The organism is Pseudomonas sp. SBB6 (genome assembly GCF_024213215.1).
Classification (GTDB): domain Bacteria; phylum Pseudomonadota; class Gammaproteobacteria; order Pseudomonadales; family Pseudomonadaceae; genus Aquipseudomonas; species Aquipseudomonas donghuensis.
Genome location: NZ_JANAVH010000015.1, coordinates 55,345 through 108,940 on the forward strand (window position 1 = coordinate 55,345; position 53,596 = coordinate 108,940).

The window sequence follows — 53,596 nt, forward strand, 5'->3', positions numbered from 1 at the left end:
CCGGTTACAAGAAGCAGTTCCTCAAGCTGTTCGGTTTCGAGCGTCAGGATGTTGACTATGACGCCGATGTAGCTACCGACGTACGGTTCGACTGCGTCGAGCTGTAAGTAGCGCTTGCTAAGTGTTTGTTGCTGCACCTGTTTTTAACCGGGTGCGGCAACAGTTTCAGTCTTGAAACAATTTGAAACAAGTCCATTTCTGGCCCTTTGTTACTCCCGCGCCGCCACTGTTCTATACCACTCTCTACATGCCCTTTTAAACCGTCAAGGTTTCGACAGGAGGCACCATGAGTGGGCTGCAAAAACTAAAAGAGCGGATCAGGCAAAAGGGTCTGCAAAAAGTCCTCAAAACCCTCTATGAGCGTTACATCTTCTTCCATTGGGAGTTGCTGTGGATGGAACGCGACCTGGTCAGCCCGGTACCTGCGCACAACCTGCGCGACCATCCTGCGGTACGCCTGGTGGATATCACCCCGGAAAACGCCGATGCCTTCGCCCGCTATTTTGGCGACCGCGTGCAGACCATGCGCGAGCTGGCCGCCGAAGGTCATACCGGGCACATGTACCTGGATGAACAAGGCGATGCCGTAGGGTTCATCTTTGCCAGCATGCGCGACTATCACGACCGTCATTATTACGGCTGCACCTTCCCGGTGAAGCCCGGTGAGTTCTTTGAATTCGGCGGCGAAATGACCCGCGCCTACTTTGGCACTCGGTTGTCGGCGGATGCCCAGGTCAGCCTGTGGGAGACCATGCGCGCCAAGGGCTGCGACAAGGTGGTGGATGTCTGTGAAACCCGCAATATCCCGGCGCTCAAGCTGCATCTGCGCATGGGTTATCGCGAGCAGGGCCGGGTGATGCACGTGTATGGGCTGTTCGGACGCTGGCGCCTGTTCCGCGAAACCCGCTACGATGGCTCGCGACTGAGCGACTTGCGCAAGGTCCCTGCACCGCAGGTAGCGGCTTCGGCGTGACAGAGGTCGATGAGCAGTCTCGAAGCATTCCCGGCTTTGCCCGTAGCCAGCAACAGCGGGCAAGCCTTCCGTGAGACAACCGCCGACGGTTATTCCCTTGGCGGTTTCTGTTGGCGCCACCAGGTGCCGGACCCCACGCGCCCGTTGGTGATCATCAACGCCGCCACCTCGGTGCGCTGCAGCTATTACGCCCGTTTTGCCCAGTACCTGTTTGCCCATGGCCTCGATGTCATCACCTATGACTATCGTGGCATCGGTGAGTCGCGCCCGGCCTCCATGCGCCACTTCAAGGCCTCCTGGACCGACTGGGGCACGCTGGATTTCGAAGCCATGTTGCAACGCGCCCGGCGCGAGTTTCCTGGCCAGCCTGTCGATGTGGTCGGTCACAGTTTTGGTGGCTGTGCAGCGGGGTTGGCACCGTCGGCCGATCAACTGCGCCGGCTGGTGACGGTCGGCGCTCAGTTTGCCTACTGGCGCGATTATGCCGCTGACAGCCGCTGGCAACTGTTCGGCAAATGGCATGTGCTGATGCCGCTGCTGACCCGGGTATTCGGTTACTTTCCCGGCAAGCGCCTGGGTTGGCTGGAAGACACCCCGGCCGGGGTTGTGCAGGACTGGAGCACGCGCACTGCAAGCTATGAGCAACGCCCTAGCGGGCGGGCGCTGAATGGGCTGAATGGATTGCCGTTCGCCCGGGTCAAGGCGAACACCCTGGCCATCAGCCTGACCGACGACCCATTCGGCACGGTTGCTGCCATCGAGCGTTTACTGGGGTACTTCCAGGCCAGTGAGCACAGTCACCTGCGCATCGCCCCAGGTGATATCGCCGAGAACCGCATCGGTCATTTCGCCTTTTTCCACAGCCGCTTCCAGCCCAGGCTGTGGCCAATTGCCCTGCACTGGCTGCGCCACGGGCAATTGGCCGAAGGCACGCCGGGGCGTTTGATCAGGCCAGGCGCTTGAGCGGCTGCACGGCGAACTTGACCGCGGCCAGGCCGTGTTCGATCAGCGCGCGGATGTTGCCGTGGTCGCTGCCTTGCGGGGTGGCCAGCACCGAGCGGTAGTGCTCGCCGAACGCCAGCAGGGCTTCTTCATCGCTCAGGCCTTCGAGCAGGGCCAAGCCCAGGGTCTTGCACGAACCTTCGTTCTGCCCGGCGGCATTCTCTACGCCGCCATTGTTGAAGGCTTGTGGCTGGTAGGCGTAGTGCTCGGCGATGAAGGCCAGGGTGTCGGCGAAGACGTGCTCGCCGGATTTCAGGCTGGCGCGCAGGGTGTTCAGATCAGTCATGGGGCTTTCCTTTGGCGAACGCCGCTTGTTGTTCGGCGCTGGCTTCTTGCTGGTAAAGGGATTTCCATTCGGCGTAAGGTATGCCGTAGACCACTTCACGGGCTTCATCCATGCTCAGCTCGATCTGTTTTTCGTCGGCGGCGGCCTTGTACCATTTGGACAGGCAGTTGCGGCAGAAGCCGGCAAGGTTCATCAGGTCGATGTTCTGCACGTCCTTGCGGCTGTCCAGGTGGGCAACCAGGCGGCGGAAGGCGGCGGCTTCGAGTTCTAGTTTCTGTTGATCGTTCATGGACGTTCTCGTGTCAGCGGTAGGTCAGTCTACCGCGAGGCGGTTTTTCAGGTGGCGGCCACCGTTGATGACCAGATTGCTGCCGGTGCTGTACTGGCTGTCGAGCAAGAAGCGCACGGCATCGATCAATGGCTGGGCGCCGGGTTCGAATTCCAGCAGGGCCTTTTTCAGGGTTTGCTGGCGGTAGGCCTCGTCGCTGTTTGCCTTGAGGATCAGCAAGCCCGGCAGAATCGCGTTGACGCGGATGTTCGGCGCGTACTTGGCGGCAAACGACAGCACCATGTTCTGCAATGCAGCCTTGGTGGCGGCATAGCCGATGTGGCTGCCGCTGCCGCGTGAGGAGGTCTCGTCGCAGATGTGGATGATGTCGGCCTTGTCCACCTTGGCCAGTTGGGCGCCCAGGGCCAGGTTCAGGTGATAGGGCGCCTCGACGTGCAGCTTGAACATGGTGTTGAGGTTGGCCAGGTCATCGTCGAGCCACAACGAGGCGTTGTGGACGATGGCGCGCAAGCCGTCGTAGTGGCCTTGCAGGTGCTCGATCAGGGCCAGGCGGTCGTCTTCCCGGCACAGGTCGGCCTGGAACTGAACGATGTTCAGGTGCTCGGCCTCGGGGCTTTTGCTGCGGCTGGCGCTGACCACGGTATGGCCGGCCTGCGCCAGGTTCAGGGCCAGCGCCAGCCCGACTCGCTGGCTGGCTCCGGTGACAAGAATTGGGCTGTTCATGGTGGGGGCGGTCAACTTTTACTGGTTCGCTTGGATAACCCCCAGCATACCCGAACTAGGCGGGATTGCGCGCGCCCTGCGGCCTCGGGCGGGCAGGGCTGGCGTTCAGCCAGTTGGCCAGCAGGCGGGTCGACAGTGGAATGAAGAAGTACACCATCAACGGCGTCAGGCCCAAGGTGCTGAGCAGGATGCGCGGCACCAGGTCCAGCGCGCCCAGCCAGTGGCCGAACAGCAGATTGAACAGCAGCGATACCGGAAAGAAGGCCAGCCAGATCGCCACCGCCTGCTTCCAGCGCGGCGGGCGCTGTACCGGGTTGTTGCCGAACCAGCCTTCCAGGCCGCTGACCCGCTGTTCCGACGGCTCGGCGAACAGGCCGTTGCCACGGGCCAGCCAGGCCTTGCGCGAGGCCGAATGTTCCCAGGCGTGCATGGTCTGCTCGTTGGCGAAGCGGAAGATGATCTGGAATTCATCGCCTTGCGGCGGCGGGGCGAGCACGCCCGAGCCCAGGTAGCCGGGAAAGTCGGTGGCCAGCTGTTCGCCTTCGTGCAACCAGGCCATCAGGTCCTGGTAGCGACCATCGGCGACGCGGCGGGTAACCATCAGGGTTACGGGTGGGGTAGACATGGTATATCTCCTGGCAACTGGGCGTGGCCGGTAGACCTGCCCCTTGAATGGCGCCCGGGGTGGTGGGCGGCACTCGTTTGTTTGCAAGAATCGATGCAAGAATCGGGCGCGGATTATTCCTTAAATAGGCTGACTCGTCAGTGCTGGCGGTCGCCGACCTGACAGAAATGCCAATGGTCGCGCTTGCAGAAGCCGGAGTAGAATGGCTGTTGGCCCATAAACCCGCGGTTTCCTGGCAATGATCGAACCTGACCAGCCTTCATTGAGTACTCATCAGCTCGACCACGAAGAACTGTTCCCGATCCGCGAAGTGTCCCGCCTGACCGGTATCAACCCGGTCACCCTACGTGCCTGGGAGCGCCGATATGGGCTGATTCAGCCCACGCGCACCGAAAGTGGGCACCGTTTGTACTCACAAGCCGATATCGACGAGGTGCGCAGCATCCTTGGCTGGATCGAGCGCGGTGTGGCCGTCAGCAAAGTCGGGCGCATCCTCGCCAAAAGCCAGAACCTCAAGGCCGAAAGCCAGCCGCAGCGCAGCGATGAATCCCTGGCCGACTTCAATCAATGGCAGGCGCACGTGCGCCAGGCCGTCAGGGCGTTCGACGAGCGTCGTCTGGAGCAACTGTACGGCCAGGTGTTCAGCAGTTATCCACAACTGGTGGTGTTCCAGGACATCCTCATGCCGGTCTGGCAGGCGCTGCGCAGCACCCACGAGGCCTTTGGCCAGGCCAGCGAATGGCTGTTTCTCGACAACTTTTTGCGCGGGCGGGTGTTGCAGCGTTTGCAGCTGGCCCGTGAGCAGCAGGAAGTACGCGTGGTGCTGGCGGCGATTCCCGGCCAATGCCGCGAGCTGGAGTTGCTGGTGGCAGCGCTATTGCTCGGCACCAGTGAAATTGCCATCAGCGTGCTCGGCCTTGGCCAGCCATTGGAAGAGTTGAGCCTGGTCTGCGAGCGCATGACGCCTCATGCCCTGGTGCTGTTTTCCAACCTGCCACCGGCCAGTGACTTGCCCAAGCGCCTGGCGCGCCTGGCGCTGGGGTTGGAGTGCCCGTTGTTGCTGGCGGGGGAGGCCGCAGACCTGGCTCAGGACAGCCTGATCGGATCGCAGGTGGCCTGCCTGGGCAGCGACGGGCGATTGATGCGCCGGCGGTTGCAGCAATACCTGGCCGGTCACCTGGACTCTTAAGGGTGCAGTTCGGGGTGGGCGCGACGGTGGGCCTGGAGGATGTACTCGCGTAAGCGCTCGATTTCAGCCGGCAGGCTCTGGCCCAGGTTGTAGGCGGCCAGACGATCGCCGGTGCGCCGTTGCAGGGTGCCATGCAGGGCAATGGGGGCATCGCCATCGGGGCTGAACCAGAGCTCGAAGTGCTTAGGTGGCTCGGGTTGCTCGCGCATTTCCAGCAGCACACCCTTGAAGGAGATTTCCCGCACCCACAAACCGGTGCTCAAGCCCAGTTCGTCTTCCAGGGCCACCGGCTGCTCAAGGGTCAGGCGCCAAGGGCGGACCACGGCGCCTTCTTCATAGATGTTCGGCACACCCAGTTGCAGGTGCAGGGCGTGGAACTCGTCTTCGACCAATTGCAGCGGGAAGGTCATCTGCTGGTTGTTGAACTGTGCCTGCAGGGTCACCTGCTCGTCGGCGATCAGACGGGTCAGCAGGTTCTTGATTTCGCTGCCGCCATTGACCATCAGGCGCGACGGCGGTTCAGCCGGGTGGGGCTGGGGCGCGTGCTGCATGGAGCGGATGAAGTCCAGTTCATCCTGGGTCAGAAGGGCATCTGCTTGCATGGTCGAACTCGAAGTTGCAGTCGTGAGTGCGTTCTTTCACCGTCATGGACAACCAAACGGCGGGTTTGTTAAGACCGTTGGTCGGCTTCCAGCGCAGCGATGCGCGCACGGGCTTCAGCCAGCTGGCGCTCAAGCGCGATCACCCGCTGTTCGGCTTCGACCTGGCGGCTGACGTCTTTCTGGATACCGATGAAGTACTTGCGCTTGTCGGCCTCGTTGAGCACCGGGGTGATCGACAGTTCGTTCCAGAATGCGCTGCCGTCCTTGCGGTAGTTACGCAGGATTTCCCGGCTTGGCAGGCCATCCTTGATCGCCTGGCGGATCAGTGCCCGGGCGCTTTGGTCACGATCGTCGTTCTGCAGGAAGCGGCAGTCGCGGTAGAGGATGTCGTTGGCGTCGTAACCGGTCAAGCGCTCGAAGGCCGGGTTCACGTAGATCAGGATGGTGTCGTCGTCGCCCTCCTGTTCGGCCACTACGATCCCGTCATTGGAGGCGTCAATCATGCGCTGCAGCAATGTGGCATTGATCATCTTGTTAGGTCCGCAAGGGCTGTAGATCGGGCATGTCGGCTGATTCTAGTAGATTGACCGTCGCTGTACAGCAGCCGAATAAGGCCTTTTGCCAGTGCCGGATGCTAGTATCCTACGTTTTTACTCAGTTTCGGAAACCTCTATGAAAGTCGCGATCCTTTCCGGTTCGGTCTACGGCACCGCCGAAGAAGTTGCTCGGCACGCCGAGAAGTTGCTCAAACAAGCAGGTTTCGAGGCCTGGCACGCGAACCGGGCGACCCTGCAGGACATCCAGGGCTTTGCCCCGCAGGCATTCCTGGCCGTGACCTCGACCACTGGCATGGGCGAGCTGCCGGACAACCTCATGCCGCTGTACAGTGCCATTCGCGACGTGCTGCCCGCCGAGTGGCGTGGACTCAAGGGCGCGGTCATCGGCCTGGGCGATTCCAGCTATGGCGATACCTTCTGTGGCGGCGGCGAGCAACTGCGTGAACTGTTCGCCGAGATAGGCCTGGAAGAAGTGCTGCCGATGCTGCGCCTGGATGCCAGCGAAACCGTCACCCCGGAAACCGATGCCGAGCCCTGGATTGCCCAGTTGGTGGAAAAACTGCGCGGCTGATCACTGCGGCTGTGGTTGCTCGCGCAGCAGCTGCAGCCAGGCCTGGGCTGCGCGTGAAAGGTAGGCGCCCTGGCGCCAGATGAAGGCAATGTCCCAGCGCAGGTCCGTCGGTTCGCTCAGTGACAGGCGCACCACCCCCGGCCGCTCCAGGCCACGGGCGACCACGCTGGGCAGCAGTACAACCCCTTGGCCCGCCGCCACCAGCGCGGCGAGAAAGTCGGCCTGACCACTGCGCCCGCCTTCGCGCGGGGTAAATCCCAACTGCAGGCAGGCACTGAGCAAACGATCATTGAGCACGAAACTGCGCTGATAGAGCAGGAACGGCGTGTCGGCCAGTTGCGCCAGGCTGACCTGCCCGGCGCTCGCCAACGGGTGATCGGTGGGCAGCAGGGCGTCGAGGGGCTCGTTGCAAAACGGCTGGTAGGCAAAGGCCGGGTCGTTTGGCGTCAGGCTGCCGCCCAGTTCCAGCTCGCCGCTGAGCACGGCGTGCTCGACACTGCGGCTGCCGCCTTCAAACAGCTGGATGCTGATGTTCGGGTAGCGCCGCCGGTACTCGGCGAACAACCGGGCGAACAGCGCATCGCTGCCCAGCAGCGGCAGGCCCAGGCGCAGCTCGCCGCGTGTCAGTTGGCTGAGGTCATCCAGTTCGCTGAGCAGCTCCTGGCGCAGGCGCAACATGGCTTCGCCGCGTTCCAGGACGATTTTGCCAGCGGCGGTCAGGTGCAATTGCGAGCCTTGGCGCTCAAGCAACGCAACGCCAAGATCCTGCTCCAGTTGCGCGACCTGCTTGCTCACCGCGGACTGGCTGATGTGCAAGGTCAGCGCGGCCTGGGTAAAACCGCCGCGGTGCACCACTTCAAGAAAACTGCGTAGCTGTTTGAATTCCATTCGCGCAATTCCAATCTGGAATAGCTGGCAGTCTAACAATTCGCTTTTGGCGTGGGGAGCGGGCTTTTAAAATGAAGGCCTGAGAGGACCCCCGCGATGAAACCCCCTGCGTTTAACCGATTTGTCCGCCTGCTCGCCGAGCTGGCGGTGTTGCTGGCTCTTTATAAGGTCGGTGGTGTGCTGGCCGCCTGGTTGGCCTGGCCGATTCCAGGCGGGGTCATTGGCCTGGCCCTGCTGTTGCTGCTGTTCGCTGCCGGCGTGCTCAAGCCGGCCATGTTGCAGCTGGGTGCCGGGGTACTGATGGCCGAGATGCTGTTGTTTTTCATTCCGGCGCTGATGAGCCTGCTCGATTATGGCAGCCTGTTGCGCGATGAAGGCTGGCGGATCTTGCTGGTGATCGGCGTGAGTACCTTGCTGGTAATGGTGGTTACGGCGGTAACGGTGGAGTGGGTCTGCCGCTGGAGGCTGCGCCATGACGCTTGAGCCGATGCCGCTGTTCTGGCTGCTCATCACCCTGTTGGCCTATCTGGGCAGCCGCTGGTTGTACCGGCGCACCGGGCGCTACCTGCTGTCGCCATTGATTCTGGTGCCGGCAGTGCTGTTGGCGATTGCCGTGCCGTTGCATACCGCCTACGCCGAGTATGCGCGTAATACCCATTGGCTGATGACGGTGCTGGGCCCGGTGACCGTGGCCTTTGCCGTGCCGATCTGGCAACAGCGCGCTTTGCTCGCCCGCCACTGGCCGGCCCTGACTCTGGGTATGCTGGTGGGCAGCGCAGCGTCGATCGGCAGCTCCTGGGGCCTGGCGCACCTGCTGGCACTGGACAGCTCGGTCAGTCTGTCGCTGGTGCCGCGCTCGATCACCACGCCCTTTGCCATGCCGCTGGCCAAGGACCTGGGCGGTGTGCCGGAGCTCACCGCCGTATTCGTGATGTTTACCGGAGTGTTGGGGGCGATGTTGGGTGGCGTGCTGCTCAAGTACCTGCCGCTGCGCACGCCATTGGCCCGTGGCGCGCTGTTTGGTGTCGGTGCTCACGGAGCGGGCGTCAGCCGCGCCCATGAAGTGGGTGGCGAGGAGGGCTCGGTGGCCGGCCTGGTCATGGTCCTGACCGGTCTGCTCAACCTGTTTGCCGCGCCGTTGCTGACCTTGCTGCTGTGATTCACCACGCTATTTTACGCGCTGACTCCCACGGTCAATAAGCTGGCTGCCAACGCAACTCTCGGGTAGGGCCTGCCTGACTAGACTGTTGAGTCAGTAGAGCACACGAATGTGCCGAGGTGATTGCAATGATCGCAGCCGATGCCTTGCCCAACACGACCCGCTACAACCTACCGGGACCACTGTGATGCCTTTGGCCGAGATTCCATTGTGCGTCTGGCGGACCCAGGGCCTGAGTTTCTCGTTCCGTGGCCTGGCCATCCGCTACTGGAGCGCAGGGCAGGGCGAACCGCTCCTGCTCATCCATGGCTTTCCCACCGCCAGCTGGGACTGGCATTACCTGTGGGCACCCCTGACCCAGCGTTTTCGGGTGATTGCCTGTGACATGCTCGGCTTTGGCGATTCGGCCAAGCCGCTGTCTCACGACTACAGCCTGCTGGAGCAGGCCGACTTGCAGCAGGCGCTGCTGGCGCACCTGCAGGTCGAGCAGCCGGTGCATTTGCTCGGGCATGACTATGGCGGCAGCGTCGCCCAGGAATTGCTCGCCCGCCATCATGAGGGCCGTGCGCAAATCGCCAGTTGCGTATTCCTCAATGGCGGCCTGTTTCCCGAGCGTCATCGGCCGCTACTGATCCAGAAACTGCTGCTCAGCCGCCTGGGTTGGTTGGTGGCGCGCTCGTTCGGGCGAGACGACCTGGTGCGCAACGTGACCCAGATCTACGGACCCTGCACCCATCCCAGTGAAAGCGCACTGGACGACTACTGGAGCCTTGTCGCTTCCAACCGTGGTACACGAATCCTGCACAAGCTGATCACTTACCTGCCTGAACGGGTTGTCCATCGTGAGCGCTGGGTCGGGGCGTTGCAGGCCGAAGGTGTGCCGCTGCGGCTGATCAACGGCGCGGTCGATCCGATTTCCGGCGCGCACATGGTTGAGCGCTACCAGGAGCTGGTGCCCAACGCCGACACCGTAATGCTCCAGGGCATCGGCCACTATCCGCATACCGAAGCACCGGTACAGGTGCTGCGCCATTACCTGGCGTTTCGCGAGCAACCCCTGGTGAATATGCCGCAGAAGGTCGCCTGGTCCTGAGCGGCCAGGTGTGCGCAATTATCGCCCGGCCTTATCGCCTGCCATTCAGCGTCTGCCCGCTTGATTGTGTGCCAGCCAGTGCTGGCCGACACTCGGGCATCCCTCCCTTGTTCTGCTGGAGAAATGAGCATGACGATTCGCTTGGACGATAAAGTGGTGATTGTCACCGGAGCCGGCGGCGGCCTGGGCCGCGCCCATGCCCTGCTGTTCGCCCGGCATGGCGCCAGGGTGGTGGTCAACGACCTGGGCGGCTCGACCCATGGCGAAGGCGCCAGCGTCTCGGCCGCCGACCGGGTGGTGGCGCAGATTCGCGAAGCCGGCGGCACTGCGCTGGCCAACCATGACTCGGTCACCGATGGCCAGCGCATTGTCGAACAGGCCCTGGACAGCTTCGGTCGGGTCGATGTGGTGATCAACAACGCCGGTATCCTGCGTGACAAGACCTTCCACAAGATGGAGGACAGTGACTGGGAGCAGGTTTACCAGGTGCACCTCGAAGGTGCCTACAAGGTCACCCGCGCCGCCTGGCCGCACTTGCGCGAGCAGAACTGGGGACGGGTGATCTTCACTGCCTCGACCTCGGGGATCTATGGCAACTTCGGCCAGGCCAACTATGGTGCGGCCAAGCTCGGCCTGTATGGACTGACCCGCACCCTGGCCATCGAAGGGCGCAAGCACGGCATCCTGGTCAACGCCATTGCCCCCACCGGCGGCACACGCATGACCGAAGGGCTGATTCCGCCGCAGGTGTTCGAACAGCTCAAGCCGGAACTGGTCAGCCCGCTGGTGGTGTACCTGGGCAGTGACGATTGCCAGGACAGTGGCGGCCTCTACGAAGTGGGCGGTGGCTGGGTCGGCAAGGTGCGCTGGGAGCGCAGCCTGGGCGTCGGTTTTGACCCGCGCAAGGGCTTTTCAGCGGAAGAGATCGCCGCCAACTGGCAGCAAATCGGCAGTTTCGATAACGCCGTGCACCCCAAGGACAGCCTCGAAGCCTTGCAGCAGATAATGGCCAACCTGCAGAAATACCCCCAAGGCTGAACCGGCCACAAGGTTGTGGTCGTCGGCTGAAGTTGCCTATGCTGGGCGGCCACCCTGGTTGCAGGAGCACAGTGGATGTACGAATCCAGAACGGACGCTGTCATCTCTACTCGACAGTTTGGCTACCGCCTGATGTGGCACGGCTTCGCGGCCTGCCTGTTGCTGATTGGCTCGATTCTGTTTGGTGTGGTCGGGCATCTGTATTTCGAGCCGCATGTGCCTTGGCATGATGCGCTGTTCAATGCCACCTTGCTGCTCGGCGGAGTGGGGCCGGTAATCCTCCCCGAGTCCATCGGTGGCAAGTTGTTCTTCGCCGGTTACGGGCTTTATGTGGGATTGGTGTTCGTCGCCAGCATCGGCTTGATCCTGGCGCCCATCGCTCACCGATTGTTGCACCGATTTCACTTTGACGACGCCGATGGCGACTGAATCGCGGGCATAAAAAAGGCCGCTGCAGTGCAGCGGCCAAGTAAGACGCAGATCAAGGAGCTTCAAAATCAACGTCGGTGAACCTGGGCTTACAGGTCGCGGGGGCGGGGTGTTCACGCCGCAAAGGCCCGGAATAGACAGCTGGCTTGGGACGTTGCCTGCTGCTGTGTAAGTGCGTTCAGGATAGGCCGCTGATCGGTGAGGAAAAATAGCCGATTGTGACATTCACTGTTACAACTCTAGTAACAGTGCCCGGTGGTCAGATTAAGCGCTGGCTTGATAAAAGACTGTGATCGTGTGTAAACAAGTTTATCCCGCAGGCGCTTCCTCATACCCCATACGCCAACTGATCAGCTTCGCCGCAGCCAACAGTCGTTGCGCTGCCGGCCCCTGCTCGTCGGCATGGAAGATGGAGGTCGGGCCGACCACGGTCAGCACCGCGGCAATCTTGCCGACCGCGTTGAACACCGGCGCCGACAGTGCATCGACGCCCGGCATCAGCAGGCCATGGACATGGTGCAGGCCGCGCTGGCGGATCGTGGCGAACAAGGCTTCGTAGTCGCTGAAGCGGTGTCCAGAAGTGGCCAGCTCCTGCTCGCGCAGTTCGATGGTTTCACGCTCTGGCAGGTAGGCGCCGAACACCAGGCCCGTCGAGGAGGTGAGCAAGGGCAATACCGAACCGATCTGGGTGACAACGGTGACCGCGCGTACCGCCGGCTCGATATTGACCACGGTTGCGCCCTGGTTGCCCCATACGGCAATGAAGCAGCTTTCGTTAAGCTCATCGCGCAGTTGCGACAGCGGCAGCGCCGCCTCTTTCAATACGTCCATCCCGCCCAGCGCGGCCAGGCCCACGCGCAAGGCTTCGCGGCCCAGGCCGTAGTGGTTGGTGGCCGGGTTCTGCTCGGCAAAACCGCTGGCAATCAGCGCCTGCAGGTAACGGTGGACCTTGCTCGCCGGCATGTCCACATGCTCGGCCAGGCGCGACAGCGAGGTGGACGGCGACAATTGCGCCAGGGCCTTGAGGATGTCGGTACCGACCTCGGCCGAGCGGACCTTCTGTTTGCCGGAGCTGTCGGCGGGGGAGCTGGCTTTGGCCATGGTGGAGTCGATCCGGGGAGTTCAGTGGGCGTCTTTATAGCTTGACGGTCTTCGTCAATCAAATTACGTTATGCGTAATGTGATTACGATAAAAATAACGCAGAAGCGCTGCCACCCCCTTCAAGGCCTGCAGCCAACTGCCATTGACCGGCCTGCACTGGGCCCGGAGGCTCGATGAACCTCGATAACACCCCTGTCCTCGGCTACCAGGGCGGCTTCGGCAACGAATTCGCCAGCGAAGCCTTGCCTGGCGCCCTGCCTGTCGGGCAGAACTCGCCGCAAAAAGCCCCGTACGGCCTGTATGCCGAACTGTTTTCCGGTACCGCCTTCACCATGGCCCGCAGCGAGTTGCGCCGCACCTGGATGTACCGCATTCGCCCTTCGGCCCTGCACCCGCGCTTCGAACGCCTGGAGCGTCAACTGGCCGGTGGTCCGCTGGGCCCGGTGACGCCTAATCGCCTGCGCTGGAGCCCACAGCCCATCCCGAGCGACGCGACCGACTTCATTGACGGCTGGGTGGCCATGGCGGCCAACTCGGCGGGTGAAAAACCGGCGGGCATCAGCATCTATACCTATTGCGCCAACCGCTCCATGGAACGGGTGTTCTTCAACGCCGACGGCGAACTGCTGCTGGTGCCGGAGCAGGGCCGCCTGCGCATCGTCACCGAGCTGGGCGTGCTGGACGTCGAGCCGCTGGAGATCGCGGTACTGCCCCGTGGCCTGAAGTTCCGCGTCGAACTGCTCGACGCCCAGGCCCGTGGCTATCTGGCCGAAAACCATGGTGCGCCGCTGCGCATCCCGGACCTGGGGCCGATCGGCAGCAACGGCCTGGCCAACCCGCGCGATTTTCTGGCGCCGGTGGCCCATTACGAAGAAATCGACGGCCCGGTGCAGTTGGTGCAGAAATTCCTCGGTGAGTTGTGGGGCTGCCAACTCAACCACTCGCCACTGGACGTGGTCGCCTGGCACGGCAACAACGTGCCGTACAAATATGACCTGCGCCGCTTCAACACCATCGGCACGGTCAGCTTCGACCACCCGGACCCTTCGATCTTTACCGTGCTGACCTCGCCGACCAGCGTGCCAGGCATGGCCAACCTCGACTTCGTGATTTTCCCGCCGCGCTGGATGGTGGCCGAGAACACCTTCCGTCCGCCGTGGTTCCACCGCAACCTGATGAACGAGTTCATGGGCCTGATCAAGGGCGAGTACGACGCCAAGGCCGAAGGCTTCCTGCCCGGCGGCGCCTCGTTGCACAGCTGCATGAGCGCCCATGGCCCGGATGCCGAGACCTGCAGCAAGGCCATTGCCGTCGAGCTGGCACCGAACAAGATCGACAACACCATGGCCTTCATGTTCGAGACCAGCCAGGTGCTGCGCCCGAGCCGTCATGCGCTCGAATGCCCGCAATTGCAGGCCGACTACGATAGTTGCTGGGCCTCGTTGCCGAGCACCTTTACCCCGAATCGGAGATAACCCATGAATCAGTCCGCCCTTGCCCGCAGTTGGGTCGAACACGCCAACGGCCACGGCGACTTCCCGCTGCAGAACCTGCCTCTGGGCATCTTCAGCCGCAAGGACCAGGCGCCGCGCTGTGGCGTGGCCATCGGTGAGGCCATTCTCGACCTGGAAGCCGTGCTGGCTGCCGGTCTGTTCGACGGCCCGGCACGCGCTGCGGTTGAAGCCACCCGCGGCGGTGCGCTGAACGCTTTCTTCGCCCTCGGCCGTAGTGCGCGCGTCGCCCTGCGTGAACGCCTGCTGGAGTTGCTCGGCGAGCACAGCGAGCACCAGGCCGCGCTCAAGCCGCTGCTGTATCCGGCCAGCGAGTGCCAACTGCACCTGCCGGCGCGTATCGGCGACTACACCGACTTCTATGTCGGCATCGAACACGCCAAGAATGTCGGCAAGTTGTTCCGCCCCGATAACCCGCTGCTGCCCAACTACAAGCACGTGCCGATCGGCTACCACGGCCGCGCGTCGACCATTCGCCCGTCCGGTACCGACGTGCGCCGGCCAAAAGGCCAGACCCTGCCCGCCGGCCAGAGCGAACCGAGCTTCGGCCCGTGCGCGCGCCTGGATTACGAGCTGGAGCTGGGCATCTGGATCGGTCAGGGCAACGACATGGGCGATTCGATCCCGGTCGCCGAAGCCGCTGAACACATCGCCGGCTTCTGCCTGCTCAACGACTGGTCGGCACGCGATATCCAGGCCTGGGAATACCAGCCGTTGGGCCCGTTCCTGTCCAAGAGCTTCATCTCGACCATTTCTCCGTGGGTGGTCACCGCCGAAGCCCTGGAACCGTTCCGCTGCGCCCAGCCGGCGCGCCCGGAAGGCGATCCGCAGCCACTGCCGTACCTGCTCGACACGCGCGACCAGGCCAACGGCGCCTTCGATATCGAGCTGGAAGTGCTGCTGCTGACCGAGCGCATGCGCGAGCAGAAGCTGCCGGCCCATCGCCTGACCCTGAGCAACACCCTGAGCATGTACTGGACCGTGGCGCAGATGGTTGCCCACCACAGCGTCAACGGTTGCCAGCTGCAACCGGGCGACCTGTTCGGTTCCGGCACCCTGTCCGGTGCCCAGCCGGGCCAGTTCGGCAGCCTGCTGGAAATCACCCAGGGCGGTAAGGAGCCGGTCGAACTGGCGTCGGGCGAGGTGCGCAAGTTCCTCGAAGACGGTGACGAGATCATCCTGCGCGCCCGTTGCAAGCGCGATGGCGTGGCCTCGATCGGCTTCGGCGAATGCCGCGGCAAGATCCTTGCGGCTCACTGAGAGGGCAGGGCCATGGAACTCTTTACCTACTACCGCTCGACCTCGTCCTACCGGGTGCGGATTGCCCTGGCGCTCAAGCAGCTGGAGGTCGGGCAACTGCCGGTCAACCTGCTCAAGGGCGAGCAGCGCGAGGCGCACTTCCTGGCCCTCAACCCGCAAGGGCGGGTGCCGGCGCTGAAGGTCGACTCCGGTGAGGTGCTGGTGCAGTCGCCAGCGATCATCGAATACCTGGAAGAGGTTTATCCACAGCCGGCGCTGCTGCCGCAAGATCCGCTTCGGCGGGCCCAGGCCCGTGGTGTTGCGGCGTTGATCGGCTGCGATATTCATCCGCTGCACAACGTCAGTGTGCTTAACCAGTTGCGTGGCCTGGGCCACGATGACGCCCAGGTCAACCAGTGGATCGGCCACTGGATCAGCCAGGGCCTTGCTGCTGTCGAGCAGTTGATCGGCGATGAAGGCTTCTGCTTTGGCGACGAGCCGGGGCTGGCTGATGTCTACCTGATTCCGCAACTGTATGCCGCCGAACGCTTCAACATCGACCTCAGTGGCTTCCCGCGCATTCGCCGGGTCGCCGCGCTGGCCGAGCAACATGCGGCGTTCGCCCAGGCTCATCCGTCGAGGCAGCCCGATACGCCATAAACCCCGCTGCCCGCACCTGATACCCATAACAATAAAAGGTACCTTGCGATGCACAATCAGATTGCCAGCTTTCGCACGGCGCTGGATGCCCGGCCCGTGTCGCGTTATCAGTGGTTATTGCTGTTGTTACTCGCCTTATTGCTGGTTACCGATGGTTATGATGCTCAGGTGCTGGGCTATGTGATTCCTTCTCTGGCCCAGGACTGGGGCCTGGAGAAGGCCGCATTCGGGCCGGTATTCAGCGCCAACCTGCTGGGCCTGACCCTCGGTTCGCTGGCGGTGACGCCGCTGGCGGATCGTTTTGGCGTGCGTCGGGTGCTGCTGTGCTGTGTATTGCTGTACTCCAGCCTGACCGTGCTGATGGTGTTCGCCAACTCCCTCAACAGCCTGATGCTGGCGCGTTTTGTGTGTGGCATCGGTATGGGCGGGGCGATGCCCAGTGCCATGGCGCTGATGTCCGAATATGCGCCGCCGCGCTTGCGTACCCTGATGGTCACGCTGGCCGCTTGTGGTTTCTCGCTGGGGGGCGCTGCGGGCGGTTTCGTCGCTGCCGGGTTTATCGACAGCTTCGGCTGGCAGGCAGTGTTCCTCGCCGGCGGTATTGCGCCGCTGCTGTTGTTTCCGTTCCTGGCCTTGTACCTGCCCGAATCCTTGCCACGCTTGCTGCGTGATGCGCCGCCCTATGCGCGCCTGCTCAAGGTCACGGCGAAGATGCTCCCGGGCTGGCAGCCGCCTGCAGCCAGTGCGCAGGCCATGGCAGACAACCAGAACAAGCTCACCGTCGTGGCGCTGTTTCGTGATGGCTACGCCAGGTCGACCCTGTTGATCTGGTCGACCTTCTTCGTCAGCCTGATCCTTTTGTACTTCATGATCAGTTGGCTGCCCTCGCTGCTGCTTGAAAGCGGTCTGGCCCTGAATCAGGCCAACCTGGTGACCTCGATGTTCCTGTTTGCCGGCACCCTGGGTGCGGTGTTCATGGCCTGGTTCGCCGACCGCCTCAAGCGCAAGGTGCGCCTGCTCAGCGCCGTGCTGCTGGCGGCGGCGGTGTTTACCGTGCTGGTCGGCCTGAACCACAGCAACCCGCGCTGGCTGGTGGTCTGCGTGTTCGCCGCCGGTTTCTGCATCATCGGCGGGCAACTGACGCTCAACGCCTTTACCAGCAACTTCTATCCAGCCCAGGTGCGCGCCACCGGCACGGGGTGGGCGCTGGGGGTGGGGCGCTTTGGCTCGATCCTCGGGCCGCTGTTCGGCAGCCTGCTGTTGGCCATGCACCTGCCGGTCGAGCAGATATTCTTCTTCTGCGCGATTCCGGCGGTGCTGGCAGCGTTGTTGATCATTCAGGTGCGCAGCCCGGCCGAGGCGGTCAATGCACCGATGGCGACGGCGGTGGCAAATGACTCAGGCGTTCCGTCAGGCGCAAGCGCTGGATTGGATCGTCACTGAGCAGCAGGGCGTGCTCCAGGTCGAAGCGTTCGGCCTGGGGGCATTCCAGGTGCTGATACAGGGTGGCGCGTGCCATGTAGTCGGCAGCCGTGCCCGGGCCCAGCTGCAACACCCGTTCGGCATCCTTCAGGGCTTCGAGGTAGTCATCGTGGCTGGCGTGCAACTGGCGCAGGTTGCGTGACAGGCGCTGGAGCATCTGCATAGGGCTGGCGGTCAGCAGGTGGTCGGCGCTCAGGGCCAGTTGCGGGCCGAACTGACGGCCCAGCAGTTCGCGGCAATCGGCCGGGTACAGGCGCCGCCCGCCACAAGGATCGAGCAGGTGATCGGCGCCCGGCACCCGCAAGAGGAAATGCCCGGGGAAGTTCACGCCCTCAAGGGGGATCGACAGGCCACGGGCCATTTCCAGAGTCAGCAGGGCCAGGGCCAATGGTTGACCGCGGCGACGCTGCATGACTTTGTCGAGCAGCGCCGACTGGGGCCGCAGGGGGTGGTACTCCTCCTGCTGGAAACCCAGGGCGTTGAGGCGGCGCAACAAGGGTTGGGCCAGTTCGCTGAGCGGCAGCATCGGCAGCCCGGCGCTGACCTCCTGCTGCAATGCCTGAACCTCGGCCAGGACCTGCGCCGGCACCACGCTCTCATCGTGCTCGGCAGCAATCCACAGTGCCGCTTCCAGCAAGGCGACCGGGTCACGTTCAAGGCAAGCCAGGCAGGCGCTACGTGGGTTCATGACAATCTCCGCTCAAGCTTCTGTTGTAGCGCTGGCGCGGCTTTTCGTCCAGTGGTCCGAGTGTTGTCATCAGGCGTGAAAGCGCGACCTATACTGGGATCAGCACCTCATCGAGGAGCCCGTTGATGTTCGCTCTCATGCAAAGCACCCGCACGCAGTCGCTGCACCTGTGCATCGATCCGCCGACCGGCCTCAAAGCAGTGGTCGCCATTCATAGCGAACACCTGGGCCCGGCCATGGGAGGTTGCCGCTACCTGGCTTACCCGGATGACGACAGCGCCATGATCGACGCCATCCGCCTGGCCCAGGGCATGAGTTACAAGGCCGCGCTGGCAGGGTTGCCGTTGGGCGGGGGCAAGGCGGTGATCATTCGCAACCCCCATGTGGAAAACCGTGCAGCCTTGTTCGAGGCGTTCGGGCGCTTTGTCGATACCCTGCAGGGGCGCTTCATTACTGCCGTGGACAGCGGCACCTCGACCCTGGACATGGACTGCATCGCCCAGACTACCCAGCACGTCACCAGCACCACCGCTGCCGGCGACCCCTCGCCGCATGCGGCCATGGGTGTGTTCGCCGGCATTCGCGCTACCTCGATGGCACGCCTGGGCAGCGATAACCTCGAAGGTTTGCGTATTGCCGTGCAGGGCCTGGGCAATGTCGGTTATGCGCTGGCTGAGCAGTTGCATGCAGCGGGTGCCGAGTTGCTGGTCAGTGATCATGACCCAGGGCGGGTGCAACTGGCCATTGAGCAGTTCAATGCCCGGCCGGTGGCCAACGAGATGTTGATCAGCACGCCCTGCGACATCTTTGCCCCGTGCGGGATAGGGCCGGTGCTCACGGGGCAGAGCGTGATGCAGTTGCGCTGTGCGGCGGTGGCGGGGGCGGCCAACAACCAGTTGACCACCTTGCAGGTGGCCGATCAGCTGGAAAGCCGCGGCATCCTTTATGCCCCGGATTACGTGATCAATGCCGGCGGGTTGATCTACGTGGCGCTCAGGCACCGTGGCGAGGACCTGAGCACCATTACCGCGCACCTGGCGCGTATCCCCTTGCGCCTGACCGAAGTCTTCGCCCACGCCCAGGCCGAGAAGCGCTCGCCGGCGCGGGTGGCGCAGATGCTGGCCGAGCAGTTGATCTACAACTGAAGACGGTTACTCGGCGGCGCTGTCGTTGAGCAACTCGGACAGGGCGTCGGGCTGGCTCTTGAAGGCCTTGGCGAACACATCACGGTTTTTCGCCATATAGATACCGGCATCCTCGACCTGCTGTTCGCTCAGCGAAGGCACGGCTTTCTTCAGGACCTCGGCCAACAGCTCGGCCAGCTCGAGCATCTTGTCGTGACGGTCTGCTTCGGCTTTATCCATGAACAAGCGCTCCAGGTCGCGGCTGCTGCGGTATACCACTTCGACGGCCATTCATCACCTCACATGCCTTTGGTAATCGATGTATTCGATACTGTTTATTTGTACAGTATTAATGATAGGGTAATCCACAGGACTAAGATAGTGGCAAATCAGTATTCTGCTCTTCGCTTCTCTCCACGAAGGCCTGGCGCGGCACTTTTGCCGCTCTCTATGGTCTGCTTCAGCGTGTAGAATTGCGCATCGGCAGTCGAGCCATCCAGTCTACGAAGGAACAGCAATGAACGAGCAAACATCGCGCCTGAATCGGGAACGGCGCTTTCTGGTACTGCTGGGGGTGATCTGTCTGGCCCTGATCGGCGGGGCGCTGTACATGCAGATCGTCCTCGGCGAGGCGCCATGCCCGCTGTGTATCCTGCAACGCTATGCCTTGCTGCTCATTGCGCTGTTCGCCTTCATCGGTGCGGCCATGCCCGGCAAACGCAGCCTGACCGTGCTCGAAGGCCTGGTGGTGCTCAGCGCCATCGGCGGTATCGCCGCTGCCGGTAATCATGTCTACATCCTGGCCAATCCAGCGGTCAGTTGCGGCATCGATACCCTGCAACCGATCGTCGACGGCCTGCCGCTGGCGTCGGTGCTGCCACTGGTGTTCCAGGTCGATGGTTTCTGCTCCACGCCGTACCCGCCGGTCATGGGCCTGTCCCTGGCGCAATGGGCCCTGGTGGCCTTTATCCTGACCGCCGTTCTGGTGCCCCTGGGCATCTACCGCAATCGCCGTCAGGCTTAGACAAAAGTCATGTATTGACGCAAGTCCATTGCGCAATGAGATTTGCAAAGTTTGTCGCACCAGACTTGATCCTGATCAAGTTCCAGCCCTTGTAAAACGGGCGTTCCAGGGGTAGTGGAAGGGGTGCGACAAACTGTCGCGAAACTGATTTTTTAGGCGTTATTGTTACGTAATCGGTAAAGGACTGTTGCTCAATAAGTCATAGTCAACGATTGGTTACCTATCTACAATCGCCCCCAATTTCCGTTCGGCACCGCTTGCGAGTCGCAGGATTAAAGGAGCCCAGGCTCTTTTCGCTGACTCTGACGAGCATCGCCTGCGGCGATGCCGGGCTGACCCCCCTCCGTGATTTCCCGCACCAAATGGAATTGGTCTGAAGACAGGCCTGTTGCCTACTGAAGTCAAAACAATAAACACCGTAATACCCGGTTTATGCCGAGCCGCCGCAGCTGGCCTCAAGGCATGACCGTATTCGATCCCATAAATGCTGACGCTTGGCAGGACGAAGTGTTGGCGACCAAAACACAAATTGCATTGAAGCAAGCTGCTCTAGAGGTCGTGAGATGAGTAAAAAGCGTTACCCCAGACTGTTTGGCATTCTGCCCTTTTTAGGCATGCTTTTACTCAGTGGGTGCAACTGGACCCTGCTCGACCCGAAGGGCCAGGTCGGCATTGAGCAAAAGAACCTTATCCTGATCGCTACCGGCTTGATGTTGCTGGTGGTGATTCCTGTCATTTTCATGACCCTGGCGTTTGCCTGGAAGTATCGCGCTTCCAACAAGGCAGCCACCTACACCCCGGACTGGTCGCACTCGACCAAGATCGAAGTGGCGGTCTGGACCATCCCGGTTCTGATCATCATTGCCCTGGGTTATGTGACCTACAAGACCACCCATGAGCTGGACCCGTATCGTCCGCTGGTTTCCGACGTGAAGCCGGTGCAGATCGACGTGGTCGCCCTGGACTGGAAATGGCTGTTCATCTACCCGGAACAAGGCATTGCCACGGTCAACAAGATCGTCTTCCCGGCCAATACCCCGGTCAACTTCCGCGTGACCTCGGATTCGGTGATGAACTCCTTCTTCATCCCGGGCCTGGGCGGGCAGATCTACGCGATGGCTGGCATGACCACCAAGCTGCACCTGATCGCCAACGAGAACGGTGAGTTCGACGGTATCTCCGCCAACTACAGCGGTGCTGGTTTCACCGGTATGAAGTTCAAGGCAACCGCCACCTCCCAGGCTGATTTCGAAGCATGGGTGAACGAAGTCAAGCAATCGCCTAAACAGCTGGATGCGGCTGAATACGCGGCATTGGCCAAAACGAGCGAAAACAATCCAGTCGCGCTGTACAGCGTGGCCTCGCCTGAGCAGTTCCAGTCCATCGTCGACAAGTACGAAGGCATGAACCGCGGTCGGCCGGTCCACGAAAAAGAGCAGAGCAAAGCAGCGGCCGGTACCGAAGGGTTGGACGTGACTATGCATTCGGCTGCTGGGGCAGAGGAGTAAGAGATGTTCGGTAAACTAAGTCTGGATGCGATTCCGTATCACGAGCCGATAGTCATGGTGACCATTGCCATGATTGCGCTCGGCGGTCTCGCGTTGTTCGGTGCAATCACCTATTTCAAAAAATGGACCTACCTGTGGTCCGAGTGGCTGACTTCGGTCGACCACAAGAAGATCGGGGTGATGTACATCATCGTCGCGATGATCATGCTGCTGCGCGGCTTTGCCGACGCCATCATGATGCGCACGCAGCTGGCCATGGCCACCGGCGGCTCCGAGGGCTACCTGCCTCCCGAACACTATGACCAGATCTTCACCGCTCACGGTGTGATCATGATCATCTTCATGGCAATGCCATTCTTCACCGGCCTGATGAACCTGGCCCTGCCTCTGCAGATCGGTGCGCGTGACGTTGCCTTCCCGTTCCTCAACTCCCTGAGCTTCTGGCTGCTGGTGTCCGGCGTCGTGCTGGTCAACGTCTCGCTGGGTGTTGGTGAGTTCGCCAAGACCGGCTGGGTCGCTTATCCACCGCTGGCGGGTATCCAGTACAGCCCAGGCGTGGGTGTCGACTACTACATCTGGGCGCTACAGCTATCGGGCCTCGGTACGACGCTAACGGGTGTCAACTTCCTCGCCACCGTGCTGAAAATGCGCGCCCCTGGCATGAAGCTGATGGACATGCCGATCTTCACCTGGACCTGCACCTGGGCCAACGTGCTGATCGTCGCTTCGTTCCCGATCCTGACCGCTGCACTGGCTCTGCTGACGCTTGACCGTTACATGGATTTCCACATTTTCACCAACGAACTTGGTGGCAATCCGATGATGTACGTCAACCTGTTCTGGGCCTGGGGTCACCCTGAGGTTTACATCCTGATCCTGCCGGCCTTCGGTGTGTTCTCGGAAGTCACCTCGACCTTCGCCGGCAAACGCCTGTTCGGCCACAAGTCGATGATCTACGCTTCGGGCGCGATCGCGGTACTGGGCTTTGCGGTATGGCTGCACCACTTCTTCACCATGGGTTCGGGCGCCAGCGTCAACACCTTCTTCGGTCTGGCGACCATGCTGATCTCGATTCCGACCGGGGTGAAGCTGTTCAACTGGCTGTTCACGATCTACCAGGGCCGTCTGCGCTTCACCGCGCCGGTGCTGTGGACCCTGGGCTTCATGGTGACCTTCTCGATCGGTGGTATGACCGGCGTACTGCTGGCTGTTCCAGGTGCTGACTTCGTTCTGCACAACAGCCTGTTCGTAATCGCTCACTTCCACAACGTGATCATCGGTGGTGCGGTATTCGGCTACATTGCCGGCTTCGCCTTCTGGTTCCCGAAAGCCTTCGGTTTCACCCTGAACGAGAAGTGGGGCAAAGCTGCCTTCTGGTTCTGGATCTCCGGTTTCTACGTGGCCTTCATGCCACTGTACGCACTGGGCTTCATGGGTATGACCCGTCGTCTGAACCACTCCGACAACCCACTGTGGGAACCCTACCTGTACGTAGCCGTGTTCGGCGCCGTGCTGATCCTGTTCGGTATCGCTTGCCAGCTGATCCAGCTGTACGTCTCGATCCGCGACCGCAAGGACAACATGGACGTGACCGGCGACCCATGGGGCGGCCGTACCCTGGAATGGTCGACTTCGTCGCCACCGCCGTTCTACAACTTCGCCAGCATGCCTGAGAACGTTGATCTGGATGCATGGCACGAAACCAAGCAAGCCGGTAAGGCTTACAAGGTTCCAGCCAAGTACGAAGCGATCCACATGCCGAACAACACCTCCACCGGTGTGTTCATGGGTGCGTTGCTCACCGTATTCGGTTTCGCCTTCATCTGGCACATCTGGTGGTTGGTTGCTGCCAGCCTGGTCGGCACCATCGCTGTCTTCGTTGCTCACGCTGCGCGTGACGACCAGGGCTACATGGTTCCTGCAGAGGAAGTGGCGCGTATCGAAGGCGAGCGCATGAAGGCCCTGGGCCTGGCTACCGGTTCGCCGGATGGCGCACGTGTCAAATCGTTTGAACGGGTTTAATCAATGTCCAGTCATGTAATCAATGCAGACACGCATGCTCATGGTCACGACCATGGGCATGACGACCACCACCACGACTCGGGCCAGATGACCGTATTCGGTTTCTGGCTGTACCTGATGACCGACTGCATCCTGTTTGCGTCGCTCTTCGCCACCTACGCGGTGCTGTCCGGCAGTTTTGCCGGCGGCCCGTCGGGTCACGACATTTTCCAGCTGGACTTTGTCGCGGTCGAAACCGCACTGCTGCTGTTCTCGAGTATCACCTTCGGCTTCGCCATGTTGCAGATGTTCAAAGGCAACAAGGGCGGCGTGCTGGGCTGGTTGGCTGTCACCTTCCTGTTCGGTGCCGGCTTCATCGCGATGGAAGTCTATGAGTTCCATCACCTGATCGCCGAGGGCTTCGGCCCGCAGCGCAGTGGCTTCCTGTCGGCGTTCTTCGCGCTGGTCGGCACCCACGGTCTGCACGTGACCGCAGGTCTGATCTGGATGGCGGTAATGATGTACCAGATCAACAAGCACGGTATCACCGGTACCGCCAAGACCCGCATGAGCTGCCTGAGTCTGTTCTGGCACTTCCTGGACGTGGTCTGGATCTGCGTGTTCACCGTTGTGTATCTGCTGGGGGTTCTGTAAATGGCTAACGCACATAACAGCCACGCCGAGGGCAACCACGGTAGCGTCAAGTCCTACGTGATCGGTTTCATCCTGTCGGTGATCCTGACCGCGATTCCGTTCGGCCTGGTGATGTTCCCAAGCATGCCGAAGGACATCACGATCATGGTCGTGGTGGCCCTGGCGGTCATTCAGGTGGTGGTACACCTGGTGTACTTCCTGCACATGGACCGTTCCGCCGAGCAGCGCTCCAACGTGTCGACCTTCCTGTTTACAGCGATGGTCATTGCATTGTTGGTCGGCCTGTCGCTGTGGATCATGTTCAGCATCCACACCAGCATGATGGCGAAGTGAGGTAAGACGACATGTCCGTTAAGCACTTTATCCAAATCACCAAACCGGGGATCATTTTCGGTAACGTGCTTTCTGTGGCAGGCGGTTTCTTCCTTGCCGCGCAAGGGCATGTCGACTTCATGCTGTTCCTGGCCACGGTGATTGGCACTTCGCTGGTGGTGGCGTCCGGTTGCGTGTTCAACAACTGCATCGACCGTGACATCGACATCAAGATGGAGCGCACCAAGAACCGTGCGATGGTCCAGGGCCAGATCTCGCTGAACGTCGCGCTGGCCTACGCCACCCTGCTCGGGGTGGCCGGCCTTGGCCTGCTGTATGTGCAGGCCAATGCCCTGGCAGCGTTGTTCGGCCTGATCGGTTTTGTCATCTACGTCGGCTTCTACAGCCTGTACCTCAAGCGCAAATCGGTGCACGGCACCCTGGTGGGCAGCCTGTCCGGTGCCATGCCTCCGGTGATCGGCTACTGCGCGGTGAGCAACAGCTTCGACCTGGCTGCACTGACCCTGCTGGTGATGTTCAGCCTGTGGCAAATGCCGCATTCCTACGCCATTGCGATCTTCCGCTTCAACGACTACCTGGCCGCATCGATTCCGGTGCTGCCGGTCAAGCGTGGGATCCTGGTGGCCAAGAAGCACATCCTCTGGTACATCGTGGCGTTCCTGGTAGCGACCCTGATGCTGACCCTGGGCGGCTACGCGGGCATGAGCTACATGGCCGTTGCCGCCGCCATGGGCATGTACTGGCTGTACATGGCCTGGACCGGCTACAAGGCAGTGGACGATCGCCTGTGGGCACGTAAGCTGTTCGTGTTCTCGATCTTCACCATCACTGCCCTGAGCGTGATGATGTCGCTGGACACCAAGGTGCCGGCCGAGCTGTTGCTGACTTACGCGCACTGATTCATCCGCGTGTAACAAAAACGCCCCAGGCTGCAGAGCCTGGGGCGTTTTTGTTTGTGCCCCAGGCCTCATCGCTGGCAAGCCAGCTCCCACAGGGGCAGTACCAGGTCTGAGAGCACCGCCAAACCTGTGGGAGCGGGACTTGCCCGCGATCGAGCGCGCAGCGCTGGTAGTCCAGTCACCTCATGAGGTGCTGGCTGCACCGTTGATAACGACCGAATCTGCTGTTGACAAGTACCCGGGGTTTGCCGGATTTTAGCGCGGCGCGGGTAAGGAGTATCTGCGTATGGCCAGAGGATGCTGGCTGTGATTGACCACACAAGGGATTGTCCATGACCGAGCCAAACGCCGTTGCTCAACGGGCGTGCATCGCGCTGCTGCGCGAACGCCATACCTCTGCGCACCTCGATACCGCCTTGCAGGTGCTCGACTGCCTGTTCCGCCGCCGCAGCCTGGCACCGGGCCAGGACGACGAGTTGTCGGCTGAAGTGCTCGAGCCGCATCTGGATAAAGTCCTGAGCGCGATCGAGGCCGGCCAGCGCATCGAAATGGTCCTGCCAGCCTTCCCGGGCAAGTCGCCGAACCGGCAGAAAACCCTCAGCCACCTGCCGGACCTTGCCGAGCGTCACGCCATCGACGAACTGCAGCACCTGTGCGCTGAAATCCAGGCGCTGTATGCACCGGGCGCGTTGATTCACATCTGTTCCGACGGCTACGTGTTTTCCGACCTGGTGCGTGTGCCCGATGCCCACGTCAAGGCTTACACCGACGAAATCCAGCGTTACGCCGAGCAGCATTATCCGCACAGCTTCGCCTTGTTCGATCTCAAGGATGCCTACCCGCAACTGGGCTGCCTGGACTCCATGCGCGAGGAGCTGATGATCGAGTACGGCCAGTCGCTGATCGCACTGGGCCAGCGCTTTCAGGACGAGCCGCACATGATGCTGATGTACTGCGGCATTCACCGTTTTCTGTCCGAGGATTACTCGGGGCTTGCCGAGTTCGCCGGCATGAGCCTCAACGCCGTGAAGAAGATCGCCAAGCCGGCGTCGCAACGGGTGATCCAGCGCAGCGAAGCCTGGAGCGCGCTGTTGCAGGCGCGCTACCCACAGTGCCTGCGGTTGTCGATTCACCCGCAGTTGGCTGTGTCACAGAAGATCGGCATCCGCCTGGTGCCCACCAGCGACCTGTGGCGTACGCCCTGGCACTCGGTAGCGATCAAGCGCCGCGGGGTGGTGATGCTCGACAAGCGCAGCAATATCGACGAGCGCTACAGCCGCCTGGTGTTCCGCCAGGGCCGCCCCTGCCACTACGCCAGTGCGCAATGATGCTTCCAGCATTGACGGCAGATGCCGTGATTTTCGACCTCGACGGTACCTTGGTCGACACCTTGCCGGACATCGTCTGGTGCCTGAACCGGGTGCTGCAGGATCAGGGCTATCAGCCGTTGCCACGGGAGACCATTAGCGCCTATGTCGGCGGTGGAACCGGGGCGATGCTCGAGCGTGTCGCCGCGCGCCTGGGCATTGCCGATGACAAGGCCCTGCATGCGCATTACATCGCCTGCTACCAGCAGCACCTGGTGCAGTTCTCGCGACCGTTCGAGGGCGTGCTGGAAATGCTCGAGGGCTGCCGCCAATTGCAATTGCCGATGGCCATCGTCACCAACAAGGCCCACGACATGGCATTGCAGGTGGCTGGGCAGCTGTTCCCCTCAAACACCTTCGAAATCGTTCTTGGCCAGCGCCGTGGCCACCCGCTCAAACCCCAGCCGGACGCTGCCCTGGAAGCGGCCCGGCATCTGGCGGTGGAACCCTCCCGCTGCCTGTTCGTCGGCGATACCGTCATCGACCTGATGACCGCACGCGCAGCCGGCATGCACGCCGCTGGCGTGACCTGGGGTTACGGTCGGGCCTATGCCTTGCAAGCACAGACGGCGGACCTGTACTGCGATCAACCGGCAGACCTGCTGCATGCCGTGCAGCGGGCCAACCCAACCTGCGTGGCTGGCGCTATTGCCAGCCCGCTCTGATACACCACCTCTCAAGGAAGAAAGGTCATGCAACACAAGGACACCTGGATCAAGGCGGTCAGCGATGTGCTGGCAGGTTATCTGCTCAAGGACAGCGACGATCGGTTCGACAGGGCAGGTCGGGCCAGCCTGGCCATCAGCCTTGCCCACTTCTACGATCAACAGGCGCCGGTACGCCTGGTGTTGCCGGGCTTCCCGTGCAAGTCGCCGAATGCCCGCGACCAGACGTTCGGTGTGCTGCCAGATTACGGTGAAGCCATGGCCATCGAGCGTCTGGATCAGCTGGGCCAGGAGATCGCGGCGCTGCACGCGCCAGGTTGCGTGGTATCGATCCTGAGTGACGGCACGACCTTCAACGATATCGTCGGCGTGCCCGACGACGTGCGCAAAGCCTACAACCAGGCACTGCGCGAGTTGTGCACCACCCACACGATCAACTGGGTAAGCATGGAAGACCTGTTCCCCCAGGCCAGCAGCGCCGATGCCGTGCGCGCCACGCTGGTCAAGCAGGCCCGGCTGCCGTGGAAGAACGTCGAGGCGCTGATCGCGCAGAGCCGCCATGACGAGACCCTCAGCCATGCCCACGACAAGCTCTGCAGCCACCTCTACAACGACCTGCGTCTGTGCCGCGAAGCGGGGCAGAGCGAAGACGAGCACCTGCTGCAGATCGGCTACAAGGCCTATCAGATGATGTTCCGCGGGCAAGCGCTGAATGCCGCGGTCAATCGCTTCTTCCCGGATGACATTCGTCTGTCGGTGCATCAGTACGACAATGCCGGGCCGAAGTTCACCCTGGCCTTGGCTGATGGCCTGACACGGGTTTCCAGCCCCTGGCATGCGGTGCCGGTGCGTCATCTGGATGGCAGCCAGACGCTGCGCACCCGGGCTGAAGTGGATATCGACCGGCACCTGCTGGTGCAGTACCAGGGGCACCCCTGGCTGTACCACGAAACCACCGGCGAGGCGCTGCAGGGCTTTGAATTCGAGCTCCAGAAGCGCCCGTTGTTCGGCTTGCTGGTACGCGATCCCCTGGGCCTGGGCTTTGAGCGTTTCTCGACGCAATTGCTCGAAGCCTTGGTGGAAACCTTCGGTTTTGTCTGCCTGCGCGGCTGCACCTTCGAAGACCGCGACAGCTTCGCCCGCGACTGCGAACGTTTCGGCACCATCTACCAATGGGCCTTCGGCAAGGTGCATGTGGTCAAGCCGGCGGACAAGCCCGAGGGCGTAGTGCACTCGCTGGAGAAGACGCCACTGCATTGGGACCTGAACATGCTGCCGGCCAGCGATGCCCAGGTGCAGCGTGATCCGAAGTTCTGCGCGAGCAAGTTCATGCTCTATTGCAAGACCGCGCCGCAGGCGGGTGAAGGCCAGACCACCATCGTCGACAGCCGTAATGCCCTGCGCAAGGTCGGCAGCCAGCTAGCCCGGCAATGGCAGGCAGTGGACATTACCTATTACACGCGCATGACCTACTTCGGTGGCTCGCCGCGTAGCTACAGCCTGGTGGACCTGCACCCGCGCACCGGTGAACGTATTTTGCGCTACCAGGAAGGCACCGAGTCGTCCCTGCAGACCTTGAGCCAGGAAGTGCAAGGGTTCGAGGCGCAAGCCCAGCAGGCTTTGCTTGAGCAGCTCAATGCGCTGGTTTATGACGAGGATTGCCTGATCGCCCATGAGTGGGTCGAGGGCGATCTGGTTCTGATCGACAACTACCAGACCCTGCATGGTCGCTTGCCGATGTCGCCGGCTTCGGCTTCGCGTGAGCTCTGGCGGGTTCAGGTCTACTGAGTAGTGCCTCCCGGGCAGCGGCTTCGGTGCCCGCTGCCTGGGAGGTTTTCCGCCTGCTGCGAGCGCAGTGCCAGCGATAGCGTGTCGTGACCCTCAACCCGACAGGATCATGACATGAGCGTTTTGACCGTTTACTTTTGTGGCACCGGCTCTCACCGTTTCGACGACAACAACCCCAACTTCTGGAATGGCGAGCTGGTTTCGACCCTGGCCTCCAACGACCAGGGCAAGGAGTTCGCCCATTGGGTGGCTATCGACGGGCCGGGCAGCGGCAACCTGCAGGCCGACGAGCTGTTCATCAAGACCAAGGCCTATGGGCTTTCCGGCACCCTGTTCGGCAAGGGCTGGGAAGAGAACGTCAGCCATGCCTTGCACATCATCAAAGGCACATTCGACTGGCAGCGCAAAACCTTGAGCGCGCAAGCGTACCAACAGCTCAAGGCGGCCGGCATTCCCATCGACGATGTCGAGAAGACCGGCTCCTGGTTCTGGCGGACCTACCATTACGGCGACCGCATCATTACCCCGCAGCAGTTGCAGGCGCAAATCATCAAGATATTCCGCAAAGACGGGCCATTGCCCACCCAGGTCAACCTGGTCGGCTGGAGCCGCGGCGGGGTCAGTTGTCACATGCTGGCCAACGCCATGCTCGCTGATAGCACCCTGAAGCATATTCCGGTGAACATCTTTGCCGTCGATCCGGTGCCGGGGCTGTTGAACTTTCAGGCTCACCGGGTGCAGCTTGGCGAGAACGTCAAGCAATACGTTGGCTTCTATTCCCGCGACGAGCGCTCCAAGGGCTTTGCCTGCGTGATTCCCAAGACGCACTCGGTAACCCGTTGCCATATTTACCCAGTGCCGGGGCGTCACGCCACGCTGGTGGGTAACGCCGCCGCTGACGGCACCTCGGGTACCAAGGTTTTGGCCGAGCCCGGGCTGATCGTGCGGCATTTTGCTGAAGTCTGCCTGACCCGTTGGGGGGTGAAACTGCAAAAAATGCTCAACCTCGGCGAGCCAGAGCTGCAGGCCTATCACCAGGTGCTCGCCCGGGATGACGGCAAGTACCAGGCAATGCGCAAGCATTCCTACACCGTGGTGACGGAGTCGGAGAAGGGCGAGCGGGCTGTTTCGCTGGGCAGCCAGGGCGCTGGCTTCTCTGCGGTGAAGGGCGGCACCTTGATGCCGCCTGCCGGGTTGGCAGCGCCTATCACCTGGCAGGCATCGTCCTACCAGGAAATTCGCTGAGACATGGCTTAGAAATCGTAGCGAGCGCTGACACTCACGTTGCGTGGGTCGCCGTAGTAGTAGGAGTTATAGAAGCCGACGTTGGTGAAGTACTTCTTGTCGAACAGGTTGTTCAGGTTGACCTGGCCGGAGAGGCTATCGGTGAACTGATACCGGGTCATCAGGTCGACCAGCCAGTAGGCTTCCTGGGTGTAGTCTTCCCGGCCGCGAACCGGGTTGTTCACCGCTTGCCATGACTTGCCCTGCCAGCGCGCGCCACCCCCAACGGTCATGCGCTCCAGCTCGCCGGGCAGCTTGTAGCTGGTGAACAGGCTGACCTGATCCTCCGGTTCCCAGGTAGAGATCTTGTCGCCATCGTCATCGCGAATGACCTTGTGGGTATAACCGGCCTGCACCTGCCAGCCGCGGGCCAGTTCCCCGGAAATCTCCGCGTCGTAGCCTTTGGACTTGGCCTTGGTCGCCACATAGGGGCTCAGAACCTGCGACGGTTGCCCGCTGCGGTCCTGTTCGGCGCGGTTGTCTTCATGGATCTCGAAGTAGGCCAGGCTGGCATTGAGGCGCCCGTCGAACCATTCGCCCTTCAGACCGACTTCATAGTTGTCGCCCTCGTTGGGCTCCAGGGTCTTGCCAAAGCGATCCTGACTGGACTGCGGGTTGAAAATGCTGGTGTAGCTGGCATAGACGGCGTAGGTCGGATTGAGATCGTAGACCACGCCCGCGTAAGGCACGGCGCGCCCGCTTTCTTTCTGATCGCTGTCGCCGGAGCGGGTGAAGTTGGCAAACCGGCTCCCGAGGATCAGTGCCAGATCATCAGTGGGCTTGAAACGCGCAGTGATGTAGCTGGCAGTCTGGCGGGTGGTCAGGTCGTCGGTGCGCGACAGCTTCCAGTCCGGTTCGGCAATGTTGCCGTTCCAGGTGTAGAAGTTGTCGACCCGGTTGTTGTAACCCGCCGCCGCGTCATAGGCCTTGGCATCGAACCTGGCCCGCGAATAGCTGGTGCCGACCACCAGCTCGTGCTCGCGCCCGAACAGCTCGAAAGGGCCGGTGGCATAGAGCTCTGCGGTGTCGGTTTTGGTCTCGCCGGTGAACTTGCCCGAGTACAGGGCGCTGCCGCTGCCCGTGCGAGGGTTGGGGGCGCCGCCGCTGAGTGAGCCGAGCCTTGCGTGGTAACCGTTGAGCTTGTGGCTCAGCTCGAACTTGGCGACCCAGTCGCTGGCAAAGTGCCGTTCCAGGCTGGCAAATACGGTACGGGTGTATTGCTCCCAACGGCTCCACTGCGCCCCCGGATTGAACGAACGCGAAACCTTGTTCAGGTTGCCATCGCTGTTGAATATCGGGATGGCCGCCCAACTGGAGCCCCTGGGGTCGTTGTCCTGGTAGTCGGCGCCCAACGTCAGCAGGGTGTCGTCATCCAGGTCCATTTCGACAATGCCGTAGTAGACGCTGGTCTTGCGTTCATAGTGATCCTGGAACGAGTGTTTGTCCTGGAAGGCGGCCACAGCCCGAGCCCGCACGCTGGCGCTGTCGTTGAGTGCGCCAGAGACGTCGAGCTCGCTGCGGTAGTTGTCCCAGGAGCCACCGCTGGCACCGATATGGGCATTGAAGTCGGCGGTGGGTTTCTTGCGTACGAAGTTGATCGCTGCACCAGGTTTGCCGGCACCGGAAAGCAGGCCGTTGGCGCCCTTGATCACCTCGATGCGGTCGTAGATGGCGGTGTCGCTGAGGTTGTTGCCGGCGGCGTTGACGCCGTTATCCAGGGTGGGAATGCCGTCGTACTGGTAGTTCTGGATCGAATAGCCACGGGAATAGTAGGTGGTGCGCTCGCTGTCCAGTCTCGATACCGTGATGCCCGGTGTATGGCGCATCACCTCGTCGATGGCGTTGAGATTGAAGTCATCCATGAACTGGCGGGTGACCACCGAGATCGACTGCGGAGTCTGTTTGGGGGTCAACACCAGGCGGGTGGCAGTGGCGATGGTGCCCGGGGTGTAACTGCCGTTGCCTTCGGTGATGGTCCCCAGCTGGTTACTGATGACCTGGGTTTCGCCAAGTTCCCACACATGATGGTGATGAGCGTCGACAGGTTCAGTGTCGTCTTCTGGCGTGGCTGCGTGCAGCCCGGCACTGGCGGCACATAGCGCGATGGCAAGAAGTGTCGGTGTGAACGGGAGGTGCTGGGGGAGGGGGGAAAGCATTGCAGTTCCTTTGAATGCTGGCTAATTAATAAATATGATACAAATGATTCTCATTATGGTGTCAAGGCTGTAATGCAAAAGAAAGGCTTGGCGAGGTATTTTTCTGCAGTTACTGGACACCCGGCGGGCAAAGGCTCTATGGTTTGCCTCGGCCACCGCAGTGGCCAACGTCGCTCGGACGGTTCCGGGCGCTTACGTCTTCGAGGAAGCCATGGCTGACCAAGGTTCGCCGCGCCGCTTTGCGCGCATTGATCGTCTCCCCCCTTACGTCTTCAACATCACCGCCGAGCTCAAGATGGCCGCGCGCCGTCGTGGCGAGGACATCATCGACCTGAGCATGGGCAACCCCGACGGTGCCACGCCACCGCACATCGTCGAGAAACTGGTGCAGGTCGCCCAGCGTGAAGACACCCACGGCTACTCGACTTCCCGCGGTATCCCACGCCTGCGCCGGGCGATCTCGCGCTGGTACAAGGACCGCTACGAGGTCGAGATCGACCCGGAAAACGAAGCCATCGTCACCATCGGCTCCAAGGAAGGCCTGGCGCACCTGATGCTCGCCACCCTTGACCATGGCGACACCGTGCTGGTGCCCAACCCCAGCTACCCGATTCACATCTACGGGGCGGTGATAGCCGGTGCCCAGGTGCGTTCGGTGCCGTTGATTCCGGGGGTGGACTTCTTCAACGAGCTGGAGCGGGCAATCCGCGAAACCATCCCGAAACCGAAGATGATGATCCTTGGCTTTCCCTCCAACCCGACCGCGCAGTGCGTCGAGCTGGACTTCTTCGAGCGGGTGGTGGCCCTGGCCAAGCAGTACGACGTGCTGGTGATCCACGACCTGGCCTACGCCGACATCGTCTACGACGGCTGGAAAGCACCGTCGATCATGCAGGTGCCGGGGGCCAAGGACATTGCCGTGGAGTTCTTCACCCTGTCCAAGAGCTACAACATGGCCGGCTGGCGGATCGGCTTCATGGTGGGCAACCCGGAGCTGGTCAGCGCCCTGGCACGCATCAAGAGCTACCACGACTACGGCACCTTCACCCCGCTGCAGGTCGCGGCCATTGCCGCGCTGGAAGGCGATCAGCAGTGTGTGCTCGATATCGCCGAGCAGTATCGCCAGCGCCGCAACGTGCTGGTCAAGGGCCTGCACGAGCTGGGCTGGATGGTCGAGAACCCCAAGGCGTCGATGTACGTCTGGGCGAAAATCCCCGAAGAGTACGCGCACCTGGGGTCGCTGGAGTTTTCCAAGAAGCTGCTGGCCGAGGCCAAGGTCTGCGTGTCGCCGGGTATCGGCTTTGGTGACTATGGCGACGACCATGTGCGCTTTGCCCTGATCGAGAACCAGGACCGCATCCGCCAGGCGGTGCGCGGCATCCGGCAGATGTTCAGGGCCGATGGCGTAGGTAGCAAGCCGGCCCAGAAGTAAGCGTACAGGTTATCGCGGGTCAATCCCGCTCCTACAGTGGGAGCGGGATTGCCGCGGCGAAACAACCGTCCGTCAGCGGCGATTTATTTCTGCAATACCCCCCTTCTCAAACATCCGGCAACGCATAGAATGGCGGCGGGTTTCTCCCTATAACGATAATCAACCTCCCCCTCTCATCATGTCCGAACATAATCCTTGTTTGAACTGCGGCGCCTGCTGCGGGTATTTCCGTGTGTCCTTCTTCTGGGGTGAGTGCACGTCGGCGGGTGGTGTCGTGCCCGACGATCTGGTGGTCCAGATCAGCCCCAGCCGCGTGGCGATGATCGGCACCGACAGCAAGCCCTGTCGCTGCATTGGGCTCGAAGGCGAGATTGGCAAAGGTGTGAGCTGCACCTTGTATGAACAACGCTCCAGCCCTTGCCGGGAGTTCGACGCGGCCTGGGTCAATGGCGAAGCCAACCCCAGCTGCGATGCGGCCCGCGCCGCCTATGGCCTGCCACCGCTCGAGGCCAACGAGCCGATCTGGCCGGACGAGGGTGCTGAAGTCGCCTGAGGCGCGGCTTGAGGGTTACACTGGCGGGTTCATGAATCGGACAGGAGGTCCCGCGTGACCCGCATGTACAGTTTTCCCGCTGACCTGTGCCTGGAAAGCCCGCGCTTGCAACTGCGCCCGATGGTGCTCGAGGATGCCGAAGCGTGGTTTGCTATCATGGCCGACCCGCAGGTCATGCGTTTCTGGCACCACGGCCCCTGGCAAGCGCTGACCGAGGCGCGGGCGGCATTGGCCGAAGACCGCGCCGCCTATGCCGCCGGGCAGATGCTGAAGCTGGGCATCTACCGGCGCGACAACGGCGAACTGATCGGCATGAGTCAATTGTTCAACCTGGAACCCACTTCGCGCCGCGGTGAAATCGGCTACTGCCTGGCCAGTGCTGCCCAAGGCCGTGGTTTCATGGACGAGGCGCTGACCTGTTTCATCGACTACCTGGCTCACGGCCTGCACCTGCGGCGCCTGGAGGCTGAAATCGACCCACGCAATCACGGCTCGGCACGCACCCTGGAGCGTCAGGGCTTTGTGCTCGAAGGGTTGCTGCGCCAGCGCTGGTGTGTCGCCGGTGAGCTGTCGGACTCGGGGCTTTACGGGCTACTGCTCGATCAGGCGCCAATGGAAGGTTGAATACTCAAGCGCGGCAGCGCAGTCTGCGCTATTGTCGCGCGCTCTTTGACCAGCCAAATGGATTTACTGGTGCCCCTGAACTACCTGACCCTCAGCCTCGCCTGCTACCTGACCTGCCTGTTCCTTGAGGCATGTGCCCGTGAGCACGAGGTGATGCGTGGCATGCACGCCCTGGCCCTGGGGGTCTTGGGCGGCGCCTTCTGGTATGCCAATCCGTTGTATTTCGCCGCCCTGGTGATGCACCGCAAACAACCACGGGTGGCCCTGTACCTGGGGTGCGCTGCGCTGTTGCTCAGTGGCTCGATGGTGCCGCTGGGCTGGTTCGACTTGACCCTGGTACCCGATTCGCCCAACGGTCCGGGGCTGCTGATCGGTTACTACGTGTGGTTGCTGGCGATGGCGCTGTTCATCCTTGGCCAGTGGCGCTACCGCCAGGAACCTGCGGGTAGCAGCAGGGTACCGCTGCTGGGCTGGCCGGGCTGGGTGCTGGTCGCTGGCATCGTAGTCAGTGTGCCGCTGGCATTCACGCCCTGGAGTAAAGTGCCGTTTCGGTCGGTCCCCGAGCAGACGCCGTGCATTGAGTGTGGAGGCAACTGATGGCCCGTTTCTACGTTGCAATCACCTTGGCGTTGTACCTGTTGAGCCTGTGCTTCAAAGCCATCTACCTGTCGGCTGACGGCTCTCTGCATGCCTTGCAGGTGCTGCTGCTCGGGCCTTGGGGCATTGTCATGCAGATCTACGGCTGGTTTGCCAACCCGTTGCTGGGGCTGGCGATCCTGATGCACCGGCGCTGGCGCTGGCTGGCCCTGGTGCTTGGCCTTGGCGCGCTGTACCTGGCGCTCAGCGCGCTGCAAGTCGAGCGTCTGCCAGACAATCACAGCTACAGTTTTCTCGACGTCACCGGCTTTGGCCCCGGTTATTACGTCTGGCTGCTATCGATCGGCTTCTTCTGCGTAGCGCAGGCCTGGTGGTGCCGACAGGGGGTCAAAGGCGCGCAGATGCCGGGTTGGCACTGGCTTGATGGCGGCCTGGCAATCGTGCTCAACATTGCCATCGTCTACGCGATCCAGACGCCTAGCCTGCACTTTCAGCTAAAGAAAGTGATCGAGCCACCGACGCCGGTCCAGATCGACAAGGGCGCCATCTAGCATGCCGACCACGATCAGCCCGCGCCCACCCAAGACGGAGTCCGCCGCATGAACCGCCCATTTTTGCTCATCGGCCTATTGGTCTGTGGTTCCTCAATAGCCCAGGCCCAGGACGAGTACTCCCCGGCCTACACAGCCTGCATGAAAACCGCCGAGTCCACCCTGGCCATGAACAACTGCAACGGCGCCGAGATCAAGCGCCAGGACAGCCGCCTCAACAGCGCCTACAAAAAGGCCATGGCCGCTCTCGAAGGCCCTCAGCAAACCCAGCTGCGTGAGGCCCAGCGGGCCTGGATCAAGTACCGCGACGCCAACTGCAACCTGTATTACAGCCTCACCGGCGGCACTATCGACCAGCTCAATGGCGCCGGGTGCATCCTCGGCAGCACCCGGGACCGGGCAGACGAACTGCAGGCATTGCTGCAGCCCTGAGATCAGCGCCGGGCGGCGCGCTCGCGCAGGTACTCGCGCACTTCGCGCTGATCGCCGGCAAACTCGATGCGCTGGGCCTTGCTGTCGCGCTGGTAGGCGTACATCGGGTCATAGTATTCGCTGAGCAGGCCGCTGATCCAGGCGCGGTGCAGCTCCACCGCGCCACTGCGCAGTTGTTCCTGCAGCGCTTGCTGGAGCAACGCCGACAGTCGCTGGTAGCGCTCGCCGCCCAGGCGTTTGAGGATATTGGTCATGCTCCGGGTCAGGCGTTCGGCAAACAGCCTGAAGCCGTTTTCATCACCGTGCAGGGCAACGAACTCGGCGCACAGGTTGATCACGTAATCGCCGAGAATCCGCTCGACGCGGTTGTCAAAGCTGTCTTCCAGCCACACCAGCGGGTAACCCTGCATGCCCTGGTACAGCTCTAGCGGCACCGTGCAGCTGCCGACGATGCGGCCTTCATCTTCCAGCACAAACTGCTCGATGCCCCGGGCGCGTTTCTTCAGCACATCGATGGCCAGGCCGTTCTCGAAGTCAATCTGCACCGGCTGGCCGGTGGCGCGCTTGCCAAAGCTGGAACCGCGGTGGTTGGCGTGGCCTTCCAGGTCAATGGTGTTATCCAGCAGTTGTAGCACTTCGGTCTTGCCGGTACCGGTGAGGCCGCCGATCAGCACGAAGTCGCACTCCGCCACGGCCTGCCGGGTGGTCTCGATCAGGAACGTGCGCATTGCCTTGTAGCCGCCGACCACTTTCGGATAGTCGATGCCGGCTTCAGCCTTGAGCCACTGCTGGACGATCTGCGAACGCAGGCCACCGCGAAAGCAGTAGAGGTAACCTTCTGGGTTGGCCCGGGCGAACGCGGCCCAGGCGGCAATGCGTTGGTCCTTGGTCTGGCCGCTGACCAGTTGATGGCCGAGGGCGATGGCGGCCTGCTGGCCCTGCTGCTTGTAGCAGGTGCCGACCTTTTGCCGCTCAAGGTCGTTCATCAGCGGCAGGTTGCTGACATTGGGGAAGGCGCCCTTGGTGAATTCGACCGGGGCGCGCAGGTCCATCATGGCTACATCGTTGAGAAACAGCTGGCGGTAGTCGGTGCAGTTGTCACGCATCAAAGCACCTCAACCGCATGGCGCTGTCGCTCCACCAGCTCGCCGATCGGCGCCAGGTTCAGGCCCAGTTCGGCGGCGACGGCGAGAAACTCCGTTTCACCTTCCGGGGTCACCGCCACCAGCAGCCCGCCGCTGGTTTGTGGATCGCACAGCAGGTGCTTCTGCTCATCGCTCAGGGGTGCGATCTTGTCGCCGTAGCTGTCGAAGTTGCGCAGGGTTCCGCCGGGCACGCAGCCTTCGGCCAGGTAATGCTCGACGCTCGGCAGGCGGGGCACCGCGTTGTAGTCAAGGCGTGCGCTCAGGCCGCTGCCGTCGGCCAACTCCACCAGGTGGCCAAGCAGGCCGAAGCCGGTGACGTCGGTCATGGCCTTGACCGCGGCCAGCTTGCCGAAGCGGCTGCCGGGGGTGTTCAGGGTGCACATCCAGTCGCGGGCCAGGCCCTTGTCCTGGTCGCGCAGCTTGGCCTTTTTCTCGGCGGTGGTGAGGATGCCGATACCCAAGGGTTTGGTCAGGTACAGACGGCAACCTGCCGTGGCGGTGTCGTTACGCTTCATGTGACGCTTTTGCACCACGCCGGTTACCGCCAGGCCAAAGATCGGCTCGGGGGCATCGATGGAGTGGCCGCCGGCCAGGGGAATGCCGGCCTCGGCGCACACGGCACGGCCGCCGCGGATCACTTCACGGGCCACTTCCGGGGCCAGCACATTGACCGGCCAGCCGAGAATGGCGATGGCCATCAGCGGGTCGCCGCCCATGGCGTAGATATCGCTGATGGCGTTGGTGGCGGCAATGCGGCCGAAGTCATAGGGGTCATCGACGATCGGCATGAAGAAGTCGGTGGTCGAAACCACACCGCGTTCGTCATCGAGGGCGTAAACTGCCGCGTCATCGCGCGAAGCGTTGCCGACCCAGAGTTTCGGGTCCAGCGCCTGGGTACCGCTTTCGGCGAGAATCACCTCGAGCATCTTCGGAGAGATCTTGCAGCCACAGCCGGCGCCGTGGCTGTACTGGGTCAGGCGAATCGGCTCGCTCATACGCACCTCGAAAAATCGTCAAGGCCCGAGTGTAGCAAAGCTGGCCTTTGCGCCGATGCCTCTTATAATTTCCGGGGTGGCCCGTGCCGGCCCTTTCCCCGCTATTGAACCGGAGAATCCCCATGCTCAAACGTCCCCTGGCGCTGTTTGCCGGTCTGCTATTGTCCTGCACGTCCTACCTGGCCCAGGCGGCCGATACCCTGCGGGTCAGCGCGATCCCTGACGAAGCACCCACCGAACTGCTGCGCAAGTTCAAGCCGTTGGGTGAGTACCTGGAGCAGAAGCTGGGGATGAAAGTCGAGTTCGTGCCGGTGGCAGACTACCCGGCGGTGGTCGAGTCGCTGGTCGCCAACAAGCTGGATATGGCCTGGCTGGGCGGTTTCACTTTCGTGCAGGTGCACCTCAAGGATCCGACAGCCACGCCTTTGGTACAGCGTGAACAGGACGCCAAGTTCACCAGCAAATTCATCACCGCCAACCCGGATGTGAAGAGCCTGGCCGATCTCAAGGGCAAGACCTTTGCCTTCGGTTCCATTTCGTCCACCTCGGGCAGCCTGATGCCGCGCTACTTCATGCTCAAGGATGGCATCAAGCCTGAAACCTACTTCAGCCGCGTCGCCTATTCCGGTGCCCACGATGCTACGGCGGCGTGGGTCCAGGCTGGCAAGGCCGACGGTGGGGTACTCAACGCCAGCGTCTGGGAAAAGCTGGTGGCCTCGGGCAAGGTCGATACCAATAAGGTGAAGGTGTTCGCCACCACCCCAAGCTACTTCGATTACAACTGGACCGTGCGCGGCAGCCTCGACCCGGCACTGAAAGACAAGATCAAACAGGCGTTCCTCGACCTCGATCCGGCCAAGCCCGCCGACAAGGCCATCCTCGACCTGCAGGCCGCCAGCCGCTTTATCGAAACCAGCCCGGACAACTACAAGGGTATCGAAGAGGCCGCGCGCGCCGCCGAACTGCTGAAATGACCATCCGATTGACCGGCGCCAGCCTGCGCCATGGCCAGGTCCAGGCCCTGCACGGCATCGACCTGCAGATTGGCGCCGGCGAGCGGGTGGCGATCATCGGCCCTTCGGGGGCGGGCAAGTCGAGCCTGTTGCAGTTGCTGGGCACTGCCCTGGCCCCCAGTACCGGTACCGTCGAGCTGCTTGATGTGGCGCCCTGGCGCTTGTCGGCCGGAGCGCGTCAGCGCCTGCGCGCGCGCATCGGCCTGATCCATCAGGCGCCGCCGCTGCCACCGCGTCAGCGGGTGGTGACGGCGGTGCTGGCCGGGCGCCTGGGGCAGTGGAGCACCTTGCGCGGGCTGCTCAATCTGCTGCACCCGGCGGACGTTCCGGGTGTGCGCGAAGTGCTGACGAGCCTGGGCATGGCCGAGAAGATTTTTGTCCAGTGCGGGCAATTGTCCGGTGGCCAGTTGCAGCGGGTCGGCATTGCCCGGGCACTGTATCAGCAACCACAGATTCTGCTGGCTGACGAGCCGGTTTCGGCCATGGACCCGGTGCTGGCCGAACACAGCCTGAAAACCCTCAACCAGCATGCCAATGAGCGCGGCGTGACCCTGATCGCCAGCCTGCATGCGGTAGAGCTGGCGCTGGCGCATTTCCCGCGGGTGATTGGTGTTCGCGAAGGGCGGATCGTCTTTGATCGCCCGGCGAGCGAGGTCTCCAGCGACATGCTCGATGGCTTGTATGCCAACGAACATCTGGTGTCGCCGCCGTTACCGCTGCCGGCGTTGAACCTGCAGATTCCCCGATGCTGAAGGCCGATAGCCGTGACCCGGCGGCCCTGCCCAGGGTGCTGCTGGCGCTGTTGGCGATTGCCCTGTTGTGGCCGGGCATCCGCCTCAGTGAGCTGAACCCCGGGGTGTTGCTGCAGGCCGATAACCGCCGCGAGATGGGCAATTTTGTCAGCGCCTTCTGGCCGCCGGCCCATGAGCCTGACTTCCTTCGGCTGCTTTTGGATGCCACCTTGCAGACCCTGGCAGTGGCTACCGCCGGCATGACCCTGGCCTTGCTGCTGGCGATCCCGGCCAGCCTGCTGGCCAGCCGGGCGCTGTCGTTGCGCGCTGCCTCACGGGGCGGGCGCCTGGGCTTCTGGTCGCGCACCTTGCGTCTGCCGGTGCGCGCCGTGTTGATCTTCCTGCGCAGCGTGCCGGAGATCGTCTGGGCGCTGTTGTTCGTCCGCGCTGTCGGTCTGGGCCCGACCGCCGGGGTGCTGGCCATCGCCATTACCTACAGCGGCATGCTTGGCAAGGTCTACGCGGAGATCTTCGAGTCGGTCGACCAGCGCCCGGCCCATGCCTTGTTGCAGGCCGGCAGCAGCCGCTTGAGCGCGTTTTTTTACGGCATCCTGCCCGCTGCGGCGGCGGAGCTGGTGTCCTACACGGTGTACCGCTGGGAATGCGCGATCCGTGCCTCGGTGGTGATGGGCTTTGTCGGCGCGGGCGGGTTGGGCCAGCAGATCGACCTGTCCATGCGCATGTTCGCCGGGGCAGAGGTGGCGAGCATGCTGCTGACGTTTCTGCTGCTGGTATGGCTGGCCGACCAGCTCAGTCGTCTGCTGCGCGGGAGGCTGGCATGAGAGCGTTGATCAACACGGCGCTGGTGCTGGCGCTGTTGGCGGCGGTGGCAGCGTCGTTCGCTTATTTGAGCCTTGATCTGCAGGCGCTGTTTGGCGATGGCGGGCTAGGGCAGATGGGCGCTTACGCGCTGCGATTCCTCAGCCCCGACCTGAGCCCCGATCACCTGCGGGCGGTTGGCAAAGGCGCACTGGAAACCCTGGCCATGTCAGGGCTGGGTACCTTGCTTGCGGTGGTGCTCGGCCTGTTACTGGCCTTACCGGCAGCCGGGCGTTTTGGCTGGCCGTTGCAAGGCGTAGCGCGCCTGCTGCTCAACGCATTGCGAGCGATTCCGGAGCTGGTGTGGGCGGCCTTGACCGTCCTGGCCGCGGGCCTTGGACCGAATGCCGGCACGCTGGCCTTGGCCTTGCACACCTCAGGCGTACTCGGCCGCCTGTTCGCCGAAGCGCTGGAAAACACCCCGCCAGAACCGGCTGCGGCCATTCGCCTGCAAGGCGGCAGCCAGGTCACAGCGTTCTGCTTCGGCACCTTGCCCAACCTCTGGCCGCAGTTGCTGGCCTACAGCCTGTACCGCTGGGAAAACAACATCCGCATGGCCAGCGTGCTGGGTTTTGTCGGTGCCGGTGGCCTGGGGCAGATGCTCTACACCACCCTCAGCCTGTTCCAGGAAGCCCAGGCCAGCACGGTGATCATCGCCATGCTGGTACTGGTGTTGCTGGTCGATGCCTTGAGCGAAGTGCTCAGGCAGCGGTTTGTGCGGGCTTGATCAGTCCGCTGGCTTTGTTTACCGCGATGTGCCCGGGTCAGAAGTCCCAGCGGGTGCTCAGCATGAAATTGCGTGGCTCACCATAAGCCGCCGAGTTATAGAAACCGACGTTGGTGTAGTAGTACTTGTCGAAAAGGTTGTTGATGTTGAGCGTTGCCGACAGGTGTTCGCTGAACTGGTAACGGGTCATCAGGTCCACCAGCCAGTAGGATTCCTGAGAGATATCTTGGTAATGCCCGAGAGGGGCGTTGTAGATCGATTGCCAACCCACGCTTTGCCAGCGCGCGCCGGCGCCGACGGTCAGGTTTTCCAGGCGGCCGCTGAGCTTGTAGCTGGTGTACAGGCTGACCTGGTCCTCCGGCTCAAAGGTCGAGATCTTTTGATCATTGTCATCGCGTACGATCTTGTGGGTGTAGCCGGCCTGCAACTGCCAGCCCGGGCTGAGCTCCCCGGAAATCTCCAGCTCATACCCTTTAGTCACCGCCTGGGTGCCTTTGAAGGCGTAGTTGGGTGGCGTGGGTTGCAGGTTGTTGTAGTCATCATCGGGCATGGAGCGGTTGTCTTCATGCACCTCGAAGTAGGCCAGGCTGCTGTTCAAGCGGCCTTCGAAAAAATCCGCCTTCAGGCCCAACTCGTAGTTCTGCCCTTCGTCCGGTTCTAGCAACTTGCTGTCGCGGTCTTTGTTCCAGCTTTCCTGGGGCATGAAAATGTCGGTGTAGCTGGCGTACACCGAATAGGTGTCATTGAGGTCATAGACTGCGCCGACGTAAGGCACGAAGCGTCCCGACTCCTTGTAGGACGGGTTCAGGCCGGTCAGGTGATAGTTCACGACGCGACCGCCAAGAAAAACTTTCAGGTCATCGCTGAGGTTCAGCCGGGTGGTCATGTAGGCGCCGGTCTGGCGCACCACATCATCGCTACGTTGGGACACCGGGCCCCAGTCAGGCTCGGGGAAGTTGCCGTTCCAATGATTGAAATCGACAATGTTGGGACCGCGGTGGGTCACGTCCCAGTAGCCCTTGCCTTTCCAGTGCGAGGTGCCGATCGAACCACCCAGCACCAGCTCATGCTCGCGTCCCAGTAACGTGAAGGGCCCGCTGACATAGAGATCGGCCGAGTCGCTGGTGGTTTCGCCAGTGTACTTCTGCGCATTGATACTGGCGCTGCCATCGGGCTTGGGCTGGTCGAACTGAATCGAGCCAAGCGCGGCATGGTAGCCATTGATCTTGTGGTCCAGTTGCAGCTTGGTGACCCAGCCATCGCCCAGCTCATGTTCGAGGGTGGCGAACACGGTGCGGGTGTATTGCTCCCAGCCGCTCCAGTCGGTGCCGTTGTTGAAGGCGCGCGAGACGCTGTTGTGACCACCCGCGGAGTTGATCAGCGGGAAGCTACCCGACCAGCTCGAGCCTTTGGGGTTGCTGTCCTGATAATCGCCGCCCACGGTCAACATCGTGTCAGGTGACAGATCAAACTCGAGGATGCCGTAGTACACCGAGCTTTTACGCGAGTAGTGGTCCATGAACGAGTTCTTGTCCTGGTAGGCCGCCACCGCCCGGCCACGGACATTGCCGGTGTCGGTCAGGGGCCCGCTGAGGTCCAGTTCACTGCGGTAGTTATCCCAGGAGCCCATCCCGGCGCTGGCGTGGCCCTGGAAATCAGCGGTGGGTTTTTTACGCACCAGGTTGATGGTGGCGCCCAGGGACCCGGCACCGGTCAACAATCCTGTGGCGCCTTTAAGTACCTCGACACGGTCATAGATGGCCATGTCGCTCAGGGTATTGCCCGCCGAATAGGCGACGTTGCGTACGGTGGAGGGAATGCCGTCGTACTGGAAGTTGTTGATGGAAAAACCACGGGCGTAATAGTTGGTACGGTCGCTGTCGAAGGCCGAGACGGTGATGCCGGGTGTATGGCGCATCACGTCGTCAACGTTGTTAAGGCCGAAGTCATCCATGTGCTGGCGCGTGATGACGGTGATCGACTGCGGGGTTTGCCGGGGTGTCAGGACCAGGCGCGTTGCCGTGGCGATAGTGCCTGGGGTGTAGGAGCCCGTACCTTCGGTAACCGTGCCCAGCTGGTTACTGATAATACTGGTGGCGCCCAGCTCCAGTGCCGAACCCGGGGCGGGGCGGCGCACGAGCATGACTGCATTCGCGCCGTTGGGCTCGAAGCCCAGCTGTGTGCCTGTCAGCAGTTGGGCCAGCGCTTGTTGGCTGGTCATCTGGCCACTGACGCCGGACGACTGCACACCTTGGGCCAGATCTGCCGAATAGGCGATCTGCAAGCCACTCTGCTCGCTCAATTGATCGAGGGCGTTGGCCAGTGGTTGTGCGGCAATGGCGAAATCGTGGGTGCTCAGCACCTGGTTGCCAATCGGTGTGTCGATGATCTCGGCGGCTATGGCGTTGCTACAGGCCAGGTAGATGGCCAGTGCCAGGATGCTATGGGCGTGGGTTGGGTGGAGTGCTGGAAGGTGCATGCGAGCCCCGTTCTGAATAGGAATTATTTGCAAGCGCAAAAACCTTGACGGGTTGAAAGCTCGAAAGCCGTAAAACTTTTTTCACCGGTGTGATCGGCTGGTGTCGCTCAGCGAACCACAAGGGTTCCGCCGGGCAGGCGGGTGACCTGTGCGGCGGTAACTTTGCTCAGCGCCTGGACAATCGCCAGGGGCTCATCCAACTGGTAATTGCCGCTGACGCGCTGAGTGGCGGCGGTGCTGTTGAACAGCAGGATGGGCGCCGGGTAGTAGCGGCGCAACTCGCTGAGAACGTCGGCCAGCGGCGCATCCTGGAACGACAGGCGGCCATTGATCCAGGCCATCTGCCGTTCGCCGCCTTCCTGGTGCGCAGGTTGCAGGTGCCCGGCCTTGAGTTGTTGCCAGTTACCGGCCAGCAGCAGGTTGTTGTCACCGGCGTTGTTGGCGAAGCGTACCCGGCCTTCGCGTACGGCAACGGTGACTTGCTTGTCACGCTTGCTGACGCTGAAGCGAGTACCGACCACCGTTACCCTGGCTTCGCCGGTATCGATGATCAACGGGCGCGCGGCGTCGTGAAAGGCTTCGATGTAAAGGTCGCCACGCAGCAAGCGAATATGCCGGGATTGACCGTCAAACGCGGTGCTGATTGCGCTGTTGCTGCCCAGGACGATATGCGAACCGTCAGCCAGTTCCAGGCGTTCGACCTGGGCAATGGCGGTCAGGTGCTCGGCTTGCAGGCGCATCGGCACATCGGCCATCCAGCCGGCACCGAGCATCAGCAGCACGGCAGCGGCGGTGGCCAGGTATTGGCGCACTGGGCGCCGCCTGGAGCGCTGGACAGGCGCGGGCGGCAACCCCAGATCGACTTCCAGGTTTTGCAGAGCCTGCTCGAACGCGCGGTTGTTCCACAGTGCTTCCAGCTCGGCATAGGCTGCGCCATGTTCTGCATCGGCACCGCGCCACTGCTCGAAGCGCTGGCAGGTTGCCTGATCACTGGCGATCTGGGCACGGTGGGCGAACCAGTAGCTTGCCTGCTCTCTGGCCGATTCGCCGGGAATGAGGGGGGGGGATGCTTCAGTCATGGGCGGTCTGCATGTCGGTGGCTTTAATGCAGGCAGTGAGCGCATTGCGTAGGTCTTTTTCCACCGTGCTCAGAGAAACCTGCAGGCGCTGGGCAATCTCAGCTTGGGCAAGGCCATGCAGTTTATGCAATATCAGGATTTGTTGCTGGCGTTTGGGCAAGGTTGCGAGCACTTGCTGAAACTGTTGCAACTGTTGCTGGCCCTGGGCGTGACTGTCCGGGCCAGGCGCGCTGGTCGGCACTTCCACCACAAGGTTTTCATCCGCGTAGGGGTCTTCGAAGCGACGCTTGCTTCGTTGACTGCGCAAGTGATCGAACGCCAGGTACTGGGCGGTTTGGTAGAGGAACGGATGCAAATGCTCGATCGGCCGGGTGTTCAGCGCTTTAGCCACTTTCAGATAGGTTTCCTGCGCCAGGTCCTCGGCCAGGCTGGCGCAGCCGACGACTCGCGACAGCATGCGGATCAAGGCAGTGCGCTGCCCGATAAAAAGCGTGCTGAGCTTTTGTTGATTCGTCTCCACGGCCACAGCCCCCGCCACCCTGATCTCGCCCCACGCGAGTCGCGCATACTAATAAGAGTGAGTCTCATTTCCAAGGGGTTTCACGAGCGGGCAGATCATGGCTGGCCCATTCCAGGTAGCGGATGATCCGTTCCTTGTAATGCAGGTGATCGCGCACCACGATCAATCCGAGCCATAGCACCAGTAGGACGGCGAAGGTCAGCAGGATGACCAGGTTGCCTTTGCCGAACGCCCACAGCTCGGTCAACTTGGCCTTTTCGGTGGCAATGGTGGCGAGGAAGGTCATGATCGCCACGAACATCGCGTTCTGGGTCAGATTCAACGACTTCGGCGGGTTCTCGGAAATCTTCGCAAACGCTGCGATGTCTGCTGCCTGGGCCGCACTGACAGCGTTCTGTTCAAGCATCTGCAGGAAATGTGCATAGCGCAGGTAGCTGTCGCGCTGCAGCAGCGGCTGGCTGGCGATGGCGTGGCGTTGATACAGGCTTTTGAACTGCTCGGCGACAAAGTACTCACGGGCCAGCAACAGCGCCCACATGCACAGGCTGGTACTGAACATCACCGTAACCGCTCCCAGCGGGTGCTGTTGCACGCTGAAGGACGCGCTGACCACCAGAAAGATTGCCAGCACCACCAGCCAGGTCGGCAACAGGTGCGCTGCCAGCGGATTGTGGCGAATCGCGTGCCAATAGTTCGGGCGGCTGCGTTTGTAGAGCTGCAGCATTTCGCTCCATTGTTGAAACATCGTTACCTCGGGCGCAGGGTCTTACCTTGAGGATAACGGCCGCGCGGGCGAAATCCTCACTGGGTTTTACCTGTTGCGTGCTCGGCCTGCTGCAAACCCAGGCCCACGTCATCGACAATCGCCTTGGCCATCTCGCCCAGAAGGTGCGCGGCCCAGGCCAGGGTGGGGTCTTCTTCGCTGGCGCCTAGCGAGGCGTGCTCCAGTGCCTGTTCGCTGGGGATGCCCGGGTCGGCTGCGCCGCCCATCGCCGGCAAGTCCGGCTCCCACAAACGATCGGCATGCGCCGAACCCTGTGGGAGCTGGCTTGCCAGCGATCGAGCGCAAAGCGCTCGTAATCAGTGGGCTACCTGAACGCAGGCCAGCGCCTGTTCAACCCGCCAGCGCGCCGTTTCCATCTCGTGCAGGGCAGTGCGCACCAGCGCCTGCCCATGCCTATCGGGATGCAACAACACCGCTTGCTGGCCGACAGCCAGGGCACAGGCCAGATGCTCGCCGGCATGAACCAGGATGTCTTCAAGGCAATGAGGGGAATCGGTGGAGAGAAGCGGGGGATCGGGGACTATTTTCAGCATGGTCAGCTCCTGTATCGGTCGAGCCGCCACAAACCCGCTGTCAAACAGGAGGGTGGCAGCAGTACGTGGGTTGACAGACCGGTGATACAGGAACCGGCGCACACGAATGTGCCCCACGCACAGCTGCCATAGAGCAGTGCGACTGTATCAACAGCGGTCTGTCAAAACCGGTCGTTGATTTGGCAACGACCGGCCAAGACTAGGCAGCTAGCGATTCAGGCGCAACAGCTGAAGTGCCTGGGGATTATGCTTGGGAAATGGACTACACGAAACAGCGAAGCAGCGGTATCCAGCAACCTTTCTCTCGGTGTCATTGTTGCCATCTTCAGGCATCTGCATAACCCGGCCAAATTTCTGGCCAGGCGATGATAGGTGTGGGTTGCTGGTTGCTTGCTTGTATCCAAAGGGATACATTGGTGTGAGCCTTGAAATACAGTGTTTTGCAAACGCCCAGATTCACCTCTTGGTTGATTTCCGTACGCGACATGCGTGCAAGGGTGGCAATCGCACGGCGAATAGAGCGTGTAACGGCGGGAAATCTGGGAGATGTGAAGTCCGTCGGTGGTCAGGTCTCCGAGATGCGCATCGATGTGGGTGCGGGTTATCGAGTGTATTTCACGGTTCGGGACGGTGTAGTCATTGTTTTGTTGGCAGGTGGTGACAAGTCATCGCAATCTGTTGATATCCAACTGGCCAGGAAGCTGGCCAAGGAAATTTGATATGAGTTTGTCACTTACCATGTTTGATATGGCCGCGTTGCTCGATAGCGATGAGGCAATCAGCGAGTACCTTTCTCAAGTGCTGGCGGATGGTGATCATGACGAACTGATACGCGCCCTCGGCTATATCGCCAAGGCTCGCGGCATGAGCCAGATCGCAACTGCCAGTGGATTGGGGCGCGAGAGCCTGTACAAGGCGTTGACCCCCGGTGCGAAGCCTCGTTTTGACACTGTGCTGAAGGTCATCCGGGCGCTAGGGATTGATCTTCTGGCCCTCCCTCATGCTTCGTCGAGACTCTGATTCGCCCGCACTCTATTGCACGTCAATGGGTAGATTCGCCAACCACCTCCCCACACTGCGCATCCCGCTGCATCGACTCCAAATTCCTTTCGATGGTTTCACAAATCGCATCCATCTGAATCTGATGCTCACTGATCCGGAACGGGCTCTGCAAATCCGTGCCGATGCGCTCGATGGCCAGCAGCATGAACCCCACCACGGTCGACGCCAGCGGGGTAAACCAGCCCAGCGATTCGACCAGCCCGATCGGCACGATCAAACAGAACAGCGAAATAAACAGCCGCGGGAAATACACGTAAGGGTAGGGCAGGGGCGTGTTGGCGATGCGCTCCATGCCGCCCTGGCTGTTGGACAGGTCGACCAAGGTCGATTCCAGCCGCGCCAGGCGAATGCTGTCCAGGCGCCCGGCCTTGTATTCGCGGGTTAGCAGCGCAGCAATGTCGTCTTGATCGGGTTGACGCCGTCATCCAAATCATCGATCAGCGTCAGCACCTGGCGGGCAAAGCTGCGTGAACTGTTGACCAGCCCGCCCCACAAGGTGCGCGCTTCCCACCAGCGGTTGTAGGCGCTGCTGTTGCGAAAGCTGACCAGCACCACCAGCGCCGAACCGAGCAGGGTCAGCGGCATCAAGGGCAGGGTGAACTTGCTGTTGAAGAACAGCATGAAGTCGATGGTTACCAGCACGTCCCAGATCAGCAGCCAGAACAGCGACCAGCCGACGTAGCCGAGGGTTTTGACGATCAGGCGGTATTTGCGGGCAATGGCGTCTTTCACAGGTGAACCTCGAACGGCGGATGCACAGGATCGGACGCCGCCGCGCGCTCAAGGTTCGTTGCAACTGATTGAAGGGCTACAGCGTCTGCTTCATCTGCACCAGCGCCACCCGCGTATTGCCGGGGCCCTGGCGTTCTTCGATGGTGAAGGGTTTAAAGCCCAGCTGTGGATAAAGCAGCAGCCCGGCGGTGTTGCTGTTGAAACATGAGACCTGTACTTCACGGGCCTCGAACTGACGGCGCGCCAGCTCGATCATGCTCTGCACCAGATACCGCGCCACGCCATGGCCGCGCGCGGCGGGGGCCACCACCACATTGCCCAGGGCGCAAACGCCGCCATGCTCTGCCTTGTAGAAGTTAGCGAAGGCCAGCACGCTCCCGTCGCCCTCGACCACGGTCGAGCCGCTGCGCTGGGCGATGGCATCGCTCAGTTGCGCGGGTGTCAGCGGGTACCTGGCCTTGGGGAACATGTAGAACAACTCGTCCGGGCCTTGGGGGAAGCAGCAGATGGCAGCGATGTCGTGGGGCTGGACGGGGCGGTGGGTCAATTGCATGGCGCGACTCGATCAGCAAATGAGGGGGACAGTGATCCTACACATTTCGACAAAGCCGGTAATGCAATCCCCACGCCGGACCAAGGGTCACCTTGATAAGGTGCCCTTCGGCTGCATCGACCCACAAGGAGCAACACCATGAAAGCACTCTTGTTCACTGCCGCCCTGGCAACAGCGGGCGCCGCCCAGGCCCAGACCGTGGAACTGGCCCTGGTGGGCGCCGACGGCAGCACCAACCCCGTCGGTACCATCACCCTCGAGCAGAACCAATACGGCACTCTGCTCACGCCTGACCTGCGCGACTTGCCGCCGGGTCTACATGGCTTTCACCTGCACGAACAGCCTTCCTGTGCACCGGCAACCGCCGATGGCAAGACCACGCCGGCAGGTGCTGCAGGCGGGCACTGGGATCCGCAACAGAGTAAAAAACACCTGGGCCCGTACGACGATGCCGGGCATAAAGGCGACCTGCCGGCCCTGTATGTCAGCGCCGACGGCACTGCCCGCTATCCGGTCCTGGCGCCACGCCTGAAGGCCGAAGAGTTCAAGGGCCATGCGCTGATGGTGCATGGCGGCGGTGATAACCACAGCGATCACCCGCAGGCGTTGGGTGGTGGTGGGGCGCGGATTGCGTGTGGGGTGGTGCAGTGACGGGCAATCCATTGCGCAATGCGCTAAGCCTGTAAGTGTTGAAACAACGGACTTTCACTGAGGTGCATCATGACCTGCAAAGACGCCATGCGTCCGGTCCACCCAGGAGAGCTCTTGCGCGAGGACTTCCAAAGCGAGATGGGTGTTAGCGCTGCCGCTTTGGCTCGTGCGCTCGGCGTGTCTGCCACTTCGATCCATGGCGTTCTTTCTCGGCGTCGCGGTGTATCGGCAGACATGGCCTTGCGCCTCGCCACCTGCCTGGACACCACGCCCGAGTTCTGGCTCAACCTGCGGACGGCGTTTGACCTGCGCACTGCCGAGCTCAATCACGGCGAGGAAATCCACCGGCAAGTACAGCGCCTGGTGGCTTGCGCTTGAGTCGCCGGGCACAAAAAAACCGACCCTAGGGTCGGTTTCTTTTTGCGTTTGGTGCCCCGAGGGAGACTCGAACTCCCACTCCTTTCGAAAACGGATTTTGAATCCGCCGCGTCTACCAATTCCGCCATCAGGGCTTGTGGCGGCGAAGTATAGAGAGGCGCCTACCGTTGGTCAATCAGGTTTCATGGTCAATTTTCACCATTTCGGCTAAACTTTCCGGCCCTGTCGAACCGAACACCATCATGCGCGTCGCCGATTTCTCCTTTGAGCTTCCTGATTCCCTGATCGCTCGCCATCCGCTGGCGCAGCGCCATAGCAGCCGGCTGCTGACCCTGGACGGGCCGAGCGGGGCGCTGGCGCATCGCCAGTTCACCGACCTGCTCGAGCATTTGCGCCCGGGCGATCTGATGGTGTTCAACAATACCCGGGTGATTCCGGCGCGTCTGTTCGGCCAGAAGGCCAGCGGCGGCAAGCTGGAGATCCTCGTCGAGCGCGTACTCGACAGCCACCGGGTACTGGCCCACGTACGTTCGAGCAAGGCGCCCAAGCCGGGCACGCCGATCGTCATCGACGGCGGTGGCGAGGCCGAGATGGTCGCCCGTCACGACGCGCTGTTCGAGCTGCGTTTTGCCGAAGAGGTGCTGCCACTGCTCGATCGCGTCGGCCATATGCCGCTGCCGCCGTACATCGACCGTCCGGATGAGGGCGCCGACCGCGAGCGCTACCAGACGGTGTATGCCGAGCGCGCTGGCGCCGTGGCCGCGCCAACTGCCGGCCTGCACTTCGATGAAGAGCTGCTGGCCAAGATCGCCGCCAAAGGCGTGGAAACCGCCTTCGTCACCCTGCACGTGGGGGCTGGTACCTTCCAGCCAGTGCGGGTCGAGCGCATCGAAGACCACCACATGCATAAAGAGTGGCTGGAGGTCGGCCAGGACGTGGTCGACGCCGTGGCGGCCTGTCGCGCCCGTGGCGGGCGGGTGATTGCCGTGGGCACCACCAGCGTGCGTTCGCTGGAAAGCGCCGCCCGTGATGGCGAACTCAAGGCGTTCAGCGGCGATACCGATATCTTTATCTTCCCGGGCCGGCCATTCCATGTGGTCGATGCCCTGGTGACCAACTTCCATTTGCCTGAATCCACGCTGCTGATGCTGGTTTCGGCCTTCGCCGGTTATCCCGAGACCATGGCTGCCTATGCGGCGGCGGTCGAGAACGGATACCGCTTCTTCAGTTACGGTGATGCCATGTTCATCACCCGCAATCCGGCGCCACGCGGCCCCGAGGATCAAGCATGAGTCGCACCTGTCGTATGTCCTTCGAATTGCTGGCCACCGACGGCAAGGCCCGTCGCGGCCGCCTGACCTTCCCCCGTGGCGTGGTCGAGACCCCGGCGTTCATGCCGGTGGGCACCTATGGCACGGTCAAGGGCATGCTGCCGCGCGACATCGAAGCGATCGGCGCGCAGATGATCCTTGGCAATACCTTCCACCTGTGGCTGCGCCCGGGCACCGAGGTGATCAAGGCCCATGGCGACCTGCACGACTTCATGAAGTGGCAGGGCCCGATTCTCACCGACTCCGGTGGTTTCCAGGTGTTCAGCCTGGGTGCCATGCGCAAGATCCGCGAAGAGGGCGTGACGTTTGCCTCGCCGGTCGACGGCTCCAAGGTGTTCATGGGCCCGGAAGAGTCGATGCAGGTCCAGCGCGACCTGGGCTCGGACGTGGTGATGATCTTCGACGAATGCACCCCGTACCCGGCCGATGAAGACGTCGCCCGCGTGTCCATGGAGCTGTCGCTGCGCTGGGCCCAGCGCTCGAAAAACGCCCACGGCGACAGCACTGCGGCGTTGTTCGGCATTGTCCAGGGTGGCATGCACGAAAACCTGCGCATGCGCTCGCTCGAAGGCCTGGAAAAGATCGGCTTCGACGGCCTGGCCATCGGCGGCCTGTCGGTGGGCGAGCCCAAGCACGAAATGATCAAGGTGCTGGATTACCTGCCAGGCCGCATGCCGGCTGACAAACCTCGTTACCTTATGGGGGTAGGCAAGCCGGAAGATCTCGTTGAGGGTGTGCGCCGCGGCGTCGACATGTTCGATTGCGTGATGCCCACGCGCAACGCGCGCAACGGTCATCTGTTTGTCGATACCGGCGTGCTGAAAATCCGTAACGCGTTCCATCGCCACGATGATTCGCCCCTGGATCCGACCTGCGATTGCTATACCTGCCAGAACTTCTCCCGTG

At 62.0% G+C, this 53,596-nt stretch carries 61 protein-coding genes, 1 tRNA gene and 1 pseudogene (2 of these 63 running past the window's edge); 41 read left to right on the forward strand and 22 right to left on the reverse strand.

Annotated features, from left to right (window positions below; all coding sequences use genetic code 11):
- The 3 genes from fabV to NLX68_RS23315 form a co-directional block, all read left to right on the forward strand.
- On the forward strand, positions 1 to 107 hold the end of the coding sequence (fabV, locus tag NLX68_RS23305) for an enoyl-ACP reductase FabV (RefSeq protein ID WP_254286009.1). 1,093 nt of this gene lie to the left of the window's left edge; only the last 107 of its 1,200 coding nucleotides appear in the window; its start codon lies off the left edge, out of view; the stop codon is at positions 105 to 107.
- Positions 108 to 286: 179 nt separating this feature from the next.
- Positions 287 to 973 (forward strand): N-acetyltransferase, encoded by a 687-nt coding sequence (locus NLX68_RS23310; protein WP_254286011.1) that lies wholly within the window; start codon positions 287 to 289, stop codon positions 971 to 973.
- 9 nt (positions 974 to 982) lie between these two features.
- On the forward strand, positions 983 to 1,936 hold the full coding sequence (locus NLX68_RS23315) for an alpha/beta fold hydrolase (RefSeq protein WP_254286013.1): 954 nt from the start codon (positions 983 to 985) through the stop codon (positions 1,934 to 1,936).
- Here the strand turns inward: NLX68_RS23315 and NLX68_RS23320 are convergent.
- Genes NLX68_RS23320 through NLX68_RS23335 form a run of 4 tightly spaced genes read right to left on the reverse strand, consistent with a single transcriptional unit; the run spans position 1,920 to position 3,898 of the window.
- Entirely contained in the window at positions 1,920 to 2,261 is a 342-nt protein-coding gene (locus NLX68_RS23320) for a HopJ type III effector protein (protein WP_254286014.1), read from the reverse strand. The two genes, NLX68_RS23315 and NLX68_RS23320, sit on opposite strands and share 17 nt — an antisense overlap.
- A complete protein-coding gene (locus NLX68_RS23325) occupies positions 2,254 to 2,550 on the reverse strand; it encodes a DUF1244 domain-containing protein (protein ID WP_254286015.1) in 297 nt (98 codons plus the stop codon). Before NLX68_RS23325 ends, NLX68_RS23320 begins: the two co-directional genes overlap by 8 nt.
- Before the next feature lie 24 nt (positions 2,551 to 2,574).
- On the reverse strand, positions 2,575 to 3,273 hold the full coding sequence (gene folM / locus NLX68_RS23330; protein WP_254286016.1) for a dihydromonapterin reductase: 699 nt from the start codon (positions 3,271 to 3,273) through the stop codon (positions 2,575 to 2,577).
- A gap of 55 nt (positions 3,274 to 3,328) precedes the next feature.
- Entirely contained in the window at positions 3,329 to 3,898 is a 570-nt protein-coding gene (locus tag NLX68_RS23335; protein WP_010223536.1) for an antibiotic biosynthesis monooxygenase, read from the reverse strand.
- Positions 3,899 to 4,136: 238 nt separating this feature from the next.
- On the opposite strand from NLX68_RS23335, the gene NLX68_RS23340 reads away from it, so the two are divergent.
- On the forward strand, positions 4,137 to 5,087 hold the full coding sequence (locus NLX68_RS23340) for a MerR family transcriptional regulator (RefSeq protein ID WP_254286017.1): 951 nt from the start codon (positions 4,137 to 4,139) through the stop codon (positions 5,085 to 5,087).
- Here NLX68_RS23340 and NLX68_RS23345 read toward each other — a convergent pair.
- Together NLX68_RS23345 and NLX68_RS23350 are read right to left on the reverse strand one after the other, a co-directional pair.
- Positions 5,084 to 5,689 (reverse strand): hypothetical protein, encoded by a 606-nt coding sequence (locus tag NLX68_RS23345; RefSeq protein WP_036993871.1) that lies wholly within the window; start codon positions 5,687 to 5,689, stop codon positions 5,084 to 5,086. The two genes, NLX68_RS23340 and NLX68_RS23345, sit on opposite strands and share 4 nt — an antisense overlap.
- Before the next feature lie 68 nt (positions 5,690 to 5,757).
- Positions 5,758 to 6,219, reverse strand: a complete 462-nt coding sequence (locus tag NLX68_RS23350) for a PAS domain S-box protein (RefSeq protein ID WP_254286018.1) — start codon at positions 6,217 to 6,219, stop codon at positions 5,758 to 5,760.
- Between the two features lie 142 nt (positions 6,220 to 6,361).
- Here NLX68_RS23350 and NLX68_RS23355 point away from each other — a divergent pair, with 142 nt between their 5' ends.
- The gene (locus NLX68_RS23355; protein WP_254286019.1) at positions 6,362 to 6,817 is read left to right on the forward strand and encodes a flavodoxin; all 456 of its coding nucleotides are present in this window, start codon (positions 6,362 to 6,364) and stop codon (positions 6,815 to 6,817) included.
- On the opposite strand, the gene NLX68_RS23360 is transcribed toward NLX68_RS23355, so the two are convergent.
- Positions 6,818 to 7,705, reverse strand: coding sequence for a LysR family transcriptional regulator (locus NLX68_RS23360; protein ID WP_254286020.1), 888 nt, complete (start codon positions 7,703 to 7,705; stop codon positions 6,818 to 6,820). It abuts the gene before it with no gap.
- A 96-nt stretch (positions 7,706 to 7,801) separates the two neighbouring features.
- On the opposite strand from NLX68_RS23360, the gene NLX68_RS23365 reads away from it, so the two are divergent.
- The 5 genes from NLX68_RS23365 (at position 7,802) to NLX68_RS23385 (ending at position 11,424) form a co-directional block, all read left to right on the forward strand.
- Positions 7,802 to 8,188 carry a CidA/LrgA family protein gene (locus NLX68_RS23365; RefSeq protein ID WP_010223530.1) on the forward strand — a complete coding sequence of 129 codons (387 nt, stop codon included), beginning with the start codon at positions 7,802 to 7,804 and terminating at the stop codon, positions 8,186 to 8,188.
- Positions 8,178 to 8,864 carry an LrgB family protein gene (locus NLX68_RS23370; protein WP_254286021.1) on the forward strand — a complete coding sequence of 229 codons (687 nt, stop codon included), beginning with the start codon at positions 8,178 to 8,180 and terminating at the stop codon, positions 8,862 to 8,864. The genes NLX68_RS23365 and NLX68_RS23370 overlap by 11 nt, the downstream gene beginning before the upstream one ends.
- A gap of 187 nt (positions 8,865 to 9,051) precedes the next feature.
- Positions 9,052 to 9,957, forward strand: a complete 906-nt coding sequence (locus tag NLX68_RS23375) for an alpha/beta fold hydrolase (RefSeq protein WP_254286022.1) — start codon at positions 9,052 to 9,054, stop codon at positions 9,955 to 9,957.
- A 123-nt stretch (positions 9,958 to 10,080) separates the two neighbouring features.
- The gene (locus NLX68_RS23380; RefSeq protein WP_254286023.1) at positions 10,081 to 10,995 is read left to right on the forward strand and encodes an SDR family oxidoreductase; all 915 of its coding nucleotides are present in this window, start codon (positions 10,081 to 10,083) and stop codon (positions 10,993 to 10,995) included.
- Between the two features lie 75 nt (positions 10,996 to 11,070).
- On the forward strand, positions 11,071 to 11,424 hold the full coding sequence (locus NLX68_RS23385) for a superinfection exclusion B family protein (protein WP_254286024.1): 354 nt from the start codon (positions 11,071 to 11,073) through the stop codon (positions 11,422 to 11,424).
- A 309-nt stretch (positions 11,425 to 11,733) separates the two neighbouring features.
- On the opposite strand, the gene NLX68_RS23390 is transcribed toward NLX68_RS23385, so the two are convergent.
- Positions 11,734 to 12,525: an IclR family transcriptional regulator gene (locus NLX68_RS23390; RefSeq protein WP_254286025.1), complete on the reverse strand. Its 792-nt coding sequence runs from the start codon at positions 12,523 to 12,525 to the stop codon at positions 11,734 to 11,736.
- A 174-nt stretch (positions 12,526 to 12,699) separates the two neighbouring features.
- On the opposite strand from NLX68_RS23390, the gene hmgA reads away from it, so the two are divergent.
- The 4 genes from hmgA to NLX68_RS23410 are packed head-to-tail and all read left to right on the forward strand — an operon-like array spanning position 12,700 to position 17,379.
- Positions 12,700 to 14,001 carry a homogentisate 1,2-dioxygenase gene (hmgA, locus tag NLX68_RS23395; RefSeq protein WP_254286026.1) on the forward strand — a complete coding sequence of 434 codons (1,302 nt, stop codon included), beginning with the start codon at positions 12,700 to 12,702 and terminating at the stop codon, positions 13,999 to 14,001.
- Between the two features lie 3 nt (positions 14,002 to 14,004).
- Complete coding sequence (fahA, locus tag NLX68_RS23400; RefSeq protein WP_254286027.1) at positions 14,005 to 15,297, forward strand: fumarylacetoacetase; 1,293 nt, start codon at positions 14,005 to 14,007, stop codon at positions 15,295 to 15,297.
- A 12-nt stretch (positions 15,298 to 15,309) separates the two neighbouring features.
- Entirely contained in the window at positions 15,310 to 15,936 is a 627-nt protein-coding gene (gene maiA, locus NLX68_RS23405) for a maleylacetoacetate isomerase (protein ID WP_254286028.1), read from the forward strand.
- 48 nt (positions 15,937 to 15,984) lie between these two features.
- Complete coding sequence (locus NLX68_RS23410; RefSeq protein WP_254286029.1) at positions 15,985 to 17,379, forward strand: aromatic acid/H+ symport family MFS transporter; 1,395 nt, start codon at positions 15,985 to 15,987, stop codon at positions 17,377 to 17,379.
- On the opposite strand, the gene NLX68_RS23415 is transcribed toward NLX68_RS23410, so the two are convergent.
- On the reverse strand, positions 17,300 to 18,106 hold the full coding sequence (locus NLX68_RS23415; protein WP_254286030.1) for a SirB1 family protein: 807 nt from the start codon (positions 18,104 to 18,106) through the stop codon (positions 17,300 to 17,302). The two genes, NLX68_RS23410 and NLX68_RS23415, sit on opposite strands and share 80 nt — an antisense overlap.
- Positions 18,107 to 18,231: 125 nt before the next feature.
- Here NLX68_RS23415 and NLX68_RS23420 point away from each other — a divergent pair, with 125 nt between their 5' ends.
- On the forward strand, positions 18,232 to 19,251 hold the full coding sequence (locus tag NLX68_RS23420) for a Glu/Leu/Phe/Val dehydrogenase dimerization domain-containing protein (protein ID WP_010223519.1): 1,020 nt from the start codon (positions 18,232 to 18,234) through the stop codon (positions 19,249 to 19,251).
- Positions 19,252 to 19,257: 6 nt separating this feature from the next.
- Here NLX68_RS23420 and NLX68_RS23425 read toward each other — a convergent pair whose 3' ends face one another.
- Complete coding sequence (locus NLX68_RS23425; RefSeq protein ID WP_254286031.1) at positions 19,258 to 19,521, reverse strand: YebG family protein; 264 nt, start codon at positions 19,519 to 19,521, stop codon at positions 19,258 to 19,260.
- A gap of 226 nt (positions 19,522 to 19,747) precedes the next feature.
- Here NLX68_RS23425 and NLX68_RS23430 point away from each other — a divergent pair, with 226 nt between their 5' ends.
- The 10 genes from NLX68_RS23430 (at position 19,748) to NLX68_RS23475 (ending at position 30,714) form a co-directional block, all read left to right on the forward strand.
- Positions 19,748 to 20,254 carry a disulfide bond formation protein B gene (locus NLX68_RS23430; protein WP_254286032.1) on the forward strand — a complete coding sequence of 169 codons (507 nt, stop codon included), beginning with the start codon at positions 19,748 to 19,750 and terminating at the stop codon, positions 20,252 to 20,254.
- A gap of 563 nt (positions 20,255 to 20,817) precedes the next feature.
- Complete coding sequence (gene cyoA, locus NLX68_RS23435) at positions 20,818 to 21,762, forward strand: ubiquinol oxidase subunit II (protein WP_115088674.1); 945 nt, start codon at positions 20,818 to 20,820, stop codon at positions 21,760 to 21,762.
- 3 nt (positions 21,763 to 21,765) lie between these two features.
- Entirely contained in the window at positions 21,766 to 23,784 is a 2,019-nt protein-coding gene (cyoB, locus tag NLX68_RS23440; protein ID WP_254286033.1) for a cytochrome o ubiquinol oxidase subunit I, read from the forward strand.
- Between the two features lie 3 nt (positions 23,785 to 23,787).
- Positions 23,788 to 24,417 carry a cytochrome o ubiquinol oxidase subunit III gene (locus tag NLX68_RS23445; protein ID WP_026001353.1) on the forward strand — a complete coding sequence of 210 codons (630 nt, stop codon included), beginning with the start codon at positions 23,788 to 23,790 and terminating at the stop codon, positions 24,415 to 24,417.
- Positions 24,418 to 24,750 (forward strand): cytochrome o ubiquinol oxidase subunit IV, encoded by a 333-nt coding sequence (gene cyoD, locus NLX68_RS23450; RefSeq protein WP_045188206.1) that lies wholly within the window; start codon positions 24,418 to 24,420, stop codon positions 24,748 to 24,750.
- Between the two features lie 11 nt (positions 24,751 to 24,761).
- Positions 24,762 to 25,649, forward strand: a complete 888-nt coding sequence (gene cyoE, locus NLX68_RS23455; protein ID WP_254286034.1) for a heme o synthase — start codon at positions 24,762 to 24,764, stop codon at positions 25,647 to 25,649.
- A gap of 332 nt (positions 25,650 to 25,981) precedes the next feature.
- Entirely contained in the window at positions 25,982 to 26,977 is a 996-nt protein-coding gene (locus NLX68_RS23460) for an isocyanide synthase family protein (protein WP_254286035.1), read from the forward strand.
- Entirely contained in the window at positions 26,977 to 27,681 is a 705-nt protein-coding gene (locus tag NLX68_RS23465; RefSeq protein ID WP_254286036.1) for an HAD family hydrolase, read from the forward strand. The genes NLX68_RS23460 and NLX68_RS23465 overlap by 1 nt, the downstream gene beginning before the upstream one ends.
- Before the next feature lie 27 nt (positions 27,682 to 27,708).
- Positions 27,709 to 29,469 (forward strand): L-tyrosine/L-tryptophan isonitrile synthase family protein, encoded by a 1,761-nt coding sequence (locus NLX68_RS23470; protein ID WP_254286037.1) that lies wholly within the window; start codon positions 27,709 to 27,711, stop codon positions 29,467 to 29,469.
- A gap of 114 nt (positions 29,470 to 29,583) precedes the next feature.
- A complete protein-coding gene (locus tag NLX68_RS23475) occupies positions 29,584 to 30,714 on the forward strand; it encodes a hypothetical protein (protein ID WP_254286038.1) in 1,131 nt (376 codons plus the stop codon).
- Between the two features lie 8 nt (positions 30,715 to 30,722).
- Here NLX68_RS23475 and NLX68_RS23480 read toward each other — a convergent pair whose 3' ends face one another.
- On the reverse strand, positions 30,723 to 32,909 hold the full coding sequence (locus tag NLX68_RS23480; protein WP_254286039.1) for a TonB-dependent siderophore receptor: 2,187 nt from the start codon (positions 32,907 to 32,909) through the stop codon (positions 30,723 to 30,725).
- A 211-nt stretch (positions 32,910 to 33,120) separates the two neighbouring features.
- Here NLX68_RS23480 and alaC point away from each other — a divergent pair, with 211 nt between their 5' ends.
- From alaC to NLX68_RS23510, 6 genes are all read left to right on the forward strand, one after another.
- Positions 33,121 to 34,341: an alanine transaminase gene (gene alaC / locus NLX68_RS23485; protein ID WP_254286040.1), complete on the forward strand. Its 1,221-nt coding sequence runs from the start codon at positions 33,121 to 33,123 to the stop codon at positions 34,339 to 34,341.
- A gap of 178 nt (positions 34,342 to 34,519) precedes the next feature.
- Complete coding sequence (locus NLX68_RS23490; protein ID WP_010223505.1) at positions 34,520 to 34,894, forward strand: YkgJ family cysteine cluster protein; 375 nt, start codon at positions 34,520 to 34,522, stop codon at positions 34,892 to 34,894.
- 54 nt (positions 34,895 to 34,948) lie between these two features.
- Positions 34,949 to 35,518, forward strand: a complete 570-nt coding sequence (locus tag NLX68_RS23495) for a GNAT family N-acetyltransferase (RefSeq protein ID WP_254286041.1) — start codon at positions 34,949 to 34,951, stop codon at positions 35,516 to 35,518.
- Positions 35,519 to 35,587: 69 nt separating this feature from the next.
- The gene (locus NLX68_RS23500) at positions 35,588 to 36,115 is read left to right on the forward strand and encodes a hypothetical protein (protein WP_254286042.1); all 528 of its coding nucleotides are present in this window, start codon (positions 35,588 to 35,590) and stop codon (positions 36,113 to 36,115) included.
- Positions 36,115 to 36,666 (forward strand): hypothetical protein, encoded by a 552-nt coding sequence (locus NLX68_RS23505; RefSeq protein ID WP_036993889.1) that lies wholly within the window; start codon positions 36,115 to 36,117, stop codon positions 36,664 to 36,666. The genes NLX68_RS23500 and NLX68_RS23505 overlap by 1 nt, the downstream gene beginning before the upstream one ends.
- 48 nt (positions 36,667 to 36,714) lie before the next feature.
- Positions 36,715 to 37,098 (forward strand): lysozyme inhibitor LprI family protein, encoded by a 384-nt coding sequence (locus NLX68_RS23510; RefSeq protein ID WP_254286043.1) that lies wholly within the window; start codon positions 36,715 to 36,717, stop codon positions 37,096 to 37,098.
- A 2-nt stretch (positions 37,099 to 37,100) separates the two neighbouring features.
- Here NLX68_RS23510 and mnmH read toward each other — a convergent pair whose 3' ends face one another.
- Both mnmH and selD read right to left on the reverse strand, forming a co-directional pair.
- Positions 37,101 to 38,204 carry a tRNA 2-selenouridine(34) synthase MnmH gene (mnmH, locus tag NLX68_RS23515; protein WP_254286044.1) on the reverse strand — a complete coding sequence of 368 codons (1,104 nt, stop codon included), beginning with the start codon at positions 38,202 to 38,204 and terminating at the stop codon, positions 37,101 to 37,103.
- Positions 38,204 to 39,238, reverse strand: coding sequence for a selenide, water dikinase SelD (gene selD, locus NLX68_RS23520; RefSeq protein WP_254286045.1), 1,035 nt, complete (start codon positions 39,236 to 39,238; stop codon positions 38,204 to 38,206). The genes mnmH and selD overlap by 1 nt, the downstream gene beginning before the upstream one ends.
- Before the next feature lie 122 nt (positions 39,239 to 39,360).
- Here selD and NLX68_RS23525 point away from each other — a divergent pair, with 122 nt between their 5' ends.
- Genes NLX68_RS23525 through phnE form a run of 4 tightly spaced genes read left to right on the forward strand, consistent with a single transcriptional unit; the run spans position 39,361 to position 42,588 of the window.
- On the forward strand, positions 39,361 to 40,212 hold the full coding sequence (locus tag NLX68_RS23525; RefSeq protein WP_010223498.1) for a putative selenate ABC transporter substrate-binding protein: 852 nt from the start codon (positions 39,361 to 39,363) through the stop codon (positions 40,210 to 40,212).
- Positions 40,209 to 41,003, forward strand: a complete 795-nt coding sequence (locus tag NLX68_RS23530) for a phosphonate ABC transporter ATP-binding protein (RefSeq protein WP_254286046.1) — start codon at positions 40,209 to 40,211, stop codon at positions 41,001 to 41,003. The genes NLX68_RS23525 and NLX68_RS23530 overlap by 4 nt, the downstream gene beginning before the upstream one ends.
- Positions 40,997 to 41,824 (forward strand): ABC transporter permease, encoded by an 828-nt coding sequence (locus tag NLX68_RS23535; protein WP_254286047.1) that lies wholly within the window; start codon positions 40,997 to 40,999, stop codon positions 41,822 to 41,824. The genes NLX68_RS23530 and NLX68_RS23535 overlap by 7 nt, the downstream gene beginning before the upstream one ends.
- A complete protein-coding gene (gene phnE, locus NLX68_RS23540; protein ID WP_254286048.1) occupies positions 41,821 to 42,588 on the forward strand; it encodes a phosphonate ABC transporter, permease protein PhnE in 768 nt (255 codons plus the stop codon). Before NLX68_RS23535 ends, phnE begins: the two co-directional genes overlap by 4 nt.
- A gap of 37 nt (positions 42,589 to 42,625) precedes the next feature.
- On the opposite strand, the gene NLX68_RS23545 is transcribed toward phnE, so the two are convergent.
- The 6 genes from NLX68_RS23545 to NLX68_RS23570 form a co-directional block, all read right to left on the reverse strand.
- Positions 42,626 to 45,067 carry a TonB-dependent siderophore receptor gene (locus NLX68_RS23545; protein ID WP_254286049.1) on the reverse strand — a complete coding sequence of 814 codons (2,442 nt, stop codon included), beginning with the start codon at positions 45,065 to 45,067 and terminating at the stop codon, positions 42,626 to 42,628.
- Positions 45,068 to 45,174: 107 nt separating this feature from the next.
- Entirely contained in the window at positions 45,175 to 46,146 is a 972-nt protein-coding gene (locus NLX68_RS23550) for a FecR family protein (RefSeq protein WP_254286050.1), read from the reverse strand.
- Positions 46,139 to 46,666 carry an RNA polymerase sigma factor gene (locus NLX68_RS23555; protein ID WP_367949543.1) on the reverse strand — a complete coding sequence of 176 codons (528 nt, stop codon included), beginning with the start codon at positions 46,664 to 46,666 and terminating at the stop codon, positions 46,139 to 46,141. The genes NLX68_RS23550 and NLX68_RS23555 overlap by 8 nt, the downstream gene beginning before the upstream one ends.
- Before the next feature lie 64 nt (positions 46,667 to 46,730).
- Entirely contained in the window at positions 46,731 to 47,411 is a 681-nt protein-coding gene (locus NLX68_RS23560) for a hypothetical protein (RefSeq protein ID WP_254286052.1), read from the reverse strand.
- A gap of 56 nt (positions 47,412 to 47,467) precedes the next feature.
- Entirely contained in the window at positions 47,468 to 47,656 is a 189-nt protein-coding gene (locus NLX68_RS23565) for a DUF3077 domain-containing protein (RefSeq protein ID WP_254286053.1), read from the reverse strand.
- Positions 47,657 to 47,746: 90 nt separating this feature from the next.
- A complete protein-coding gene (locus NLX68_RS23570) occupies positions 47,747 to 47,983 on the reverse strand; it encodes a hypothetical protein (protein ID WP_081492801.1) in 237 nt (78 codons plus the stop codon).
- Between the two features lie 425 nt (positions 47,984 to 48,408).
- Here NLX68_RS23570 and NLX68_RS23575 point away from each other — a divergent pair, with 425 nt between their 5' ends.
- Both NLX68_RS23575 and NLX68_RS23580 read left to right on the forward strand, forming a co-directional pair.
- A complete protein-coding gene (locus tag NLX68_RS23575) occupies positions 48,409 to 48,702 on the forward strand; it encodes a type II toxin-antitoxin system RelE/ParE family toxin (RefSeq protein WP_302056329.1) in 294 nt (97 codons plus the stop codon).
- Between the two features lies 1 nt (position 48,703).
- Positions 48,704 to 49,003, forward strand: coding sequence for an addiction module antidote protein (locus NLX68_RS23580; RefSeq protein WP_254286054.1), 300 nt, complete (start codon positions 48,704 to 48,706; stop codon positions 49,001 to 49,003).
- 22 nt (positions 49,004 to 49,025) lie between these two features.
- Here NLX68_RS23580 and NLX68_RS23585 read toward each other — a convergent pair.
- Together NLX68_RS23585 and NLX68_RS23590 are read right to left on the reverse strand one after the other, a co-directional pair.
- Positions 49,026 to 49,777, reverse strand: a pseudogene (locus NLX68_RS23585) (bestrophin family protein).
- A 76-nt stretch (positions 49,778 to 49,853) separates the two neighbouring features.
- Positions 49,854 to 50,330 (reverse strand): GNAT family N-acetyltransferase, encoded by a 477-nt coding sequence (locus NLX68_RS23590; RefSeq protein ID WP_254286055.1) that lies wholly within the window; start codon positions 50,328 to 50,330, stop codon positions 49,854 to 49,856.
- A gap of 138 nt (positions 50,331 to 50,468) precedes the next feature.
- Between NLX68_RS23590 and sodC the strand changes: the two genes are divergently transcribed.
- Positions 50,469 to 50,981, forward strand: a complete 513-nt coding sequence (gene sodC, locus NLX68_RS23595; RefSeq protein ID WP_254286056.1) for a superoxide dismutase [Cu-Zn] SodC — start codon at positions 50,469 to 50,471, stop codon at positions 50,979 to 50,981.
- Between the two features lie 69 nt (positions 50,982 to 51,050).
- Positions 51,051 to 51,359, forward strand: a complete 309-nt coding sequence (locus NLX68_RS23600; protein ID WP_254286057.1) for a HigA family addiction module antitoxin — start codon at positions 51,051 to 51,053, stop codon at positions 51,357 to 51,359.
- 49 nt (positions 51,360 to 51,408) lie between these two features.
- Here the strand turns inward: NLX68_RS23600 and NLX68_RS23605 are convergent.
- Positions 51,409 to 51,493 (reverse strand) — tRNA-Leu (locus NLX68_RS23605).
- Positions 51,494 to 51,601: 108 nt separating this feature from the next.
- On the opposite strand from NLX68_RS23605, the gene queA reads away from it, so the two are divergent.
- Complete coding sequence (gene queA / locus NLX68_RS23610; RefSeq protein WP_254286058.1) at positions 51,602 to 52,651, forward strand: tRNA preQ1(34) S-adenosylmethionine ribosyltransferase-isomerase QueA; 1,050 nt, start codon at positions 51,602 to 51,604, stop codon at positions 52,649 to 52,651.
- 14 nt (positions 52,652 to 52,665) lie between these two features.
- Positions 52,666 to 53,596, forward strand: the 5' portion of a protein-coding gene (tgt, locus tag NLX68_RS23615; protein ID WP_254286074.1) for a tRNA guanosine(34) transglycosylase Tgt. Its footprint extends 185 nt past the window's final position; only the first 931 of its 1,116 coding nucleotides appear in the window; it begins with the start codon at positions 52,666 to 52,668; its stop codon lies off the right edge, out of view.

Bases quoted from the DNA above. Each gene is read 5' to 3' on its own strand.
- NLX68_RS23310 (WP_254286011.1), top strand. From the start codon at position 287: ATGAGTGGGCTGCAAAAACTAAAAGAGCGGATCAGGCAAAAGGGTCTG.
- NLX68_RS23315 (WP_254286013.1), top strand. From the start codon at position 983: ATGAGCAGTCTCGAAGCATTCCCGGCTTTGCCCGTAGCCAGCAACAGC.
- NLX68_RS23320 (WP_254286014.1), bottom strand. From the start codon at position 2,261: ATGACTGATCTGAACACCCTGCGCGCCAGCCTGAAATCCGGCGAGCAC.
- NLX68_RS23325 (WP_254286015.1), bottom strand. From the start codon at position 2,550: ATGAACGATCAACAGAAACTAGAACTCGAAGCCGCCGCCTTCCGCCGC.
- folM (WP_254286016.1), bottom strand. From the start codon at position 3,273: ATGAACAGCCCAATTCTTGTCACCGGAGCCAGCCAGCGAGTCGGGCTG.
- NLX68_RS23335 (WP_010223536.1), bottom strand. From the start codon at position 3,898: ATGTCTACCCCACCCGTAACCCTGATGGTTACCCGCCGCGTCGCCGAT.
- NLX68_RS23340 (WP_254286017.1), top strand. From the start codon at position 4,137: ATGATCGAACCTGACCAGCCTTCATTGAGTACTCATCAGCTCGACCAC.
- NLX68_RS23345 (WP_036993871.1), bottom strand. From the start codon at position 5,689: ATGCAAGCAGATGCCCTTCTGACCCAGGATGAACTGGACTTCATCCGC.
- NLX68_RS23350 (WP_254286018.1), bottom strand. From the start codon at position 6,219: ATGATCAATGCCACATTGCTGCAGCGCATGATTGACGCCTCCAATGAC.
- NLX68_RS23355 (WP_254286019.1), top strand. From the start codon at position 6,362: ATGAAAGTCGCGATCCTTTCCGGTTCGGTCTACGGCACCGCCGAAGAA.
- NLX68_RS23360 (WP_254286020.1), bottom strand. From the start codon at position 7,705: ATGGAATTCAAACAGCTACGCAGTTTTCTTGAAGTGGTGCACCGCGGC.
- NLX68_RS23365 (WP_010223530.1), top strand. From the start codon at position 7,802: ATGAAACCCCCTGCGTTTAACCGATTTGTCCGCCTGCTCGCCGAGCTG.
- NLX68_RS23370 (WP_254286021.1), top strand. From the start codon at position 8,178: ATGACGCTTGAGCCGATGCCGCTGTTCTGGCTGCTCATCACCCTGTTG.
- NLX68_RS23375 (WP_254286022.1), top strand. From the start codon at position 9,052: ATGCCTTTGGCCGAGATTCCATTGTGCGTCTGGCGGACCCAGGGCCTG.
- NLX68_RS23380 (WP_254286023.1), top strand. From the start codon at position 10,081: ATGAGCATGACGATTCGCTTGGACGATAAAGTGGTGATTGTCACCGGA.
- NLX68_RS23385 (WP_254286024.1), top strand. From the start codon at position 11,071: ATGTACGAATCCAGAACGGACGCTGTCATCTCTACTCGACAGTTTGGC.
- NLX68_RS23390 (WP_254286025.1), bottom strand. From the start codon at position 12,525: ATGGCCAAAGCCAGCTCCCCCGCCGACAGCTCCGGCAAACAGAAGGTC.
- hmgA (WP_254286026.1), top strand. From the start codon at position 12,700: ATGAACCTCGATAACACCCCTGTCCTCGGCTACCAGGGCGGCTTCGGC.
- fahA (WP_254286027.1), top strand. From the start codon at position 14,005: ATGAATCAGTCCGCCCTTGCCCGCAGTTGGGTCGAACACGCCAACGGC.
- maiA (WP_254286028.1), top strand. From the start codon at position 15,310: ATGGAACTCTTTACCTACTACCGCTCGACCTCGTCCTACCGGGTGCGG.
- NLX68_RS23410 (WP_254286029.1), top strand. From the start codon at position 15,985: ATGCACAATCAGATTGCCAGCTTTCGCACGGCGCTGGATGCCCGGCCC.
- NLX68_RS23415 (WP_254286030.1), bottom strand. From the start codon at position 18,106: ATGAACCCACGTAGCGCCTGCCTGGCTTGCCTTGAACGTGACCCGGTC.
- NLX68_RS23420 (WP_010223519.1), top strand. From the start codon at position 18,232: ATGTTCGCTCTCATGCAAAGCACCCGCACGCAGTCGCTGCACCTGTGC.
- NLX68_RS23425 (WP_254286031.1), bottom strand. From the start codon at position 19,521: ATGGCCGTCGAAGTGGTATACCGCAGCAGCCGCGACCTGGAGCGCTTG.
- NLX68_RS23430 (WP_254286032.1), top strand. From the start codon at position 19,748: ATGAACGAGCAAACATCGCGCCTGAATCGGGAACGGCGCTTTCTGGTA.
- cyoA (WP_115088674.1), top strand. From the start codon at position 20,818: ATGAGTAAAAAGCGTTACCCCAGACTGTTTGGCATTCTGCCCTTTTTA.
- cyoB (WP_254286033.1), top strand. From the start codon at position 21,766: ATGTTCGGTAAACTAAGTCTGGATGCGATTCCGTATCACGAGCCGATA.
- NLX68_RS23445 (WP_026001353.1), top strand. From the start codon at position 23,788: ATGTCCAGTCATGTAATCAATGCAGACACGCATGCTCATGGTCACGAC.
- cyoD (WP_045188206.1), top strand. From the start codon at position 24,418: ATGGCTAACGCACATAACAGCCACGCCGAGGGCAACCACGGTAGCGTC.
- cyoE (WP_254286034.1), top strand. From the start codon at position 24,762: ATGTCCGTTAAGCACTTTATCCAAATCACCAAACCGGGGATCATTTTC.
- NLX68_RS23460 (WP_254286035.1), top strand. From the start codon at position 25,982: ATGACCGAGCCAAACGCCGTTGCTCAACGGGCGTGCATCGCGCTGCTG.
- NLX68_RS23465 (WP_254286036.1), top strand. From the start codon at position 26,977: ATGCTTCCAGCATTGACGGCAGATGCCGTGATTTTCGACCTCGACGGT.
- NLX68_RS23470 (WP_254286037.1), top strand. From the start codon at position 27,709: ATGCAACACAAGGACACCTGGATCAAGGCGGTCAGCGATGTGCTGGCA.
- NLX68_RS23475 (WP_254286038.1), top strand. From the start codon at position 29,584: ATGAGCGTTTTGACCGTTTACTTTTGTGGCACCGGCTCTCACCGTTTC.
- NLX68_RS23480 (WP_254286039.1), bottom strand. From the start codon at position 32,909: ATGCTTTCCCCCCTCCCCCAGCACCTCCCGTTCACACCGACACTTCTT.
- alaC (WP_254286040.1), top strand. From the start codon at position 33,121: ATGGCTGACCAAGGTTCGCCGCGCCGCTTTGCGCGCATTGATCGTCTC.
- NLX68_RS23490 (WP_010223505.1), top strand. From the start codon at position 34,520: ATGTCCGAACATAATCCTTGTTTGAACTGCGGCGCCTGCTGCGGGTAT.
- NLX68_RS23505 (WP_036993889.1), top strand. From the start codon at position 36,115: ATGGCCCGTTTCTACGTTGCAATCACCTTGGCGTTGTACCTGTTGAGC.
- NLX68_RS23510 (WP_254286043.1), top strand. From the start codon at position 36,715: ATGAACCGCCCATTTTTGCTCATCGGCCTATTGGTCTGTGGTTCCTCA.
- mnmH (WP_254286044.1), bottom strand. From the start codon at position 38,204: ATGCGTGACAACTGCACCGACTACCGCCAGCTGTTTCTCAACGATGTA.
- selD (WP_254286045.1), bottom strand. From the start codon at position 39,238: ATGAGCGAGCCGATTCGCCTGACCCAGTACAGCCACGGCGCCGGCTGT.
- NLX68_RS23525 (WP_010223498.1), top strand. From the start codon at position 39,361: ATGCTCAAACGTCCCCTGGCGCTGTTTGCCGGTCTGCTATTGTCCTGC.
- NLX68_RS23530 (WP_254286046.1), top strand. From the start codon at position 40,209: ATGACCATCCGATTGACCGGCGCCAGCCTGCGCCATGGCCAGGTCCAG.
- NLX68_RS23535 (WP_254286047.1), top strand. From the start codon at position 40,997: ATGCTGAAGGCCGATAGCCGTGACCCGGCGGCCCTGCCCAGGGTGCTG.
- phnE (WP_254286048.1), top strand. From the start codon at position 41,821: ATGAGAGCGTTGATCAACACGGCGCTGGTGCTGGCGCTGTTGGCGGCG.
- NLX68_RS23545 (WP_254286049.1), bottom strand. From the start codon at position 45,067: ATGCACCTTCCAGCACTCCACCCAACCCACGCCCATAGCATCCTGGCA.
- NLX68_RS23550 (WP_254286050.1), bottom strand. From the start codon at position 46,146: ATGACTGAAGCATCCCCCCCCCTCATTCCCGGCGAATCGGCCAGAGAG.
- NLX68_RS23560 (WP_254286052.1), bottom strand. From the start codon at position 47,411: ATGTTTCAACAATGGAGCGAAATGCTGCAGCTCTACAAACGCAGCCGC.
- NLX68_RS23565 (WP_254286053.1), bottom strand. From the start codon at position 47,656: ATGGGCGGCGCAGCCGACCCGGGCATCCCCAGCGAACAGGCACTGGAG.
- NLX68_RS23570 (WP_081492801.1), bottom strand. From the start codon at position 47,983: ATGCTGAAAATAGTCCCCGATCCCCCGCTTCTCTCCACCGATTCCCCT.
- NLX68_RS23580 (WP_254286054.1), top strand. From the start codon at position 48,704: ATGAGTTTGTCACTTACCATGTTTGATATGGCCGCGTTGCTCGATAGC.
- NLX68_RS23590 (WP_254286055.1), bottom strand. From the start codon at position 50,330: ATGCAATTGACCCACCGCCCCGTCCAGCCCCACGACATCGCTGCCATC.
- sodC (WP_254286056.1), top strand. From the start codon at position 50,469: ATGAAAGCACTCTTGTTCACTGCCGCCCTGGCAACAGCGGGCGCCGCC.
- NLX68_RS23600 (WP_254286057.1), top strand. From the start codon at position 51,051: ATGACCTGCAAAGACGCCATGCGTCCGGTCCACCCAGGAGAGCTCTTG.
- queA (WP_254286058.1), top strand. From the start codon at position 51,602: ATGCGCGTCGCCGATTTCTCCTTTGAGCTTCCTGATTCCCTGATCGCT.